Raw genomic sequence first — 49,316 nt, 5'->3', positions numbered from 1 at the left:
CTGGCGGATGCGCTGGAGCGAGCGTTCGACCCGGACGGGCCTTGTCGGCCCCCTCACAAGCAGCACGCATGAGCGGAGCGAACCGGGGGGTGTGGGGGGTCGCCCCCTCACAAGCAGCACGCATGAGCGAAGCGAACCGGGGGGTGTGGGGGGTCGCCCCCTCACAGGCAACACGCATGAGCGAAGCGAACCAGGGGTGTGGGGGCCGCCCCTCACAAGGAACACGCATGATGGAGGAGCGGCCATGGGCCTGCTGAGCGTCCGGGACCTCGCCGTGGAGTTCCGCACCGCGAAGGGGACGATCCGCGCGGTGGACGGGCTGTCGTTCTCCCTGGAGGAGGGCCGCACCCTCGGCATCGTCGGGGAGTCCGGGTCCGGCAAGTCCGTGACCAGCCTGGCGATCATGGGTCTGCTCGACGGCGCCCGGGTGAGCGGGTCGATCGAGTTCGCGGGCACCCAGATCGTCGGGGCGGACCGCGAGCGCGTCCGCGCGCTGCGCGGCCGCAGGGTCGCGATGATCTTCCAGGACCCGCTGTCGTCGCTGCATCCGCACTACCGCGTGGGCGAGCAGATCGCCGAGGCGCGGCGCCTGCACTTCGGCGCGTCCCGCCGCGCGGCGCGCGGGGAGGCCGTCCGGCTGCTCGCCGACGTCGGCATCCCCGATCCCGAGGAGCGGGCGGGCAACCACCCGCACCAGTTCTCCGGCGGGATGCGCCAGCGCGTGATGATCGCCATGGCACTGGCCTGCGAGCCCGACCTGCTGATCGCCGACGAGCCGACCACCGCCCTGGACGTGACCGTCCAGGCGCAGATCCTGGAGCTGATCGCGCGGATCCAGCGCGAGCGCGGGCTGGCGGTCCTGATGATCACGCATGATCTGGGGGTGGTCGCGCGGGTCGCCGACGACGTCCTCGTCATGTACGCGGGACGGGCCGTCGAGCGCGCGTCGGCCGACGCGCTGTTCGCCGTGCCCCTGCATCCCTACACGCGCGGTCTCCTCGGCTCCCTCCCCCGGCTCACCGGCCCGCCCGGCGAGCTGACCCCGATCGCGGGCACCCCGCCGTCTCCGCTGTCTCCGCCGGCGGGGTGCCCGTTCCATCCGCGGTGCGCCGAACGGGTCGAGGTGTGCGAGACCACCCGCCCGGAGCTCCTCGGCGCGTCCCACCCGGCGGCCTGCCACCTGCTCACGACCAAGGAGACCTCGGCATGACGGCGCTGCTCCGCCTGGAGGGGCTGACCAGGACGTTCCAGACGCGGCGCGGCACCGTGCGGGCCGTGAACGGCCTGGACCTGGAGGTGCGGGCCGGGGAGACGCTCGGCCTGGTCGGCGAGTCCGGCTGCGGGAAGTCCACGACGGGGCGGATGCTCGTCCGGCTCCTGGACCCCACGGCCGGGCGGATCACCTTCGACGGCCAGGACATCACCCGGCTGTCCCAGCGCGCGATGCGGCCGCTCCGCCGGGACCTGCAGATCATCTTCCAGGACCCGTTCGCCTCGCTGAACCCGCGCCACACGGTCGGCTCCATCGTGGCCGAGCCGCTGCGGGTGCAGGGCGAGCAGGACCCGCGGCCCCGCGTCCAGGAGATGCTGGAGTACGTCGGGCTCGGCGCCGAGCACCTCGACCGGTACCCGCACGAGTTCTCCGGCGGTCAGGCCCAGCGGATCGGGATCGCCCGTGCCCTGGTCACCGGGCCCCGGCTGGTGATCGCGGACGAGCCGGTCTCGGCGCTGGACGTGTCGATCCAGGCCCAGATCGTCAACCTGCTGGCCGGCCTGCAGCGCCGGCTCGGCCTGGCGTACGTGTTCATCGCCCACGACCTGGCGGTGGTCAGGCACGTGTGCGACCGGATCGCGGTGATGTACCTCGGCCGGATCGTGGAGACGGGGGCCCGGGACGTGGTGTACGGCGCGCCTGCGCACCCCTACACGAGGGCGCTGCTGTCGGCGATCCCGCTGCCCGACCCGGTGGCCGAGCGGGCGCGGGAGCGCATCGTGCTCCGCGGCGACCCGCCGAGCCCGTCGGCGCTGCCGCCGGGCTGCCCCTTCCACCCGCGGTGCTTCAAGGCGCAGGAGCGGTGCCGCGCCGAGCGGCCGTCCCTGAAGATGGCCGCGGGCCGCCAGGTCGCCTGCCACTACCCGGAGACCGGACCGCTCGCCTCGTGACGAAGCCGGGGCCGGACCTCTCGGTCCGGCCCCGGCGGCGTTACGCGTGGTGTCAGATCAGTACTGGGACTTCACCGTCACTCCGCTGAACGCCTGCTTCCCGTAGAGGCTGATGTAGTTGTAGCCCGCGGGCGGGTTGGTGATGGTCAGGGTCTCGTTGTTGCCGGTGTTGACGGACCGCTGGGTGTAGGACGTCGACGTGGCCCAGCTGGTGGAGCTGTAGTAGAGGTCGGCGTCGCCGGTGCCGCCCGACGAGGTGATCTTGATCGACTGCGTGCCGGCCGGCACGTAGAGGTACAGGTAGGCCAGGTTGCCCTGGGTGGCCGTCAGGTTGCTGCGCTGGCAGTTCTGCCCGAGCTGGCGGGTGTCCGTCCCGGTGCACTCGGTCGTTCCGCCGCCGCCTCCGGCCGACACAGCCAGCTGCTTGGTCGCGGTGCCGGTGGCGCCCTTGTCGTCGGTGACGGTGAGGGAGACGGTGTAGGTGCCGTCCGCGCCGTAGGTGTGGGACGGGTTGGCCGACGTCGAGGTGGCGCCGTCGCCGAAGTCCCACCGCCGGGAGGCGATGGTGCCGTCGGAGTCGGCGGACTGGTCCGTGAAGGAGACCGCCAGCCCGTTCGCCGAGGCCGAGAACGCCGCGGTCGGCGACTGGTTGCCGCCTCCGCCGCCGCCCGCGCACGCACCGGACGCGCACGCGGCGAGCCACGTCCGCCAGTCGCTGTCGTAGCGGGTGCCAATCGTGCTCGTCAGGAAGGTCCGGGCGGCGTTCCAGTTGCCGGTCCGGTAGTAGCCGAGAACGGTCGAGACGTCGCTCGGGTGCTTCTCGAACATGTACCGCACCGCCAGGTAGCCCCAGCGGTAGATGCGGGTCGTGTCATGGCTGTAGGTGGTGTTGAAAAGGGTGCTGAGCGCGTAGGTGTTCCGCGCCGCCTCGGTGATCGCCGCGTCGTAGACCTCCTTGCGGTAGGAGTAGGAGACGTACTCGGCGAATCCCTCGATCCACCAGATGGTGGGCGTGGTGACGTTGGAGTTGAAGTCCCCGTACATGTCGAAGCGGCCGTCGAGGTAGTGCGTGTACTCGTGGTTGAGGTTCCAGATCTGGAACGCCGGGCGCACCCATTCGGCCTCGTAGGCGATGAATCGGGGCTGGTTGCCCGCGGCGGCCGGGTCGCCCTCCAGGTACATGCCGCCGTTGTTGGTGTCGATGCCGAACATCGCACCGGCGTAGGTCTGGTAGTCGGTGCTCGAATCGAAGACGCAGACCTCGATCGTCGTGTTGTTGTCGTTCGCGACGGGCCTGTTCCCGTCCTTCACCAGCCCGTGGAAGTAGGCGTCCTGGTTCTGGAGGCTGGCGCAGCTGTCCGACAGCTGGGCGGCCGTCATGTCCTGCGCCCGGATCTTGATGCTCGAACTGCAGGTGTGGTTGATGGTCAGGACGTTCGCGGCGAGCCGCTGCGCCAGGTCGCAGGTGCCGTAGTAGGAGCAGTTGGCCTTGTCGTAGTAGTCGGTCATCTCGGCGACGCCGACCCACAGCGGCGCGGTCTTCCCGGTCATGGCGCTCTGCCCGAGCAGCCCCTTGGCCAGCGGCCGGACCTTGGCCTGCATCGCGGAGTGCTGCACGAAGCGCGTCAGCTCGCGCCCCGCGTTCGAGGTCAGGTAGCTGCGGTCGGTGCCGAGCAGGGAGAGGTGCCCCGCGGCGAAGGAGTTGAGCGTGTCGAGCAGGCTCGGGTCGGACCCGACGGCCGAGACGAACTCCGGGACCTGGTGGCCGCGGAACAGCACCGTGTAGACGTTGTTCACCGCGTTGAGCATCCACCACGACGCGTCGTAGGAGCTGTTGTAGCCGGTCAGCAGCCGCTTGACCACGTAGATGTAGCGGGCGTTCTCCTCCGCGCTGTCGATCAGCGTGACCGCCTCGGCGAGGACCTCGCCGTTGGCGTCGCTGACCGTCGAGGACTTGGAGTTGCCGAAGTAGGCGTCCAGACCCGACTGGATCGCCGTCTTCAGGGTGGGGCCGTAGGTCCCCACGGTCGACGAGTTGTACCAGTGGACGTAGTAGCCGGCGCGCAGGTAGAGGACCAGCTGGGCCGTGCCGGTGCTGTTGTCGCCGGGGTAGTAGACCGCGTTGTCGCGCAGTCCATAGGCGACACTCGCCATCTGCGACTCGCGGAACGCGTAGTACGCGTCGGTGCCGGTGAGGCTGAACAGCGAGTTGACGCAGTCGGTCGTGGACGACTTGATCTGCTGTACGAGAGCACTTCCGGAACGGCTCGTGAAGTCACTCGCACTGCACGCGGCGGCGGCGGCCTTCGCGCTCGTCTTCGGAGCGCCCTTCATGGAAGGACGCTTGTGCTCCGCCGACTTCTTCGGCTGGTCGGGACTGCTCTTCAGCTCGTTCTTGTCCGCGGAGAGCGGCGGCCGGTCCTTGGCGGGGAGCGGGGCCTTCTGGACGTGGGGCGCGTCGCCGCCGTCGGGGCGGATGCTGGCCGGAGGGGGTTTCGGGGCGGCGTTCGCGGGCGCGACCAGGAACGTCGTCCCGAGGGCCACCGCCATTGACGCCAGCAGGCAGCGGGTCGATCTGCGTCTGTTTCTCACGGGGGGTTTTCCTCCATGGGGCGGGCGTCCGGTGGGGGTGCCGGACGGATTCGCAGGACTCCGGGGTCCAAGGCCCGGAGGGTCGGAAAAGCGTGCGCCCGCAGTGTCTGAGGCGGAAACGGCCCGTGGTCATACACCGCCCCATCGATCTGGGTTATGGATCCTCCCGGGCGGGCCTCACCGGCGACATCGGAAAGGAATTCTTCGAGGTGGCGCCCCGTCTTCGGCCGCGAGGCGCGCCGTATGCCGTTTCCGGACAATGACGAGAGAATGGTGAAATTGTACACTGCAATGTCACTCATACTCTGGAGGTGTCTGTGAGACGACCGAGCAGGACACGCGCGGGCGCCGCGCTCGTCATGTGCGGCGGCGTGCTGGCGGCCGCGGCGCTGGCCGGGCCGCCGCCGGCGACCGCGGCGGCCGGGGACCCGCCACGCCTGGACTGGAAGTCCTGCGGCGACGCCGCGACCCCGGCGCTGCAGTGCGCGATGCTGGAGGTGCCGCTCGACCACGACCGGCCGGACGGGCGAACGGTCAAGATCGCGCTGAACCGGCTCCCCGCCACCGCGCCCCCGGGCGAGCGGCAGGGGCCGATGCTGCTCAACCCGGGCGGGCCCGGGATCAGCGGCCTGTGGATGGCGAGCTGGATCCCGTCCCGACTGCCGCCCGACGTCGCCGCCGCCTACGACTGGATCGGCTTCGACCTGCGCGGATCCCAGCACAGCGAGCCGCGCATGTCGTGCGACCCGCACTACTTCGACGGCCCGCGGCCCGACTTCCAGGTCGGCCAGGGCACCACGGGGGCGTGGCTGGAGAAGGCCGCCGGGTACGTCGCCAAGTGCACCGGGAAGCACTCCTGGCTACTGCCGCACCTGTCGACGGTCGACCATGTCGGTGACATGGAGTCGATCCGCCGCGCGCTCGGCGCCGAGAAGATCAACTTCTTCGGGTGGTCGTACGGCACCACGCTCGGCTCGACCTACGCCCAGCTGTACCCGCGGCACGTCCGCCGCTTCGTCCTGGACAGCATCGTCGGGCCGTCCGTCTCCTGGTACGACCACAACGTCCTCCAGGACCTGCAGCACGAGAAGCGGTTCAAGGCGTTCACCGCGTGGGTCGCCAAGGCCGACGGCGTCTACCACCTCGGTACCGACCCCGCCGAGGTCGAGGCCCGGTGGTACGCCATGCGCACCCGGCTGCGCGAGCACCCCGTGGGCCGGATCGGGCCCGACGAGTTCGACGACACGCAGGTCGCGGGCGGCTACGACGTCCTGCGTTGGCCCCGGCTCGCGACGGTCCTGTCCGCCTACACCAACTCGGGCGACAGCGCGCCTCTCGTCACCGCGTACGAACGCTACGCGGCGCCGGACCCGGCGGACGACTCCTTCGACCTCTACAACGCCGTGATGTGCAGCGACAGCAAGTGGCCGCGCGACTTCCGGTACTGGCGGAAGGACCAGGCGAAGGTCAACGAGAAGGCGCCCTTCTACACCTACAACAACATGTGGTTCAACGCGGGCTGCCTGACCTGGCCCGTCAAGGCGGGGAACCGCACCAGGATCACCGGCAGGGGGCTGCCGCCCATGCTGCTGTTCCAGGCGACGGACGACCCGGCGACACCGTACGAGGGCGGCCTCGCCATGGCGCGGGCCCTGCCGAGCGCACGGCTCGTCGTGGAGAGGGGCGGCGGCAGCCACGCCATCACGTTCGCGGGCAACACGTGCCTCGACGACCTCCTGGTCGGCTATCTCCGCGGAGGGAAGGTGCCGTCGGACCGCGGCCTGGTCGACCGCACCTGCGCCAAGAACCCTGACCCGGCACCGGTCTGGGTCACGCCCGCCCCGGCCGCGGCCACGCGCGCGAAGGCGACCGCCCTACCGCGCCAGTTCGTGAGGTGACGTGGGGTACCGGCCGCCGTGCGGCGCTACTGTCCCTATCGGTCAGCGCCCGACGGCGGCCGGTGCCTCCATGAGAAGTCGGACGGGGCCGTAGAGGCCCGAGGCTCGTTGGCCATCGAAGACGAAATGCGTGGGGCTCACCTCGTCGAGGTAGGGCGCGAGGGTTCCGCAGACGAGGATCTCGATCTCGTTGTCACCCTCGCGCAGGGCCGCTCCGACGTCGAAACGGTACGGGGCGCAGATGCGCACCCCGGCGGGGGCACCATTGACGGTGACCTCGGCGGTGCCGCGCACCCGTCCGAGATCGAGCGTCGCGGCGGCCGGGGGCGCTGAGAGGCGGCACGAGCGCCGGTAGCGGACGGCGCCGCTGTAGCCGGCGAGGCCCGCGTCCGCCCAGTCGCCCAGCTCGATCGTCCCGGGCCCCACGGTGAAGCGCACCGGCCCCGCGAGTGCCGCACCCGCCCGGTGACCGGGAAGGGTGCGGATCCGCAGCTCCGCCGTCCGGCCGGGTGAAGACCCCGGGCCCGGCAGCGGCATCTCGGGGGCCGGTTTCAGAGGCTCGCCGTCCAGGGTCGCCTCCAGAAGTTCGCCTCGGACGTCCACGGCCATACCTGTCGCGCCGGGCGGGACGGCGAACCGCAGCCTCTCGACTCGCGGCACCGCGTCCGGCATCGCGAGCGTTGCCGGGAGGACGACGTCGGTGTCCGGGTCGTCCTCAAGCCAGGCAGCGCCGGGCATCGGATGGGGCCGCCGCCGCAGGTGCATCGACGCCGGGTCGCCGTACTGCCCGCGCCGCGCCGCGACGGGCACCGGGTGGCCGTCGCGCGCCGCGGTCCAGCCCGCGCCGGACACGACCGGTCCGTCCACGAGGACCGCGGGAGGCGGGCCGCCCTCGGTGAGGACCAGGGTCAGGCGGCCGCCCGTCACGCGGTAGCGGCCGACGCGCGGGACCTCCTGCTCGGCGTACGGGTCGAACCCTCCCTGGCGGCCGATCTCCTCGCCGTCGACGAGGACGCGGCAGGGCGCGGCCGAGGCCACCTGGAGCGCCGCGCCGGCGGCGGACGCCGGGAGGGGGACGCTGAGCGCGACCTCGGCCCCCGGCCGCGCGGGCCCCGCCGCAGTGATCCACTCCGGCCGCCGGTAGCGCCCGCGGTCGGTGACGACGGCGAGGTGGGCCCGCAGCCGCACGTCCTCGCCCGGGGCGAGCCGGACCTCGACGTCATGGTCACCGGCGGGGACGGGCGTCTCGGCGATCGCCAGGTGGCCTTGGTCGTCCAGGGGGACCGCGACGCCGTCCACATGAAGCGTCTTGGCGGCGGCCGCGCCGACGGCCACGAAACCGCCCTCGCCGGGCACGGTCAGGCGGGTCCGGAGCACGACCGCGTCATCGGACCGGACGTCCCCGAAGTCGAGGAACTCCTCAGGGACGTGTCCTTTCGGCCCGAGGAAGGCGCGGTGCAGGGTGTCCTTGCGGATGCCGCGGGAGTCGGAGTACACGAAGGGCCGCCACGTTCCCTCACTCTCCCTGGACCAGACACCGTGCGGGCCGAACGTCGCGTGCGCCTCGGACCACTCTGACTCCTCTTCCGTCCGGTGACTCATGGTCCAGCGCTCCAGCAGGACGTCGTGACCGGCGGGCCGGGCGAAATCGCCCCAGGCGTTGTCGAGGGTCGGAACCAGGTCCATCGTCCAGGAGGTGCCGAGGTCGAGAACGGTCTCCTGACCCGCCGGGACGGGGCCCGGTACGGCGATGTCCTCGCCGCCGGGAAAGAGGAGCAGCGCAGCGGGCCCGTCGTCGAACGGGACGACGGTCTCGACGGACGTCCCGTCCACCGCGCGCGTCTCCAACCGGCGCGGCGGGCCCCCGAACGGGCTCGCGACGAACGCCGGGCCGCTCACGCCGCGGACGCGCACCCGCATGTCCCTCAGGTACCGATCGGGATCGAAGTCGTAGGTCACGTCGAGCCAGCCGAGGTCGGCCCCGCGCTCGTCGGGCCGTCCCACCGACACGCGGCTGGCCATCGACGGCGCGGCCGTCAGGAACACCAGCGTGGTGCCGTCGACCTCCCGGACGAGTGCGGGCACCGGCGCGTCCACCCGGCGGACGCCGGCGAGGGCGGCACCGAGAGCGCCGGTGTCCGGCACGACCTCCAGCACGGCGCGGAGCCCGGCCACCGCCTCGTCGGCGCCCGGGTCGCCGACCCCGCGGCGGGGCGGCGCGCCGACCGCGACGACACGGCCGCCGTGCTCGGCGAACGCGGTGAGCCTGCGCGCCGTCTCCCCTTCGAGCACCGTGCAGGACGGGAGAAGGACGACCCCGTACGACTCGTCCGCGACGTCCAGCCGTCCCTCGGTGACCGAGGCGCGCTGCACGGAGTCGTCGTCCACCACGTCGGCGTCGATTCCCAGCCGGTCGAGAACGCCGGGCACCATCCGGAACCAGGCCATGTCGCCGACCAGCTCCCGGTAGGTCTCCTGGGCGAGCCCGGCGTCCGGGTCCACGCCGTCGAGCCGCGTCCCGGCCTGCGCGGTCGCCGTCGGGAACAGCACGGCCACCTCGCACACGTGCCGCCCCAGCGACAGGGCGGCGCAGAGCCTGGCGACGGCGTCGGCGAAGACGCGGTGGTGCCGCCAGTAGGGCTGGCGCCAGTCGGTGGACGGCGGCGCCCACTCCCACCAGCCCGCCTTGGTCGTGTAGTAGACGGCGTGCGGGTTGTAGAGGGTGGCCCCGGCACGAAGCCAGGGCAGCAGCCAGTCGAAGGTCTCCTCCAGCGTCCCGCCCCAGCCGCTGGAGTGGAACGCCTCGATCCAGGTCCGGTCCCGGCCGTACAGGTGCGCGAGCGAGGAGTGGACGCGGGCGTCGCCGTGGTGGTCGGACCCGGGGGCCCCGAACCAGCGGTGCGTGCGCGCGTAGTCGGCGTACAGCCGGACCCCGTCCACGGGGAGCCCGGCCCGCGCCGGATCCTGCTGGTCGCAGCCGTGCAGCAGGCCGTACCGCTCGTGCCAGTCGGCCAGCGGCCGGAAGAAGGCCTCCTCGGCCAGTTCGGCGCGGGTGAGGTGGTAGTCGCGGCGAACCCGGAAGGCGTCCCCGCCTCCGCTCCCCCACAGCGTTCCGAGATGCGGCGTCAGGTCGTAGCCGCGGCGCCGCTCGAACTCCCCGGCGAACCCCTCCGACCAGGTCGGCAGCGACGGCAGTTCGTCCTGGAACGACCCGACGATCACCGTGCCGAGCCGGTGCCCCAGCCGCCGCGCGAACTCGCCGTGCACACGGTCCAGGAGCTCCGCGCACGCTTCGGCCGACAGGTAGTCGAAGCCGCGCACGTCCGCCGTCCCGTCCCGCCGCAGCCACCGCCCCGCGTAGTCCGGGACGTCCCGCACCAAGCGGGCCTGCAGGTCGGCGCCGGAGAACCCGAGCTGGTCGTAGAACCAGAGCGACACACCCAGCTCGGCGGCGTCCTCGCAGACGGCGTCCAGCAGGTCCCACCACGCGGTGGAGAAGAATGGCGGATCGTCGGCGTCCGCGCCGAACATCGGGCCGGACGGCGCCAGGTTCAGGACGACCAGGTTGTGGACGCCGCCCTCGGCGAACCGTTCGAGCTGGTCGCGCAGCCGCCGCCGGTCGAGCCGCTCCCCGCTCCACCACCAGATGGGCGCGGGCGAGAACGCCCGCGGCGGCGCGTCCAGCACCTCCCGCAACCGCCCCGAGATCGCGGTCATCCCTGTCTCCGGTGGGGGAATGACCCCCCACGCCCCCCGGTTCGCTTCGCTCATCCCTGCCCCCCGTGGTGGGACGACCCCCCACACCCCCCGGTTCGCTTCGCTCATCCCTTGAGCCCGCTCGCAAACCCCTTGATCACATACCGCTGCAGCACCAGGAAGATCACGATGATCGGGAGGGCGGCGAGGACCAGGCCGGCGAAGACCAGGCCGTAGTCCGAGACGTACTGGCCGACGAAGGCGAAGACCCGCACCGGGACCGTCTCGCGCGCCGACCCGCCCAGGTACAGCAGCGGGGTGAAGAAGTCGTTCCAGATGAACACGGCGTTGAGGATCAGCACCGTGCCGGTGATCGGCCGCAGCAAGGGGAACACGACCCGGGTGAAGGCCTGGAGGTGGCCCGCGCCGTCGATCAGCGCCGCGTTGGCGTAGTCGCCCGGCAGCGCCCGGATGAACCCCGTGTACAAGAAGATCGTGAACGGCAGCTGGATGCCGGTGTAGAAGATGATCATGCCCTGGTAGGTGCCGAGCAGGCCCGCCGCGTCGGCGAGCTTGAACAGCGGGATCATGCCGAGCTGGAACGGCAGCACGATGCCGAGCAGGAACAGCACGTACAGCGTGTAGCCGAGCCGCGAGGCGCAGCGGGCGAGGAAGTAGGCCGCGAACGCCCCGATCGCGATGAGCGCCACCAGGCTCACCACCGTGATCACCGTGCTGTTCAGCAGCGCCGAGCCCAGCGACGCCCGCGACCAGGCGTCGGAGTAGTTGCCGAGCGTCGGCGACGACGGCGGGGACAGCGGCGCCGAGGCGATCTGCTGCTTGTCCTTCAGCGACAGCGTGACGAGCGCGTACACGGGGAAGAGGAACGCCAGGGCGACCGCGATCATCACGACCTCCAGGGCGAACGTGCGCAGTCCGTAGCGCAGGCTCATGCCACCTCCCGACCGCGCAGGTACCGGATCTGGATCAGCGAGACCGCGGCGACGAACAGCGCCAGCACCAGCGCGATCGCCGTGCTGTAGCCGTAGTTGCCGAAGACGAACGCCTGCTTGTACAGGACGGTCGAGAGCGTCTCGCTGGCGTGGCCGGGCCCGCCGCTCGTGGCCGCGTACACCTGGTCGAACAGCTTGAGCCCGCCGATGGTGGACAGCATGACGTTGATCGTGACGGCGGGCGCGAGCAGCGGCCACGTCACGCTGCGGAACCGCTGGAACCGGCCGGCACCGTCGATCATCGCGGCCTCGTGCAGCTCCACGGGCACCCCCTCCAGCCCCGCCAGGAAGATGACCATCGAGTAGCCGGAGAACTGCCAGATCACCATCCCGGCCACCGACCACAGCGCCAGCGAGGGGTCGCCGAGCCAGTCCTGGCGCAGGGAGCCGAGGCCCACCGCGCCGAGGATCCCGTTGAGCCCCGCGTCCGGCGCCGGGTTGTAGACGTACTTCCACAGGAACGCCACCATCACGGGGCTGACGACGGCGGGCGCGAAGAAGACGACCCGCAGCACCGCGCGCGACCTGATGCGCGTGTGCACGCCCAGCGCGAGCAGCAGTCCGATGCCGTTCTGGACGACCACGATCGCGACCGTCAGCAGCAGCGTGTTGACCAGCGACCCCCGTGCGGCGTCGTCCCGCAGCAGGCGGTCGAAGTTGTCGACGCCGACGAACGACCGGTCGCCGATGCCGTTCCAGTCGGTGAAGGCGTAGACGATTCCGCTGGCGCTCGGGTACAGGACGATCAGCGCGTACACCAGGAGGGCGGGCGCCGCGAACCACCACGGCGGGGCCAGGAAGCGGCTCCGGCGGCGGCGGGGCGGCGCCGGGAGGCGCGCCGCCCTCTCGGGGGGTCCCGCGGCACCGGCCGCCGAGGCGGCCGGTGCAGGACGTGCGGTCGGGGACACGGGCTACTTCTTCCGGTAGGTCTCGTCCAGCTTCGCCAGGCCCTCGGCGATGGTGGTCTTGCCCGCGAGCAGCTCCTGCACCATGGCGAAGTGGGCGGGCTGCACCTCGGCGTTCGGCCACGCCTGGTCCATGAACGGGTCGGCCTTGTCGCCGTCCAGGTACGGCAGGAACGGCTCCAGCACCGGGTCGATCTTGGAGGAGGAGTCGCGGACGAGCGGGACGCAGGCGACGGCCTCGGCCCAGCGGTTGATGTTCTGCTGCTCGCCGAGGAACGCGACGAACTTCTCGGCTGCGTCCTTGTTCTTGCTGCGGGCGCTGACGCCGAGCCCGACGACGACCCCGGCGGGGATCCGCAGCTGCGCCGCGTCGTCCGCGCCCGGCACCGGGAACATCGACAGGTCGGCGGCGTTCGCGGCGGCCTTGCGGAAGTCGGGCAGGACGGCCGAGACCTGGATCGCCATGGCGGCCTTGCCGGTGGCGACCATGGACGTCTGCTGCTCGAAGGTCGTGCCGTTGGGGTTGTCGTTGAAGTACCCGCGCTTCTGCAGGTCCAGGTACATCTCGAGGGCCTGCACCCAGCCGGACTGGGCGAAGGACGCCGACCCCGCCTGCATCTGGCTGTCGAACTGCGGGTTCTTGGCGTACACGGTGGACGGCACCAGCGCGTAGGTGATCAGCTGCGTGACCCACGGGGTCTGCGCGCCGAGCGCGATCGGGACCGTGCCCTTCTTCTTGAGCTTCTCGCAGACGTCGAGGAACTCGCTCCAGGTCTTCGGCGGCTCGACCCCGGCCTTCTCGAAGACCTTCGTGTTGTAGATCGCGCCGATGACGCTCGACCCGGCCGAGTAGAGGAAGGTCTTGCCGTCCTTCTGGAACGCCGGCTTCAGGCTCGCCGGGATCTTCTTCGTCCACGCCTGGCCGCTCAGGTCGGCGAGCAGCCCGGCCTGCGCGATCTGCGCCATGCTCATCGCGCTGCCGTTGCCCGGGAAGACCACGTGCAGGTCGGGGGCGTTGCCCGCGCCGAGCTGGGTGCGCACCGACGTCTGCACCTGGTCGGTGGGCGCGAACGAGGTGCTGAACTTCGCCCCGGTGTAGTCCTTGGTGAGTAGGTCGAGCGCCTTCTGCTGGTCGGCGACGCCCACCAGGCGCAGGGTCCCCGAGCCGCCGGACGACCCCCCGCAGGCGGCCAGGCCGGCGGGCAGCGCGGCCGCGGCGGCGACTCCCCCGGACCACCGCAGGAATCCGCGGCGGCTGAGGGCCGCCCTCTGGAACGACGATGTCATCTTTCCTCCTCGCGTTCGCGGCGCGGACCGCCGGGGTGGCGGCGGTCCCGGCCGCGGCCGTCCCGCAGGGGGACGGACGTCATTGAAGGGCCGCCGTGAAGCGGTACTCCCCCGAGCCGGTCCGGCAGCGGAGCTCCCGCCGCGCCGTTCCGGCGATCGAGACCCCGGGGGCGTCCGCCACCGGGATCCCGCTCTCGCGCACCCCGCCCGGGTCGTCGGTGGGGATGTGGACGGTGGCGGTCGCGCCCGGCGGTACCGCCACCCGCAGTTCGAACACGCCGTCGCGGCGGGTCCAGGCGGTGGAGACGAGCCCGCGCACCGACGCGTAGCGGGCGCTCGCAGCGGTGAGCCCGCCGGGACGCGGCCGGACCAGCAGCTCGCGGTAACCGGCCGAGCCGGGCGCCTGGTCGAGGCCGGCGACGCCCCGGTAGAGCCATTCGCCGACCGAGCCGAGCGCGTAGTGGTTGAAGGAGTTCATCGCCGCGGCCTGGAAGCCGCGTTCGGTGGTGTAGCCGTCCCAGCGCTCCCAGACGGTGGTCGCGCCGTGGCGCAGCGGGTACAGCCAGGACGGCGGGTCGGTGCGGCGCAGCAGGGCGTGCGCGAGATCGGCGCGGCCGTGCGCGTCGAGGACGGGCGCGATCAGCCCGACGCCGAGGAACCCCGTGGTGAGGCCCGGACCGGCCTCCTCGACCAGTGCGGCGAGGCGCCGCACGGCGTTCGGGACCAGCTCGTCCGGGAGCAGCTCGAACGCCAGGGCCAGCAGGTAGGCGGTCTGGGTGTCGCCGTGGACCCGCCCGTCCGGCGACACGAAACGCTCGGCGAACGTCGTGCGGACGTCGGCGGCGAGCGCGCCGTACCGGGCCGCGGGCTCGTCCGCGCCGAGGATCTCGGCGGCGCGCGCCGTCAGCGCGGCGCTGCGGGCGAAGTAGGCGGTGGCGAGGACGTCGCGCGGGGTGGGGGCGGGCGCGAGCCAGTCGGCGAAGTGCGGGCCCGTGCGGTGGGTCCACACCAGATCGGGGTTGTTCCGGTGGACGTGGTCGACCCAGGCGCACATGGCGTCGAGGTTGCGCTCCAGGAAGCGCTCGTCCCCGTACACCCGGTAGAGATGCCAGGGAACGAGGACGCCCGCGTCGCCCCAGCCCGGGGCGCCCTCGTCGGCCACTCCCGCGATCTTCGGCGCCACGTTGCCGAACGCTCCGTCCGGCGACTGCGCGCCGCGCACCTCGCGCAGCCAGCCGTCGAAGAACGCGGCGACGTCGGCGTTGAGGCAGGCGGTGGGCAGGAAGACCTGTGCGTCGGCCAGCCAGCCGAGCCGCTCGTCGCGCTGCGGGCAGTCGGTCGGGACGCTGACGAAGTTGGAGCGCTGCCCCCAGGAGATCGCCTGGTGGAGGCGGTCGACCTCCGGGTCGGAGCAGGTGAACTCCCCCGCCCAGGGCGTGTCGCTGTGCAGCACCACGCCGGTGATGTCGGCCGCGGCGAGCGCGCTCAGGCCGGTCACCTCGGCGTACCGGAAGCCGTGGTAGGTGAAGCGCGGCTCGAAGACGGTCTCGGCGTCCTCCCCCGCGATCAGCACGTCCGTCGCGTCGGCGGTGCGCAGGTTGGCGGTGTGGAGCGCGCCCGCCTCGTCCAGGGCCTCGCCGTGCCTGACGACCACCCGGTCGCCGGAGGCCAGCCCGCGCGCGGTGAGCCGGACGCGTCCGGCGAAGTTCTGCCCGAAGTCGACCAGGAACCGGTCCCCGGCGATCCGGGTGACCGACCGCGCCGGCAGCTCCCGGACGGCGCGGACCGGCGGCGCGACCGAGGCCGTGAGCCGGCTGCGGTCGGTGGCGGCGACCCAGGCGGGCCGCCATCCCGCGCCGTCGCGGTCACCGGACGGCAGGTCCCAGCCCGGGGTCTCGCGGCGCAGGTCGTGGCACTCCCCCATCAGCAGGTCGGCGTACCGGACGGGCGACCGCGCGCTCTGCCAGTCGCCGCCGGTCGCGACGACGTCGGTGGAGCCGTCGGCGTGCACGAGGTGCAGCTCGGCCAGCAGTTGCGGGAACGTTCCGTAGTGCGCGCCCGAGCGGCGCTCGTCGAACCCGACGAACCCGCTCCACCAGCCGTCCGCGACCGTGGCGGCCAGCATGTTCGCGCCCGTCCGCAGCATGCCGGTCACGTCGTGGACCTGGTAGTCGACGCGGTCGCGGTAGTCCGTCCAGCCGGGGGCGAGCTCGGCGTCCCCGACCCGCGCGCCGTTGAGGCGCATCTCGTACAGGCCGCGGGCGGTGACGTAGAGGCGCGCGGCGACCGGCGCGGCGGCCGCCTCGAACGCCTTCCGCAGCCGGACGGCCGGCTGGAGGCCGTGGTCGGCGAGGGCGAGCTCGCCTTCCTCGGGCGCGTCCACCACGTCCTGGACGGACGGGTCGTGCGTGATCCAGGCGGCTGACCACGCGGAGGGGCTCAGCATCCCGGTCTCGAACCAGGACTCCTCCCGCGACTGCGCGCCGGACGCGTCGGTGACCTCGACCGTCCAGCGGTACCGGGTGCGGGGCCGCAGCGCGGGCCCGCGGTAGCGGACGGAGACGGCGGACGGGTCGGCCACGGCGCCGGTGTCCCAGAGCTGGGAGCCGTCCTCGGCGCGGACCCGGACCCGGAAACCGGTGGGGGCGTCCCCGCGCAAGCCGGAGGCCAGCCGCCACGACAGCAGCGGCGCCGGCTCGTCGACCCCGAGCGGCTCCACCCGGTGGTCGCAGCGCAGCCCGTACGGCGCGAGCCCTCGGCCCAGGGAACCCGTCACTCACCCGCTCCGATCGCAATCCCAACAAAGTTGGCTGTGAAGTTAACGTGAAAAATGTGAGCTTGAGAGTAGGAGGGCGCTGATCAGGGTGTCAAGGTTCGAGATGCGGTCGCTTTCGGCAGCGCCCGCCGGTGAGGGGACGCCGTCACCGGCGTGATCAGGTGGCGCCTCGCGGGCGCCCGCGACCGGCGGAACCGACCGTCAGGCCGTCGCCAGCTCGTAGGCCACCTTGTGCTCGTCGAGCCCGCGCAGCGCGTCGGCCGCGGCGCCGTCGTCGACGATGACGCGGTCGAACGCCGACAGCGGCGCCACCCGGTGCAGGGCCACCCGGCTGAGCTTGGAATGGTCGATCATCAGCACGCTGCGGGCCGCCGCGCCGAGCATGGCGCGCTTCACCGACACGATGCGCTGCTCCTGGTGGTAGGCGAACCCGCCGGACACCGCGGAGGTCGAGACGAAGCACAGGTCCACGTTGAGCGACTCGATCGCGTCCACGCACGAGACCCCGAGGAACGAGTCGTGCAGCGGGTCGTAGTCGCCGCCGAGCGCCATCAGCCGGATGTCGCGCTCGGCGGACAGCAGGTTGACGGCCTGCAGGAAGTTGGTGACGACCGTCAGCGGGGCGACGCCGGCCAGCCGGCGGGCCAGCGCCAGCGCCGTGGTGGAGTCGTCCAGCATGACCGCCATGCCCGGCTCGACCAGCTCGACGGCCCTGGCGGCGATGGCGTCCTTGGCGGGCCGCATGGACTTCATCCGGTAGGCGACGTTGCTCTCGAACACTCCGGACGGCTGCGCGGTCACCCCGCCGCGGTGCTTGCGGACGACGCCCTGGCGTTCGAGTTCGTCGAGGTCGCGGTGGATCGTCATGAGGCTGACGCCGAACCGCTCGGCGAGCCCGGCGGCCGGGACCGAACCGGCGGACAGGACGATGTCGGCGATGTCCTGCCGGCGTCGCTCCGGTCCGCCCGTGCCCTGCTCGACCATCCCGGAACCTCCCGTGACCGGCGCGCGCGACGGGCTGTCGGCGGAGGCCGGGCGCCACACAAGGTAACACGTTCGGATGGTTTGTTAACACAACGGTCAGCCGGGTTGACGCGGGCCGTCGGATCGCCGCACCGGGCGCGGCTCCCGTGCCCGCCGGCGCAGCGCCGCGGTCGGCGCGGCCGCCGCGCACCCGGGGCCTTCCGGGTCTTTGTTTACTGCAAATACCATACGAAACGACATACGGCCTAATTGGTGAATATCTTGCCGCGAGGTGATCACAGGAGAAAGGATGGACCATCTGTCACTTACCTCATCTCCGAATGGGACAGAATGACGACAAGCCCCCTGCCCCCCTTCCCCGCCGCGAACGAGAACCCGCTCGACACCTGCCGGCGGCTGCGGGAGATCGCCCCCGTGGTCGAGGTGGAGTTCCCCGGCGGCGTCCCCGCCTACCTGGCGCTGACCCACGACGCCGTCCGGGAGATCCTCGCCGGGGACAACCGGACCTTTCTGCGCGACCCGCGGCACTGGCCCGCCCTGCACGACGGGTCGATCCCCGAGGACTGGCCGCTGCGCGCCATCGTCGAGGGGGGTCACCTGTCCACCAAGGACGGGGCGGACCACCGCCGGCTGCGCGGTCTGATCGGCAAGGCGTTCACGCCCTCGCGGGTGCAGGCGCTGGAGCCGCGCGTCCGTCAGATCGTGGAGGGCCTGCTCGACGACGTCGTGTCCGCGGGCGAGGTCGTCGACCTGGTCCCCGCCTTCACCGAGGCGCTGCCGATGTGGGTGATCTGCGAGCTGTTCGGCGTCCCCGCCGAGGACCGCCCCCGGATGCGCGAGTGGACCGCGACGCTGCTCGCGCACACCACCCCGCCCGAGGTGGCGTTCGCGACGCAGAACACGCTCCAGGCCTACCTGCACGAACTGGCGGAGAGCAAGCAGCGGGCACCCGGCGACGACCTCACCTCCGGCCTGGTCCAGGCCCGCGACGAGGGTGACCGGCTCACGACCGACGAACTGGTCGGCGTGCTGTGGCTGATGCTCGTCGCCGGCCACGAGACCACGGTCCACCTGCTCGGGCACGCCGTGGTGGCGCTGTCCCAGAACCCCGACCAGCTCGAACTGGCCAAGGCCGAGGACCGGTGGGCCGACGTGGTCGAGGAGACCCTGCGCTACCGCCACTCGGTGATGATGACGAGCTGGCGCTTCACCGCGGAAGAGGTGACCATCGCCGGGGTGCGCGTCCCCAAGGGACAGGCCGTCGGCGTGGCCTTCCAGGCGAGCGGCCTCGACCCGGCGGAGCACGGCGAGGACGCGGACCGCTTCGACATCACGCGGGAGCGGAACGGGCGCCTCGGCTTCGGCCACGGCCCCCGGTACTGCATCGGCGCCTCGCTGGCCCGCCTGGAGGGCCGGCTGGCTCTCGCCGCGCTGTACCGGCGGCTGCCGGACCTCGCCCTCGCCGCCGACCCGGACGACATCCCCTACTCGCCCTCGTTCTTCACGGTGGGCCCGCTCAGCCTGCCGGTCGCGCTCGGCCCCGTCAGGCCCTGACGCCCCCGGCCCGGTCCGGCGGCCTGGGCCGCCGGACCGGGCCGCTGCGGGCCCGGCCGCGGGAAACCGCGGGCGGCGGGCGCACCCGCCCCGCGACCGGAAAGATCGACCATTTCTTGTGATCACCTGTGCGCCCGCACGTTTTGGTGCATCATTGTCACGCCTTATACCGATATGACCGCCGTGCAACAGGTCGAAAAGTCCTGCGCGCCAGTCACCGACGCTCACAGGGACACGAGGGATGGCAACAGGAGCGGATCGAGCACGCACCGAGCGCGCCGCGCTGGAACGCGCCTTCTGGGTCTGGCTGATCGCGGCGATCGTCACCGGCGGCGCCTGGCTCGGGGCGCTGCTGGCCGTGGACGACGGGTCGCGGGCCGTCGTCGCCCTGGGCGGCGGCGCGGGAGCGCTCCTGGTGAGCCTCGCCGCAGGGGCCGCGGCCTACTACGCCGAGTGCGCGCGGGCCGCCCGCGAGCGGCTGGCCCGGGTCGAGGGCGAGAGCGACCTCCTGGAGCGCAGGCTCCAGGAGCTCGTCGACGGACCGCTCCCGGCACTGATCGAACGGCTGCACGCCGGGGCCGCGCAGGACGAGACCCTGGCCGAGCTGCAGGCCGTCCCGAACCACCTGCTGGGCCGCCTGGTGCGCACGGTGGCGGAGGGCGTCGCCGCGAGCGAGCGGCACGCGTCCCGGGCCGAGACCGAGCTGGCCGCCCTGGAGGAGGAGGTCGACCGGCTGGCCGACTCGACGCTGCCCGCCATGGTCGAGCGGATCCGCGGCGACCGCGCCTCGGCCGCGTCCGTGCTGGCCGAGTTCCCGGCACCCGCGCACGCGGCGCTCGACCGGCTCCTTCGCGCGCTCACCGACGACGTGGCCGCCGGGGAGCGCACCCGGGCGGCCGCCATGGCGGCCTCCGCGGCCGCGGCGGCGCGGATCCAGGCGCAGACGACCCGCATGCTCGCCCAGCTCCGTGAGCTGGAGGACCGCTACAGCGAGGACGAGGTCTTCGGCGACCTGCTCGACCTCGACCACCACGTCTCCCAGATGGGGCGCCTGGCCGACAGCATCGCGCTGCTCAGCGGCGGTCGCTCGGGGCGGCGCTGGACCAGGCCCATCGGGCTGGAGAGCGTCATCCGCGGCGCCATGGGGCGGATCGCGTCCTACCAGCGCGTCCAGTACCACTCCACCAGCACCGCCGCCATCGCCGGGTTCGCCGCCGAGGGCGTCATGCACGCGCTGGCCGAGCTGATGGACAACGCGGCCAACTTCTCCCCGCACGGCTCGGCCGTGCACGTCTACGCCGAGGAGGAGGACGCCGGGATCGTCATCACGGTCGAGGACAGCGGGCTCGGGATGCGCCAGCGCGAGCGGGAGCGCGCCGAGCGGCTGGTCTCCGAGGCCGCCGACCTGACGTCGCTGCCCGGCACCCGGCTGGGCCTGGCGGTGGTCGGGCGGCTGGCGGGCAAGCACGGCCTGCGGGTCAGCTTCCGGCCGTCCTCGCGCGGCGGCGTCGGCGTCGTCGTGCTGATCCCGCGCCAGCTCGTCACCCACTCCTCCGGCGGGGCCGGCACGGGGACCCTGGCGGAGTCCATCCGCAGCGCGCCCAGGAGCACCGGCGCCCACACCCGCGAGCCCGCCCGCGAGCCCGCCCCGGCCATGGCCGCGGCGGCGCCCGGCGCGGACGCCTCCGACCCGGCGGCGTACCTGCCCAAACGCCGCCGCGGCGCCACGCTCACCGAGGAGGTGGAGCCGCAGGCGGCCCCGCCTCCCCTCCCCCGCGACCCGGGGGCGCGGTTCGCCGCGTTCCGCGCGTCCACATCGGGGAGCCACCGAACGACCGGCGGCGCCGAGACCGGCGCCGACCAGGAAGACCCGTCCACCGAAGACCCCGATCAGTAGCGCTCATGGCCCGGCGCCCGTCCTGCGGACGGCCGCCGGCCGACCGGTCCCGGCGGCCTCGTCCGGACCGCAGGATCGACAGATAGGAGGCAGGGGCCCGCGTCTGCGGCGGACGCAGCCCCGTGATCTTGATGAGCACCGATGAGCGTCGACTCGACTGGCTTCTGACGTCCCTCGCGGAACGGGCCCCCGGCGTCCAGCACGTCCTGGTGCTGTCCAGGGACGGTCTGAAGATCTGCCACACCCCCGGCCTGGACGACGACCGGGCCGACCAGCTCGCGGCCATCGCCTCGGGCATCCAGAGCCTGTCCATGACGGCCTCCCACGAGTTCGGCCGGGGCGTCGGCGCCGGCCAGTCGATGGTGGAGTTCCCGGGCGGGCTACTGCTGATCATCCCGGCCGGCGAGGGCGCGCACCTGGCCGTCGTGGCCCGCGATGACGCCGACGTCGGCCTGGTCGGGCACAGCATGAACGAGCTGGTGGAGCAGATCGGCGGCTACCTGACCGCGGCTCCGCGCACGCCCGCGTCGAGATGAACCCCCGCCCCCTCGATCTCGACGGTCCGGACCGGCTCTACACCGTGACCGGTGGCCGCAGCCGGGCCGGCGACACCGACCTCGACCTCGTCACGCTGGTCGTGGCGGAGAACGACCCGGCGCCGGGCATGCAGTCCGAGCACGTCGCGATCCTGCAGTTGTGCCGGAACGAGCCGGTGGCGGTGGTCGAGCTGTCCTCCCATCTGCGGCTGCCGGTGAGCGTGGTGAAGATCCTTCTGCTCGACCTGCGCGACACCGGCCACATCACCGTCCGCCATCCGACGTCGGCCACCGCGACGACCCACCTGGCCGACCTGGACACCCTGAAGGAGGTGCTCGTTGGACTCAAAGCCCTCTGACCGCGCACCGGACCCCGCGACCGCGCCCGCAGGCGGCGTGCCACTGCGCCGCAGCGTCCGGGACGCGCTGAAGATCGTGATCGTGGGCGGGTTCGGCGTCGGGAAGACCACCATGGTCGGCTCGATCTCCGAGATCCGACCGCTGAGCACCGAGGAGATCATGACGAAGGCCGGCGTCGGCATCGACGACCCGAGCCGCGTCGCCGACAAGCGGACCACCACGGTCGCCTTCGACTTCGGCCGGATCTCCCTGGACGCCCACCGCGTGCTCTACCTGTTCGGCGCCCCGGGCCAGCAGCGGTTCTGGTTCATCTGGGACCAGCTGTTCTCCGGCAGCCTGGGCGCGGTGGTGCTGGTGGACACGCGCCGCCTGGAGGAGTCCTTCTACCCGCTCGACCGGCTGGAGCACCACAAGATGCCGTTCGTGGTGGCGGTCAACCGCTTCGAGGGCCCCGAGCCGCGTCCCTCGCTGGAAAGGGTCCGCGACGCGCTGTCCCTTTCCGAGGGCGTCCCCCTGGTCGACTGCGACGCCCGGCAGCGCGACTCCTCCAAGAGCGTGCTGATCACGCTCGTCCGGCACCTCACCACCCTCCACGACCCCGCCGCGCTCCAGGAGGCCGCGCAGTGACCGACGAGAGCGTCCGGCCCCACGCCGACGAGAACGCCGTCCGCCTGTACGGGGAGGACTTCGACCAGCGGCCGAAGGACTTCTTCGAACGGATGCGGCGCGAGCACGGCCCCGTCGTGCCCGTCCTGCTCGAAGGCGACATCCCCGCCTGGTACGTGATCGGGTACCGGGAGGTCAACCACGTCACCGGCAACCCCGCGCTGTTCGCCCGCGACACCCGCCGCTGGAACGCCTGGGACCTGGTCCCCGAGAACTGGTCGCTGCTGCCGTTCGTCGGCTGGAACCCCTCGGTGATGCTCGCCGAGGGCGAGGAGCACCACCGGCGCAGCGCGGCGATCAGCGACGCGCTGGACGCCGTCGACCGCACCGAGCTGGCGGGCATCAGCGAGCGCGTCGCCGACCACCTGATCGACGAGTTCGCCGGGGACGGCGAGGCCGACCTCGGCAGCCGGTTCGCCGACCGGCTCCCGCCGATGGTGATGGTCGGGCTCTTCGGCGTCCCCGACGCCGAGGTCCCGGACATGATCCGCGACATCCAGGACGTGGCGGGCTCCGACGAGAAGGCCGTCGCGGCCTACCAGCGGCTCCAGGGGACCATGCGCCGGCTGGCCGAGACCCGCAGGGCGCACCCCGGCGCGGACGTCACCTCCCGCCTGCTCCAGCACCCCGCCGGCTACACCGTCGACGAGCTGATCAGCGACCTGATCCCCATGCTCAGCGCCGGAACCCTGCCGACCGGCCACTGGATCGGCAACACGCTGCGGCTGATGCTGGTGGACGAGCAGTTCGCCGTGACGCTCCAGGGCGGCCGAGGCAGCGTCTCCCAGGCGCTCAACCAGGTGCTGTGGGAGGACACGCCGTCCCAGAACAACATCGGCCGCTTCGCCGTGCGCTCCTGCGAGCTGGCCGGCCGCAAGATCCGTCCGGGTGACATGCTGATCCTCGGCTGGGCCGCGGCGAACGCCGACCCCCAGGTCCAGCCGCCAGCGCAGGGTGCCGGCGCGGGCAACCGCGCCCACCTGTCGTTCGGCCACGGCGACCACGGCTGCCCCTACCCCGCCCCGGAACTCGCCGAGGTCGTCGCCAGGACCGCGGTCGAGGTCCTGCTCGACCGCCTGCCCGACATCGAGCTCGCCGTGAAACCGGACGAACTCCTCTGGCTCCCGTCGTTCTGGGTCCGCCGCCTGGCCGCCCTGCCCGTCAGATTCACCCCGGCGATGACTCCCCACTGACGAGGGCTCGTCCCGGGACCATACCTATGAGTATGGTTCCGTACCATGGAGTATGGAGACGAGATCGTCCGCCGTGTGCGGGACCTCGCGCCGGTGTTCGCCGAACGCGCGCGGGGCGCCGAGGAGGCGCGGCGGCTGCCCGACGAGACCATCGCCGACCTGGCCGCGGCCGGGCTCTTCGAGATGCTGGTGCCGAAGCGCTTCGGCGGTGCCGAGCGCGGGTTCGAGGAGATGGCGGCGGCGTGCCGGGAGGCGGGCGCCGGGTGCGCCTCGACGGGGTGGCTGTCGGTCATCTACACGCTGCACAACTGGATGGTCGGGCTCTTCCCCGAGCGGGCGCAGGCCGAGGTCTGGGCGGACCGGCCGTACGCGCTGATCCCGTGCGTCCTCGCGCCGACCGGGACGGCGGCTCCCGCGGACGGCGGGCACCGGGTCACGGGGCGCTGGTCGTGGGGCAGCGGGGTGATGCACGCGGGGCACGTCATGGTCATGGCGCTGGTCACCGCGGGTGAGGCGATCGAGCCGAGGCTGTTCCTGCTGCCCCGCGCGGACGTGACGGTCCACGACGTCTGGCGCACCAGCGGCATGCGGGGCACCGGCAGCAACGACATCGAGGTGGCGGACGTCTTCGTCCCGGCGCACCGGTCGGTGCCGCTCCTCGACCTGGCCGAGGGGCGCTCGCCCGGTTCCTTCGTCCACTCGGGGGCGCTCTACCGGACGCCGCTCGTGCCCGTGTTCGCGCTGACCGGCGCCGCGCCCGTGCTCGGCGTGGCCGAAGGCGTGCTGGCACGGTTCGCCGAGCGGACGCGCGGCCGGGTGATGGCCTACTCCGGCGAGCGGCAGCGCGAGACGACCGGCGCGCAGATCCGGCTCGCGTCGGCGACCGCGGACCTGGCCGCCGCCCGGCTGCTGCTGGAGGACGCCCTGCGCGGCGTCGTCCGCGCCGTGGCGGAGGGGAGTTGCGACCTGCGGCGGCGTGCCGGGGCCCGGCTCGTGGCGGCGCACGTCGCCGGGACCGCGCGGCGGGTCGTCAACGATCTGTGCTCGGCGGCCGGGGCAAGCGCGCAGTTCACCGACTCCCCCTTCCAGCGGGCGCAGCGGGACGTGAATACGATCTCCGGGCACGTGGTGTTCGAACCGGACGCGGCGTACGCCCTCTACGGCAGGATCGAGCTGGGTCTGGACCCCGGCCCGGTGACCCTGGTGTGACGGCGTCCGCCGGGCGGAGAAGGGGGTGGAATGACGGCCCGCACGAAGACGGCCCGCGCGAAGACGGCGCGGCCCAGGGTGGCGCGGCGCGACTGGATCGAGGCCGCCTACGGGGAGCTGGCCCGCGCCGGCGAGCGCGGCGTGGCGATCACCGCGCTGGCGGCCCGGCTCGGCGTCACCAAGGGCAGCTTCTACTGGCACTTCCAGGACCGCCCGGAGCTGATGCGTGCGCTGCTGGACCGGTGGGCGCACGAGCGGACCGACGAGATGCTGGGGCTCGCGCTCGGCAGCACCACCGACCCGCGCGAGCGGCTGCGCCGGATCCAGGCGCTCGGCCGCGAGGTCGCGCCGATCGACCGGGCGATGCGGCTGTGGGCCCAGCACGAGCCCGCGGCGGAGGAGGCGGTGCGGCACGCCGACCGGGCGCTGCTCGGGCACATCGCCGCGTGCCTGGAGGACCTGGGGTTCGACGAGGAGGAGGCGCACCTGCGGGCGCAGCTGATGCTGCGGGTGTGGGCCGGCGGCTACCTCGTCCCCGGGACCGGGCCCGACCCGCGGGAACGCATGCTGGAGATCCTTCTCGCTCCCTGACCGGCTCGCTCCCTGGCCGGGCCTCACCCCCGGCGGACGAAGCCGTGCCGCGCGAGCACCTCGGCGAACTGCCGCCCGGCCGGGGTGAGCTCCTTGCCGAGGCCGCGGCAGGCGGCGCAGCGTTCTTCCTCCGGCTCGTCCGGGCGGGCCTTCATGTGATCGTCGATGGCGCGTTCCACGGCGGTCACGATGGTGGGCTCGGCGTCCGCGGCGCGCTCGGGCGCGGCGACGGGCGGGGCGCCCGGGGCGGGACGCAGCACGTGGGCGCGGCGGGCGGCCTGGGCGACCGCGATCAGCTCGCCGGCCCGCCGGTGCCAGGCGAGCCACTGCTCGTTCGGGGTACTGCCCGTCCCCCCGCACACCGCGCAGTCGTCCTCCAGCGCCTCCAGCAACCGCGACAGGAACCCGGCGCTCGCCGCCCGGTCACCCACTCCGGTCACCCCGTGCAGGCTTCACGAATCCCTGTCCATTCACCGTCGCGTGGTCGGGCCCCGCGGGGGCCCACTCCCTCGTACGCGCGCCCGGGCCGCCGGGTTCGGATCCGCACCGGTCATCGCGTCGCTTTGATCAACTCGACGCGGATGCGGACCAGCAGGCTCACCAGGGCGAGCGCCGGCCCGCACAGGACGACACCCCGGAGCCGGACGCCGTCGTGCAGCGCGCCCGCCAGGACGAGGGAGACGTCTGCCGGCGGAGGTAGTCGACCACCACGAGACCGCCCACGCTGTGCGCGACGAGGATGACCCCTGCGGTGGCGAACCGCTCCCGCAGGCGAGGCGCGGCGCCACCGCGCCCGCGAGCCGGGCGGAGTAGACCGCTACCGGACGCCGCCGGTCGTAGGCGAATTCGAGATAGTTGGCGTCGTCCAACTCGAAGTGCCGGCGAAGGCCGGACCGAAGCTTCTGACAAGGCCCGAATATCCCGGAAACCCGGGTACCAAAATGGCCATCGGATCGTACGTCTCGACGCCGTCGCCGTATTCCGGATCGTCCAGCCGCGCTTTGGGCGAGGCCAGGCGGCCGGGGTTGCCGATGGCCTGCGCCAGGCGGCGGCCGTCCCCCAGACCTGTCCGTCTTCCCTGCGCAGGGCGCTCCCACCGAGGCCGGGCAGAAGGACCGGAAGGTGCGGGACAGCCCGCCTCACCGGTCGTCCGCGCCGGCCCGGGACGCCCCCGTATCCGCTCACCACGAATGCCCGTCCCCGTGGATCGGCAACGTCTGGGCGCAAATGCTATACCGCACATATCCACCAAGGACATGCTTTGGCAGCAATGGTTCACTCGCACGGAACGGGATTTATCGACCATGAGATCGAGAATGCTGGCGGATGCCCTGAATGTGCCTTATGGCACGCCTGGCTCCGGGCGCGGGCGGGGCCTGCGGGACGGGCACCGCCGTACGCCGGCCCGGACGCGGTCGTGCGTCGTGACGGCGGGAACCCCTATCGTGGTACTGCCCGCGCCCGTACCGTCCGGCCTGACCGGGGGCGGCGCGGCGGGGCCACCGGGGGCCGAGGTGAGGTGCCGCCGGCGGGGACTCCGTGCGAAAGGCTGGAGTGTGAGTCAGCGACGACCGCGGCCGTCAGGCGAAGAGCAGGCGGGTGAAGCGCCCGGCGCCGTCCCGGACGACGTCGCGGTCGCCGTGGAACGCGTGCTGAGCGCGACGGCGCTGCTCTGGAACCGCGCCGACCAGGGCCTCGAACCCGCCATCTCGCCGATCCAGCTGCGCGCCGTCGAGGTGATCGCGCGGTTCGGCCGGCTGAACCTCGGCGGGCTGGCCGAGGAGCTCGGCGCGATCCCCTCGTCCACGAGCCGGCTGTGCGACCGGCTGGAGGCGGCCGGGCTGATCGTGCGGGAGACCGCCCGCGTCGACCGGCGCGAGATCGTGCTGCGGCTGACCGACCAGGGCGAGCGCCTGCACGCCGAGCTGGTCCGGCGCCGGCGCGCGGCGGTGCGGGACGTGCTGGCGCAGATGTCCCCGGCCTCCCGGGGCCGGCTGCTCGACGCGCTCACCGAGTTCGGCCAGGCCGGCGAACGGCGCGAGAACGGTGGGAGGGGGATGCTCGGGTCCCGGACGGCTTGACCGGCACCCGCGCGCCCCGGCACCGAACCCCTTCCTCCGCACCTCGATATCAAGTATTTGCCATATGGCAATCTCTTTGGCAGTCTTCCCCTGCGGTCCTGCGTCCGAGACGGGGCGGACCCGATGACAGAGCCGCATTCCCGCGGTTGGACGGCCGGTCGAGGGGGGCACGGCCGTTCCCGCGGCCCGGTGCACCAGGACCGGGCCGCAGCGGGGATGCGGCCGCGTCCGGCGCGTCGGCAGGCAGTGATGAGATGGGGTCGCGATGAGCACGCACGGCCGCCCGGCCAGGGACGAACACGGGGGCCCGGCCAGAGGTGGACAGGGGCGCACGGCCAGGGTCGAGCGGGCGCTGCGCGCCGCCCCGGCGTACGCGCTGCCCGAGGTGCTGGCCGCGACGCTGTCGCGTGAGTACCCCGTGGTCTCCGCCGCCCGGCTGCTGGTCTGCGACTACCACTCGCGCGCCCTGATGCCGGTCGCGCCGCTCCTGGCCACGCCCCACCCGGACAGCCTTGCCCTGGCCGTACCGGACGGCGATGTGCCGATCGCCGAGGAGGACGCCGAAGCGCTCGGGATCCGGCAGACCCCGGCCGGGCGGGCGTTCGTCACCGGCCGTGTCCTCGCCTCCCCCGAGGGGGACGGCGACGGGTCCGGGGAGACCGGCACCTATATACCGGTGCGTGCGCGGGGCGAGCGGATCGGCGTCCTGGAGATCAGTGCGTCCGGTCCCTGGAGTGCGGACGAGGTGGGCGAGCTGGCCGAGATCGGCGAGCTTCTCGGCAGCGCCCTGAAGGTCGCGTGGAACCGGACCGACCGGTACGAGCGGGCCAGGCGGCGGCACCGCCTCACCCTCGCCGCGGAACTGCAGTGGCAGCTCCTGCCCGGCCACGCGCACGCGGACGACTCGTTCAGCCTCGCGGGGCATCTGGAGCCGGCCTACTCGATCGGCGGCGACAACTTCGACTGGTCCGTCGAGCACGACCATCTGGCGCTGACCGTGACCAACGGCTCGGGCACCGGCATCAACGCGGCGCTGCTGACGTCCCTGACCGTCGGCGCGCTGCGCAACGCCCGCCGGTCGGGGGCCGACCTCGGCGAGCAGGCGAGCCTGGCGAACGACATGGTGCACGTGCGCCACGGCGGCCGGGAGTTCACCGAGACCCTCGTCATGCGGATCGACCTCGCCGACGGGACCGTGCACGTCATCGACGCGGGATCCCCGCGCATCCTCCTGCTGCGCGGCGCCGAGGTGACGCCGGTGCCGCTGGAGCAGCAGATGCCGCTCGGCATGTTCCCCGACACCGCGTACCGACCCCAGCGGTTCGACCTCGAACCGGGTGACCGGCTGGTCATCGTCAGCGACGGGGTCTTCGCGGCCAAGGCCACGGCCGGCGAGTACGGGACGCTCCTGCTGGAGCAGGCCACCCGGCGCAGCCGGCTGCAGCCCGCGGCCGAGGTCCCGCTGAGCGTGATCGACGAGCTCATCGAGTTCCACGAGGGGACCGACCTCGCCGACGACGCCGTCGTGGTGTGCTTCGACTGGCACCACCCGCCCGGCGGCCCCTCGCCGGACCCCGGCAGGGCCGTGCAGGGCGAGTCCGCGATCTAGCCGGGAGCCGCCCGCGGGGCCGGCCCGCCCGGGCAGTAACCTTCCGGTTACTTGGCTGGCGAGGAAGCGGGAGTGCGTCGATGGGCGAGCTGAGCGCCGCGGAGACCGTCCGCGCCGCCGACAGGATCATCCACGGTGTCGGGTCGCGGTGGATGCTGTCGCGCAGGACGGCGGAGCACGGTAAGCAGCAGGGATACGGCAATCCGTTCGCGTACTACTTCGCCGGGCGCGGCGGGGTGCTCGGGGACGCGGACGCCGACGTCGTCTCGGCGGCGCTCGGCTGGTTCGAGCCGGGGTTCGTCCGCGCCCAGTGGGACGAGGGCGTCGCGGTCGCCGGGGCGCGCGAGGCGACGCGGCGGTACACCCTCGGATGCGCGGCCTGGGGCGAGTCCCACCTGCCGGACGACCCGCGCCTGTGCGAGCTGGCCGAGCGCGTCGCGCGCGCCGCCGGAGGGTCGGGGCTGCCGCTGTTCTGCGGCTGGCGCGCCGAACCGCTGCCGGACGGCGCCCGGGCCCGGCTCATGCAGCTGGTGCAGGTGCTGCGGGAACTGCGCGGCGGGCTGCATCTCGTCGCGACGACGTCCGTCGGGCTCTCCCCGCTGGAGGCGATCCTGACGCAGGACGGGCCGGACACCGCGCGCTTCTTCGGATGGCAGGGCGACCTCCCCGACTGCGCGGCGCTCCGGCCGCGCCGCGCGGAGGCGGAGGAGATCACCGACCGGCTCTCCGCCGCCGTCTACGAGCGGGCGCTGTCCCCGTCCGAGCGCGCCGAGTTCGCGGAGCGGATCGGCGCGCTCGGCGAGGCCGTCCTCCGCTGACCGGTTCCGCGCGGGGCCGGGGCCGGACTTGTCGCCGGCGCACAAGAGCCGGGCGGAGATTGCGCGCACGGGGACTGTCGCGCGGGGAGCGGCAGGTCCATTGTCGGACCGTGAACCGATCACGCCCGGAAGGAGCACGTGATGGGACGGTCTCCCCACCCCCTCGGCGCGTTCGCGGTCCTGGCCGCCTCGGCCGCGTCCCTGCTGGCGGTCACCGCGACGGCCGGGCCGGTGAGCGCGCGCGAGACCGGCCGGTCCGAGACGCCGGTCGCCTCCGGCTCGCCCGTCACCGACGTCACCGAGTCGGCGGTGCGGGTCAGGGTGCCGCTGCCGGCGTCGGCCGGCCCGCATCCGGCGGCCTGCGACTGGCTGTCCTACCTGCGGTTCCGGCACAAGGACGGACCCGCCTCGTCGGCCGCCGCCGACCGGATCCTGGTCGCGCAGCCCGGCATCCTGGAGGGCGCGGGCGCGTTCGACAGCGTCGCCCGCAACACGGTCTCGGCCGCGGGCAGGAGTGGGAAGCACATCGAGTTCTGGGCGCTCGACCGGCGTTCCAACTGCCTGGAGGACGGCACCGGGATCCAGGCGGGGCTGAGGGCGAAGGACGCCCATCTCGCCGTCGACTACTACTACCGGCAGAAAGAGGTGGACGGCCGGAAGTTCGCCGGATACCAGACCAACGACCAGGTGACGTGGCTCCAGAACGTCGGGCTTGAGCAGACCGTCCGCGACCAGTACGACCTGATGGTCAGGGAGCTTCCCGACCAGGCCGCGCGCAAGCGGAAGATGATGTGCGGGGGACATTCGCTCGGCGGCGTCCTGACGGCGTTCTTCGCCGAATGGGACTTCGACGGCGACCACTCCACCACGGACGACGCCGGGTACGAGCAGTGCTCGGGCTACTTCGCCCTCGACACCCGGATCTCGACGCGACTGCCCGGGTTCGGCGGCGCCTTCCCCGAGGACTGGGTCCCGCTCCTGCGGTTCGGCGCGGGCGCGGTCCAGGCCGGGCTGGAGACGGGCGTCGTCCCGCGCGCCCTGTCCGCCCCCGCCGTGATCAACACCGAGACGATGAACCTGCTCGCCATCGCGGGCCTGGCCGCGCGCCTCGACCCGGGCGGCGTCTCGGACCTCGCGACCTACGTCCCGCCGTCGTTCAACACCGACACCACCTACCGGATCCTGTTCTCCAAGGACTACCCGACGTTCCTCAAGGGCTCCCCGGCGGTGAAGGACTTCCGGATCACCAACGCCGCCGCGCTCGGCGGGCTGCTGGACGACAACTCCCAGCCGCTCGCCTTCATGCAGGCCAGCCTCGGCTTCTGGGACGGCGGGAAGATCGTCGACAAGGAGTTCCCCGCGCCGAACGACCTGGAGGGGATCGGGCTCGGCGGCCTGTCCCGGCTGCTCGGGACGGAGAAGAAGGCGATCCCGGACGAGCCGGACGGCCCGCTGTACACCTGGCGCGACTTCGACCGCGTCGGCGCCCCGGACGACCCGGTGCACAAGGCCGAGGACGGCACCCCGTTCACGTCCGCGGGCGAGGAGGTCACCGACATCGCCGAGCTGGCCCGCAGCCTGGCGGAGCACCCGCTCGACTTCACCGAGCACTACTTCCCGACGAAGATGGTCACCGACATCGCGCTGGCCGCCGCCCCCGGGATCGCCGACGACGCCGTCCACGAGAACGGCGTCACCGCGAACCCGACGCTCGACCTGGAGGCGGAGGGCGGTCTCGGCGGCGACCCGCAGCCCGGCGACGTCGTCGCGCCCGGCTACCAGCACATCGACGTCCTGACGGCGTCCGCCGTCCAGAACGGCGGACGGCCGGAGCCGGTCTCGGTGAACCTCGCCGCGTTCGCCGCCGGGTGACGCTCCCCCTGACCCGCCGCCCGCCCCTCGGCACCCGGTGTTTCGCGGTGCGGGCGGCGGGTAGGTGGGCGGCGGGCCGAGCCGGAAAGGGCGGTGTGACGTGGGCGTTCGAACATGGATCGAGTCGTGGCCCGTCTACCGCCAGTTCAGCGGAGACGACCCCCTCGGGCGGGGCGCGGCGGCCAGGAGCGCCGGCACCGAGCGGATCAGGCCGCGGGTGAGCACCGCCGACAAGGTCGTGAAGTCCGTCTGCCCCTACTGCGCGGTCGGCTGCGGGCAGGACGTGTACGTCGAGGACGGCAAGGTCACCCAGATCGAGGGCGACCCCGACTCGCCGGTCAGCCGGGGGCGGCTGTGCCCGAAGGGCTCGGCGTCCCTCCAGCTGACGACCGGGGCGGCCCGCGAGCACCAGGTGCTGTACCGGCGCCCGCACGGCACCGGGTGGGAGGCGCTCGACCTCGACACGGCGATGGACATGATCGCCGACCGGGTGATCGAGGCGCGCCGGCACGGCTGGCAGTGGGAGCAGGACGACCTGCGGGTGCGGCGGACGCTGGGCTTCGCGAGCCTCGGCGGCGCCACGCTCGACAACGAGGAGAACTACCTGATCAAGAAGCTGTTCACCGCGCTCGGGGCGGTGCAGATCGAGAATCAGGCCCGCGTTTGACACTCCTCCACCGTTCCCGGTCTGGGAACCTCGTTCGGACGCGGCGGCGCGACCACCTTCCAGCAGGACCTGCAGCACGCGGACTGCATCGTCGTGCAGGGCTCGAACATGGCCGAGTGCCATCCGGTCGGGTTCCAGTGGGTGATGGAGGCGAAGGCGCGCGGGGCGAAGCTGATCCACGTGGACCCGCGGTTCACCCGGACGAGCGCGCTCGCCGACGCGCACGTCCCGCTGCGCGCGGGGAGTGACATCGCGTTCCTCGGCGGGATCATCAACTACGTCCTGCGGAACGAGAAGTACTTCCGCGACTACGTCGTGGCCTACACCAACGCGTCGGTGATCCTCACCGACGAGTTCCGCGACACCGAGGACCTGGACGGCGTGTTCTCCGGCCTGGACAGGGACAAGCGCAGCTACGACCACCGAAGCTGGCGGTACGAGGGCATGGAGGTCCAGGCGGCCTCCGGCCAGCGCGACATGGAGTACGAGGACCGCGTCGGGCCGGTCGAGGAGGCGGCGCGCGGCGAGGCGCACGGCTCGGGCGGCCCGGCGATCGGCGTGGGCGCCCCGGAGCGGGACCCGACGCTGAACCACCCGCGGTGCGTGTTCCAGGTCCTCAAGCGGCACTACGCGCGGTACACGCCGGAGATGGTCGAGCGGATCTGCGGCGTCCCCCGGGAGCAGTTCCTCGAGGTCTGCGAGATGGTCACGGAGAACTCCGGCCGCGACCGGACGACCGCGTTCGCCTACGCGGTGGGCTGGACGCAGCACACGGTCGGCGTCCAGTACATCCGCGCCGCGTCGGTGCTGCAGGGGCTGCTGGGCAACATCGGACGTCCCGGCGGCGGCATCCTGGCGCTGCGCGGCCATGCGTCCATCCAGGGCTCGACGGACATCCCGACCCTGTTCAACCTGCTCCCCGGCTACATCCCGATGCCGCACGCCCACAGCAATGAGGACCTGGACGCGTTCGTCCAGGCGGAGGCGGCGAGCAAGGGCTTCTGGGGCAACATGCGCTCCTACATGGTCAGCCTGCTGAAGGCGTACTGGGGCGACGCGGCGACGGCCGACAACGACTACCGCTTCGACTACCTGCCGCGGCTGACCGGATCGCACAGCACCTACGAGACCTGCATGGCGCAGATCGACGGGGTGTGCAAGGGCTACCTCCTGATGGGCGAGAACCCGGCCGTCGGGTCGGCCAACGCCAAGATCCAGCGGCTCGGGATGGCCAACCTCGACTGGCTCGTCGTCCGCGACTTCTCGCTGATCGAGTCGGCGACGTGGTGGAAGGACGGCCCGGAGATCGAGACGGGCGAGATGCGCACCGAGGACATCGGCACCGAGGTGTTCTTCCTGCCCGCCGCCGCGCACACCGAGAAGGACGGCAGCTTCACCAACACGCAGCGCATGCTCCAGTGGCACCACAAGGCCGTTGAGCCCACAGGGGACACGCGCAGCGACCTGTGGTTCATGTATCACCTCGGCCGCATCGTCCGGGAGAAGCTCGCCGGGTCCACCGACGAGATGGACCGGCCCGTCCTGGACCTGACGTGGGACTACCCGACGCGGGGCGACCTCGCCGAGCCGGACGCCGAGGCCGTGCTCGCCGAGATCAACGGCCGGGACGCCGACGGGAACCCGCTGTCGTCCTACACGCAGCTGAAGGACGACGGGTCCACCTCGTGCGGGTGCTGGATCTACTGCGGCTGCTACGCCGACGGTGTCAACCAGACCGCGCGCCGCAAGCCCGGCAAGGACCAGAACTGGGTGGCGCCCGAGTGGGGCTGGGCGTGGCCGATGAACCGCCGCATCCTCTACAACCGGGCGTCCGCCGATCCGGACGGCAACCCGTGGAGCGACCGCAAGGCGCTGGTCTGGTGGGACGCCGAGGAAGGCACATGGACGGGCCACGACGTGCCCGACTTCATCGCCGACCGTCCGCCGGACTACAGGCCGCCGAGCGACGCGACCGGGCCGGACGCGCTCGCCGGCACCGACCCGTTCATCATGCAGGCGGACGGCAAGGCATGGCTGTACGTGCCGGCCGGCCTGACGGACGGGCCGCTGCCGACGCACTACGAGCCGCAGGACTCGCCGTTCCGGAACCCGCTCTACGAGCAGCAGCGCAACCCCGTCCGGCACCTGCCGCCGCCGCATCCCGACAACCGGTACGCGCCGAGCGGCGCGGACCCGGGGGCCGAGGTCTACCCGTACGTGGCGACGACGTACCGGCTCACCGAGCACCACACGGCGGGCGGCATGTCGCGCTGGCAGCCGTACCTGGCGGAGCTGCAACCGGAGTTCTTCTGCGAGGTCTCGCCGGAGCTGGCGGCCGAGCGGCGCCTGGAGCACCGCGGCTGGGCGACGATCGTCAGCCCGCGCGGCGTCGTGGAGGCGCGGGTCCTGGTGACCGAGCGGATGTCGCCGCTGACCGTGGACGGCCGCACGCTGCACCAGGTCGGGCTGCCCTACCACTGGGGCCCGAACGGCTACAGCCGCGGCGACGCGGCGAACGAGCTGCTGCACCTGTCCCTGGACCCGAACACGCACATCCAGGAGGCGAAGGCCCTGTCGGTCGACATCCGCCCAGGCCGGCGCCCGCGCGGCCCGGCCGCCGCGGCGATGGTCCGCGAGTACCGGCAGCGCGCCGGGGTGACCGACCGGACCGGCACCGAGATCTAGCGGACGACGATCGGGTGCACGCCCGCGGGGATCAGTTCGCCGATGACGGGGGCGCCGGGGATCTCGCCTGCGAGCAGGAGGCCGCCGGAGGTCTGGGCGTCGGCGAGCAGCAGCCGCTCGTCCTCGCCGGCGGCGCCGAAGTCGGTGTGCGGGGCCACCCAGTCGAGGTTGCGGCGGGTGCCGCCGCTGACGTACCCGTCCCGCAGGGACGCGCGGGCGCCGTCGAGGTAGGGGACGGCGGCGGCGTCGACCACGGCGGTCACCCCGGACGCGCGGGCCATCTTGTAGAGGTGGCCGAGCAGCCCGAAGCCGGTCACGTCGGTGGCGCAGGCGATCCCGGCGTCCAGGGCGGCGGCGGACGCGTCGCGGTTCAGCGCGGCCATGGTCGCGACGGCGTGCGCGAAGACCTCGCCCGTCGCCTTGTGCCGGTTGTTCAGGACGCCGAGGCCGAGAGGCTTGGTGAGGCTGAGCGGCGTGCCCGGCTTGCCGGCGTCGTTGCGCAGGAGGCGGGCGGGGTCGGCGACCCCGGTGACGGCCATGCCGTACTTGGGCTCGGGGTCGTCGACGCTGTGGCCGCCGCCGACGTGGCAGCCCGCCTCGGCGGCGACGTCGAGGCCGCCGCGCAGGACCTCCCGCGCCAGGTCGAACGGCAGGACGTCGCGGGGCCAGGCGAGCAGGTTCACCGCCACGAGGGGGCGTCCGCCGATCGCGTAGACGTCGGACAGTGCGTTGGCGGCGGCGATGCGTCCCCAGTCGTAGGGGTCGTCGACGACGGGTGTGAAGAAGTCGGCGGTGGCGACGGCGGCGAGGCCGTCCTGGAGCCTGACCACGGCCGCGTCGTCGCCGGTGTCCAGGCCGACGATCAGGTCGGCGTTGGGCGAGGCGGGCGCGGCGCCGAGGCCGGCGACGACCTCTTCGAGCTCGCCGGGCGGGATCTTGCAGGCGCAGCCGCCGCCGTGCGCGTACTGGGTCAGCCGTTTCGTGAGCGGTCCGGTCATGCCTGCCTTCCGGTGCAGCGGCGGCGGAGGTCGTCGACCCGGACCGTGTAACCCCGGTCGTCCAGGTACTCCAGGAGCGGGACGGCGACGCGGCGGGAGGTGCCGAGCGCGCGGCGCGCCTCGCTCAGCGTGAAGGGGCCGCCGAGCCGGGCGAGCAGCTCGGCGGCGCGGGCGTCGTCGCCGGGCAGCAGGACGACGCCGTCGGCCACCCTGAGGAGCGCGCCGGTCGCGGCGGCGACCGCGAGCATCTTCGGCGTGAGGCCGAGTTCGGTGAGCCGGTTCGCGTCCGGCGCCTGGAACGGGGCCGCGGCCAGGTCGCGGCGGACGGCCTCGACGGCCTCGCGCACGGGCGGCGGCAGCTCGGGGGAGGTCGTCCGGCCGTAGATCCTGCCCTCGCGCCGCCGGAGGCCCCCGGCGAGGGCGTCGACGAGGACGCGGTCGGGGAGGCCGAGGGCGCGGCGCGCGGCGTCGGCCGGGAGCCCGGGGTCGGCGGGGTTCGCCGCGGCGTGCTCCTCGACGGCCGCCGCCAGGCGCTCGCGCAGGTCCTTCCAGTGGGCGGGGTCGGCGAGCCACTCCCCCGCCACCGGCTCGAAGGGGACGGGGACCCCCATCGCCACCAGGTCCGACCGGCTGATCAGGCCCCGGCGGCGGACCTCCTCGGCGCCGTCCGGGCGCCCGCTCATGGCGGCGAGCACACGGGCCCGCGCCGCCGCCGCGCCGCGCCGCGCGAACGGCTCGGGACGGACGTCCAGGGCGGTCGCCCCCGCCGGGACGCGATGCCGTCCGGGGTCGCGCAGCAGCGCGACGTCCCCGACGCGCAGCGGCAGCGGGCGGCGCAGCGACAGCCGCGCCGTGTCGTCCCCCAGCGGGCGGACGTGGACCGGCACGGCCGCCGACCCCGCGTGCAGCGTCAGCTCGCGCGGCAGGTCGGGCGCGGCGTCGCCGCGCAGCCGGACGTCGACGACGTCGGCGGTGAGCCAGCGCCCGGGGGCGAGCAGGGCGTCGCCCCGGCCGATCTCCCCCACGTCCCCGTGCAGGTTGACGGCGACGCGCGCGACGGCGCCGACCTCCCGGTGGTCCTCCTTGAGGCTCTGCAGCCCCCGCACGCGCAGGAGGGCGTCGCCGGCGGCGAGGCGGTCGCCGACGCTGATCGTCCCCGCGCCGAGCGTGCCGGTCACGACCGTGCCCCTGCCACGGACGGTGAAGACCCGGTCGATCCAGAGGCGGACGTCGGCGTCCCGGTCGGGTTCCGGGAGGGAGCCGGTGAGCCGTTCCAGTGCCGCGCGAAGCCCGTCGAGGCCTTCGCCCGTGGCGCCGCTGACCACGACCGATTCGACGCGGCCGAGCGAGGTGGCCGCGAGGCGGGCGAGCGCATCCTCGCGGACCCGGTCCGCCCCCGCCGCGTCGGCGAGGTCGCACCGCGTCACGACGAGGAGGCCGTGCCGGACGCCCAGCGCGTCCAGGACCGCCAGGTGCTCCGCGGACTGGCGCTGCCAGCCCTGGTCGGCGGCCACCACGAACATGACGGCCGGGACGGGCCCGACCCCGGCGAGCATCGTGGTGACGAGCCGCTCGTGACCGGGGACGTCCACGAACGCGATCCGTTCGCCGTCCGGCAGGGTCGTCCAGGCGAAGCCCAGCTCGATGGTGAGGCCGCGCCGGCGCTCCTCCTCCAGCCGGTCGGGCTCCATCCCGGTGAGGGCGCGGACGAGCGTGGACTTGCCGTGGTCGACGTGGCCGGCGGTCGCGACGACGTGCGTCATCGCGCCTCCGCCCGGATGGTCTGCGCGCGGACCGCCTCGGCGAGGACGCCGTCCTGGTCCGGTGGCACGGACCGCAGGTCGAGCAGGCACCGGCCGTCCTCGACCCGCCCCATCACGGCGGGCGTCCCCCGCCGCAGGCGCGCCGCGTACCGCTCGGGCACCGAGACCGCCGCGCTCGGCAGGACGACGCCCGGCGCCCCGCCGCCGCCGACCGCCGCCTCGCTCCCGACGGCCACCGCGTCCACTCCCGCGTCCCGCAGCAGGGCGGCCAGACGCTCGGCCCGTTCCCGCACGGCCGCCGCGTCGGCGCGCAGCCCCTCGCCGGTCGGGGTGAGCGGCCCGCGGAGGGTGGCCTCCAGGGCGGCGAGCGTCAGCTTGTCGACCCGCAGGGCCCGCGCGAGCGGATGGCGGGCGAGGCGCCGCACCAGCTCGTCCTTCCCGAGCAGGAGCCCGCACTGCGGCCCGCCGAGCAGCTTGTCGCCGCTGGCGGTGACCAGGTCCGCGCCCGCCTTGAGCATGGACGCGGCGTCGGGCTCGTCGGGCAGGAGCGGCTCGGGGGCGAGCAGGCCGGAGCCGATGTCGGCCACGACCGGCACTCCGAGCCCGGTCAGCTCCGCGACGCCGGCGCCCCGCGTGAAGCCCGTCATGCGGAAGTTGGAGGGGTGCACCTTGAGGATGAACCCGGTCGCCTCGCCGACGGCCGCCGCGTAGTCGTCCGGCGCGGTCCGGTTCGTCGTGCCCACCTCGCGCAGCCGGGCGCCGGTGGCGGCGAGCAGTTCGGGGATCCGGAAACCGTCACCGATCTCCACCATCTCGCCGCGGCTGATGACGATCTCCCGGCCGGGCGCGAGCACGGCGGCGGCCAGCACCAGCGCCGCCGCACCGTTGTTGACCAGGTGCGCGGCCTCCGCCTGGGGCACCCGCTCCCGCAGCGCCGCGAGGGCCGACCGCCCGCGCTCGGCGCGCCGGCCGGTCTCCAGGTCGAGTTCGACGTCGGTGGCGCCGGAGGCCACGGCCACGGCCTCGCGGGCCGCCGCCGACAGCGGCGCGCGCCCGAGGTTGGTGTGCAGCAGGACGCCGGTCGCGTTGATCACCGGGTGGAGCCCGGAGGCGCTCGGCGGCAGCGATGCGACGGCGGCGTCGGCCACCGCCTCCGGTGCGATCTCCCCGGCGCGGGCCCGGCGCTGGGCCGCGGCGATCGCCGCCTTCACGACGCCGCGCCCGAGCCGTCCCGCCGCACCCGCGAGGCGGGGTTCGGCGAGCAGCACGTCCGTGCGGGTGATCCGCCGCCGCTCGTCCTCCCCCGCGGCGGGCCCGGCTCCGCGATCCATCAGGCGACCTCCGACATGCAGCGCTACCCCGCCAGCATGGCACGCAAACAGCGCCGCCCCCGGACAGGGGCGTGACCGTCCCTGCTAACATGCATGACTCATGCATGACAGAGTGGCGAACCTGCTGGGCGCCGCCTCGCTGGCGGTGACCGACCTCGTGCTGGCCCGGGCCACGGACGCGGGACGGGTGGGCGCGAGCGGCGCGGCGGCGCTGGTCGTCCTGTCCCACGCGCCCGGCCTCGGCGTCACCGAACTCGGACGCCGCGTCGGGCTGACCCAGTCCGCCGCCGCGCGCATGGTGGACGGGCTCCAGGCCGCCGGCCTGGTCCGGCGCCGCCCCGGCGGAGGGCGCGCCGTCCAGGTCCTGCTGACGCCGGAAGGCGAGGAGTCGGTGCGCGCGATGCTGGCCGCGCGGGACGCACCGCTGGCCGCTGTGCTGGCCGTCCTGGACGACGCCGAGCGCGAGGCGCTCACCGGGCTGCTGGCCAAGCTCCTGGCCCGCCTCTACGAGGAGATCGGCGACTCCGAGGTCATCTGCCGCCTCTGCGACCGGGGGTGCTGCACGAGCGGTGGCGTCTGCCCGGTCGGCCAGGCCGAACGCGACGCGGGACGCGCATGACGGGCGTTCTCCTGGCCCTCGCCTCGGCCCTTCTCTACGGCGTCGCCGACGTCTGGGGCGGGCTGCTGTCGCGGCGCGCCGACTTCGCCGCCGTCGCGCTGCTCGGCCAGATCGGCGGGCTCGCGTGCGCGGTCGCGGCCGCGCTCGCCGTGCCCGCCCCCGCCGTGTCCGCGGGGGACCTGGCGTGGGGCGCGCTCTCGGGCGCCGGGACGGGCCTCGCGATGGTCTTCCTGTACCGGGGGATCAGCAAGGGGAGCCTGAGCATCGTCGTCCCGGTGAGCGCGGTCGGCGGGGTGGCCCTGCCGGTGGCCGTCGGCGTCGCGTTCCTCGGCGACCGCCCCACGGCGGCGGCCTGGCTCGGGATCGCCATCGTGGTGCCCGCGCTGTGGCTGGTGTCCCGGTCCCGGTCGGACGAGGGGGGCCGGGTCCGCGCGGCCCTCGCGAACGGGCTCGCCGCGGGGGCCGGGATCGGCGTCCAGTACCTGGCCCTCGCCCAGGCGGGAGACGACTCCGGGATCTGGCCCGTCGCGGCGGGACGGGTCGCGGCCGTCCTCGCGATCGCGCCGATGATGTGCTCGGGCGGGCGGCGCCTCCCGGGCGGGACGGTGTGGCTCTGGTCGGCGGTGAACGGCGGCCTCGCGGCGGCGGCGCTCGTCTGCTACCTCCTCGCGACCCGGCAGCAGCTCGTCGTCATCGCGGTCGTGCTGTCCTCGCTGTATCCGGTGGTCCCGGTGCTGCTCGGCGTCACGGCGCTGCGCGAGCGCCTGTCGCGGACGCAGGCCGCGGGCCTGGCCGGCGCCGCCGCGGCCGTCGTCCTGCTGACCCTCGCGGCGGGGTGAGGACCACTCCTTGTCGGGTGCGACCAGGCGCGTCCGCCGAGTGTGACAAGGAACCGGGCGGCGTTGTCACCGATGTGAGTGTCTTGTGTGACGCACGCCACCTAGCCTGGCGGGCCGAGTGTCCGCTGACGGAGGTGACACTTTGACGGAGCTGTACGAGAGGTCCGCCCAGGCCGACGATCTGTCGGGGGAACCCTGGCGCGACGTACCGCGAGAAGAGGCGCAGTGGATGCGCCCGCACCTTCCCGCCCTGGTCGACTCCATGGTGGAGGGCGTGCTGCGGCACGTCCCCGAGTACGCGCGCCCCGACGACCCCGTCTACATCGAGGTGATGCGGCTCGCGACGGCGCAGGGCATGGGGCACTTCGTGCAGATGATCGCCGACCCCGACACCTCCTGGCAGGAGGTGCACCAGGTCTACTTCGACATCGGGTACGGGGAGGCGGTCGAGGGTCGCGGGCTGGAGCACCTGCAGAACGCGATGCGGGTCGCCTCCAGGACCGCGTGGCGGTACCTGTCGCGGGAGGCCGACCGGCTGAAGAAGCCCCGCGACCTGGCGATCGCGCTCACCGAGGCGAACTTCGCGTACCTGGACCTGCTGGCGTCCGCCGCCGCGCAGGGCTACGCCCGGGCGCGGGAGAAGACCGCGGGCGAGCGGGAGCAGCGCCGCGGCCGGCTGCTGAGCCTGCTGCTGTCCGACCCGGCGGCGCCGCGGGAGGTCGTCGCCGAGCAGGCCAACCTCGCCGGCTGGCCGCTGCCCGAGCGGCTGGCGGTGATCGTGCTGGAGCCGCGGCCAGGCAGCGGCGGGGAGGGGCCCGCCGGGCTGCCGCCGTCCCTGCTGAGCGGCATCGACCGCGGGCGGCCGTGCCTGGTGATGCCCGACCCGGACCGCCCCGGCGGCCCCGCCCGGCTGACCGCCACCCTCGGCGGCTGGGCGGGCGCGGTCGGGCCCTCCGTACCGCTCGACCGGGCCGGGATCTCGCTGCACTGGGCGCACCGGACGCTCGACTCGATGGCGGCAGGACGGCTCGGCCGGCAGGGCCCCGGCGCGCTCGTCCACGCCGACCGGTACGTGCCCGACCTGCTGCTGGAGGAAGGCTGGACGCTCGCCGAGGCGGCGGCGCGGCGGCGGCTGGCCCCGCTCACCGCGCTCGGCCCGCACCGCGGCGGCCGGCTGGCGGTGACGCTGCTGGAGTGCCTCAAGCACGGCTTCAACGCGACGGACGCGGCGGAGGCGCTGTGCGTGCACCCGCAGACCGTCCGGTACCGGCTGGCGCAGCTGCACGAGATCTTCGACTACGACATCGAGGACCCGGCGATCCGGCTGGAGCTGATGCTGCTGCTCCCCGTCTGGCTGCGCGACGGCGCCGACGGGGAGCACGCGTGAGGAGCCCGGTCCCGGCTCACGCGGACCGGGACGCCGCCTCCGCGACCGGCAGCCTCCCGTCGAGGTAGTCCTGCCGGCACGCCGACCGGGCGATCTTCCCGCTGCTGGTGCGCGGCAGTCCGCCCGGCTCGATCAGCACGAAGTCGTGCACGCGCAGGTCATGCTGCTGCTTCACGGCCGTCCGCACCGCTTGCGCCACCTCGTCCTGGTCGAGCAGCGCGATCGGCACCCGGCGGTTCCGCTCGGCCACCACGACCAGGCCCTCGGTGTCGCCGGTGTCGACCGCCACCGCGCAGGCGTACTCGCGGCGGACCGCCTTGTGCGCGCCGGAGACGGTGAACTCGATGTCCTGCGGGTAGTGGTTGCGCCCGTCCACGATGACCAGGTCCTTGATCCGGCCGGTGACGAACAGCTCCCCGCCGTGCAGGACGCCGAGGTCCCCGGTGCGCAGCCACGGGGAGCGCGGCAGGTCGCCGTGGCCCGCGAGCTTCGCCTCGAACGTCTCCCTGGTGGCCTCGGGACGTCCCCAGTAGCCGGCCGCGACGTTCGGGCCGTGCACCCAGATCTCGCCGACGGCGCCGTCCGCGAGCCGCACGCCGGTCTCGGGGTCGGCGATGGCGACGTGCTGGCCGTAGGACGTCCCGCAGGCGATCAGCTGGATCGCGCCGGGCGCGCCCGCGTCGCACGGTTCGGCGGTGCCCCGGCGCAGCCCCTCGTGGTCGAAGGCGACGCGGGTCGGCTCCCGGAAGCGGGACGACGCCGACACGTACACGGTCGCCTCGGCCAGCCCGTACGCGCACACCTGCGCCTCGGGCCGCAGCCCGCAGTCCTTGAACGCCTCGTAGAAGCCGGTGAGCGTGCTCTCCCGGATCGGCTCCGCGCCGTTCATGAAGACCTGCACGCCGCTCAGGTCGAGCTTCGCCTTCTCCTCCTCGGTGACCTGCGCGGTGAGGTACTCGTAGGCGAAGTTGGGGCCGCCGGTGAACGCGTGGCTCTGCGCGCTGAGCAGCTCCAGCCAGCGGACGGGGCGCATGACGAACGCCACCGGATCCATGATCACGCCCGGGTTGCCGTACACCAGCGGCAGCGCGACGGTGGTGACCAGGCCCATGTCGTGGAAGACGGGCAGCCAGTTCACGCCGGACGACACGCGCGGGATGCCCTCGAACGTCCGCCACAGCTGCTCGGCGTTCGTCGCGAAGTTCCCGTGCGTGATGATGACGCCCGCGGGGGTGCGGGTGGAGCCGGAGGTGTACTGGAGGTAGGCGACGTCGCCCGGGTCGATGGGCTCGGGCGTCCAGTCGAGCGCCGCGTCCACCTCGTCCGCGACGATGATCTCGGCGGGCTCCCGGACGGAGCCGCCCGCGAGGAACGAGCGGACGTGCGGCAGCGAGGCGCTCGTGGTGATCACGACGTCGGGTTCGGCGTCCTGGTAGACGGCGAGGAGCCGGTCGCCGTGGCCCGGCAGGTCCGGGGAGAACAGCGGGACGCCGATGACGCGGGCGTACATGGCGCCGAGGAACGCGGTGACGTAGTGCAGGTCCTGCGGGGCGAGCAGCGCGACGCGGCGTCCGGGCTCGGTGGCCCGGCGGATGGCGGCGGCGATGCTGCGGGCGCGCCGGTCCAGCTCTCCCCAGGTGACGTCGGTGGCGACGCCGTCCGGGTCCGTCACGTAGTCCATGAAGGTGTAGGCGCGGTCGCCGGGGAAGTCCTTGGCGAACCGGGCGAGCCGCTCGATCAGCGGCGTGCGGTCGAGCGGGGGAAGGTCGGTCATGCTCGCTCTCCGGTGCTGGGGGCGGTCACGCGGCGGGCGGCGAGGCGCTCGTGGTCGGGCCAGCGGACGTCCCAGACCCAGCCGAGCCTCTCGAAGACCCAGATGACGCGGGCGCTGATGTCGATCTGCCCCTTGAGGACGCCGTGCCGCGCGCAGGTCGGGTCGGCGTGGTGCAGGTTGTGCCAGGACTCGCCGAACGACGGGATCGCCAGCCACCACACGTTGCGGGCCCGGTCGCGCGTCTTGAAGTCCTCCTTGCCGAACACGTGGCAGATCGAGTTGATCGAGAACGTGATGTGGTCGCCGACGAAGACGCGCATCACCCCGCCCCAGAACAGCGCGGTGACGGCGCCGTGCCACGACCAGGTGAGCAGCGCGCCCAGCCCCATCGGGACGAGGAACGTCGACAGCACGATCACGGCGTAGACGGGGTCGAGGGACAGGAACCGGATGTCCCTGTCCTTCAGCAGGTCGGGCGCGTACTTGCTGCGGGACGTGCGCTCCTTGCTGAAGAGCCAGCCCATGTGCGCGTGGTAGAGCCCCTTGGTGAGCCCCCACACGCCGGGCCCGTACGCCCAGGGCGAGTGGGGGTCGCCCTCCTGGTCGGCGTACTTGTGGTGGCGGCGGTGGTCGGCGACCCAGCGGACCACCGAGCCGTGCATGGCCTGCCCGCCGAGGATCGCGAGGGCGATCCGCAGCCACCGCTTGGCCTTGAATCCGCCGTGGGTGAAGTGCCGGTGGTAGCCGACCGTGATCCCGATCGCGTTCAGCGGATACAGGAACGCGAAGATGGCCACGTCGGTCCAGCCGATCCCCCAGCCCCACAGGAAGGGGACGGCGCCCAGCAGCCCGATGACGGGCCCCACCACGAACACCACGACCGCGACGCGCTCGGGGAACGGGACGGTGCCGGACAGGTCCGGCTGCGGGGTGCGGCTGCCGACGTCGGCGACGCCCGCTGTCATGTTCACGACTCCCTTGGTCTCGTGTAGCTGCGTTTGGTGTGCGTCTCGGCTTCGCGGTCAGCAGTTGCCCTGGGCGGGCTTGCCCTCGAAGCGGTCACCGAGGAAGTTCGTCACGTCCCCGGCGGCTCCCCAGTCGGTGGACAGGTGCTCGGCCGGGTAGGTGTTCTTCCACGTCGTGGTGATGCCGGCCTTGCAGTAGGCCTGGCGGGTGGCGTCCTCGGTCTCGTGCGGGATGATCTCCTCCAGCCAGCCGCGGTACTGGAACACCGGGAAGCCGATCCTGTACGTGGCGCCGGAGGACGGGGTGCCGATGCCGACTCCGAGCTTCTGCCGGTCGACGATGTCGCCCCAGGTGACGCCGCCGGGGCCCCTCAGCGCGTAGATCTGCTCCAGCGACAGGCCGTCCGTGGAGAAGCTCTCGGCCCGCGCGCCGAGGAAGACCGCGAGCGTCCCGTACAGGCAGTTGGACCTGACGTCCTTGATCGCCTGCACGCCCCGGTCGTTCATCAGCTCGTCGAAGGGCATCTCCGGGTGGGCGGCGTGCAGGCCGACGAGCGCGTCGGCGAGGAAGCCCGCGAACAGGCTGCCGTTGAGCTGCTCGGCCGTCAGCTTCAGGTCGCCGGGCACGCCGCCCGCCGCCGCGCCGACGACCTTCAGCTCCGGCGCGTAGGACGAGGCGAGCTGCGCGCCCCACAGCGCGGCCGCACCGCCCTCGGAGTAGCCGGAGATGCCGACCGCGCCGTCCGCCGTGAGGGGTCCGCCGGGGATGCGGCGCGACGTCCGGACGGCGTCGAGCAGCGCATGCCCGGCGTTAGCGCCGACCATGTAGGTGTGGACCTGCCCGGCGAGGTACCCGGCGCCGTCGGTGGCGGCGACCGCGAAGCCCGCCTTGAGGAACAGCGTCAGGTTCGCGCCCTCGTACATGTCGACGTACTCGCCGGCGAGCTGCTTGGAGAAGGCGCACTGCGGGCCGGAGCCGAGCGTGCCGGGGTTGAACGCGACGGTCGGGCGGGACCCGCCCTTCGTCCAGGCCGCGTCGGGGACGGCGACCGTCCCGGTCACCACGTTCCCGGCGCCCTTGGCGTCGGTCGAGACATACCGGACCTTCCACGCCTTCATCGGGACGTCGCCGGGGATGTTCGTCAGCTTCGCCGGGCGGCAGGCGAGCAGATCCCCCGGGCTCCCCGTGACCGTCGCGGGCGGCGCCGCGTAGATCTCCGCGTCGGTCGCGTCGCAGCCGGAGGGCACGGCGGCGGCCGGGGGCGCGGCGACGGGCACGGCGAGGGCCGCGCCGAGCGCCGCGGTGGTGAGCAGGCTGCGGAAGCGCATTCTCGCTCCAGGAGTGGACTGGAAACCGAATGCTGACGACTGTCTCCCACCCGGCGCGACGCGCGGAATGAAGTCCTGTCACATGCCGGGGCGCCGTTATTAGCACTCAACTCAAGATCTGAGGAGGTCGGCCACCTTCCCGATCCCGTCCCGGATCGCGGTCTCGGTGAGGTCGCCGAAGCCGAGGACGAGACGCGGTGGCTCGGCCGCGCCGGACGCCCGGTAGGTGCTCATCCCGTACAGGCCGACCGACCGCCTGCGCGCCTCGGCGACGACGCGCCGCTCGTCCGTCCCGCCGGGGAGGTGCGCGACGGCGTGGAAACCCGCGGCCAGCCCGGTCAGCCGGACGGCGGGCGCGTGCTCGGCGAGGGCCGCGACGAGCGCCGCGCGGCGCTCGGCGTAGAGGGGGCGCATCCGGCGCAGGTGCCGCCCGTAGCGGCCGGACTCGATGAGCGCGGCGAGCGCGAGCTGGTCGAGCACGGGCGAGCCGCGGTCGGCGAGCCGCTTCTCCTCCGCCACCGCCCGGGTCAGCGCGGGCGGGCACAGGATCCAGCCCAGCCGGACGCCCGGGGCCAGCGACTTGCTGACCGTCCCGAGGCCGAGGACGCGGCCGGGCACGAGCCCCTGCACCGACCCCACGGGCTCCCGGTCGTAGCGGAACTCGGCGTCGTAGTCGTCCTCGACGACGACCCCGTTCCGCTCGCACGCCCAGTCGGCGAGGGCGCGGCGCCGCTCGGGGGCCAGCACGACGCCGGTCGGCCACTGGTGCGCCGGGGTGACGACGACCGCGCGGGCGCCGCTCGCGTCGAGCGCGTCCACGTCCAGCCCGAGGTCGTCCACCGGGACGGGCACCGCCTCGATCCCGGCGCGCTCCGCGGCGGCCATGGTCGCGCCGTCACCGTAGCCGGGGTCCTCGAACGCCACGCGGCGGACGCCCCGGCGGGCCAGGACGTGCAGGACGATGCCGAGCCCCTGGGCGAAGCCGCCGCAGACGACGATGTCGTCGGCCTCGGCGACCGCCGCTCGCACCCGCCGCAGATGACCGGCGAGGACGCCCCGCAGGACCTCGCTGCCGCGCGGGTCGCCGTAGCCGAGCGCCTCGTTCCGCACCGTCCGGGCGACCTCCCGCTGCGCCCACGACCAGTCGCCGCGCGGGAAGGACGCCAGGTCGGGCACGCCCGCGGCGAAGTCGACGCGGAGCCGGGACGTGTCCGGCGGCGCGGCGGGCGCCGGTTCGTCGTCGACCGCGCGGACGGATGCCACGCGGGTGGCCGACCCCGTCCGCGCGCACAGGTATCCCTCGGCGTTGAGCTGGCCGTAGCACTCCTGGACGAGGCCGCGGGAGACGCCGAGCTGGCGGGCCAGCTCGCGGGACGAGGGCAGCCGCTCCCCCGCCTTCAGCCGTCCGGTGCAGATCGCGTCGCGCAGCGCGGTCTCCAGCTGGGAGCGCAGCGTCCCGGTCGCGTCCCGGTCCAGGGCCAGCAGCAGCTCCGGTGTCGAACCGGCCCACTCGATTGCCATGAGATTGGACCATATAGCAGGCCGGATGCTCGCTTACGGTCATGCCCATGAGCGAGACACAGGGGACGCTGCCGCGTCCGAGCACCGCCCGGGCCGTGCGGCCGCCGCTGGTCGGGCGGCATCTGGCGCTGGTGTTCGCGGCCGCCTTCGCCACGCTGACGGGGTTCTTCCTGCTGTTCTCGGTCGTGCCGATGTACGCGGTGGACGGCGGCGCGGGCGGGGTCGGCGCCGGCCTCACCACGGGAGCGCTGATGCTGACGACGGTGCTCGCCGAACTCTCGCTGCCCCGGCTGCTCGACCGGTTCGGGCACCGGCGGGTGCTCGCGGCGGGGATCCTGCTGCTCGGGGCGCCCTCGCTGGCGCTGCCGTTCTCCTCGGCCATGGCGACGATCACCGTGGTGAGCCTGGTGCGCGGCCTCGGCTTCGCGGTGGCCGTGGTGGTGACGGGCGCGCTGGTCGCGGCGCTCGTCCCGGCGGAGCGGCGCGGCGAGGGGATCGGGGTGTTCGGGATCGTGGCCGGGGTGCCGTCGCTGCTCGCGCTGCCGCTCGGGGTGTGGCTGGCAGGCGAGGTCGGCTACACGCCGGTGTTCGTCGCGGGGGCGGTGGCCTCGCTCGCCGCGCTGGCGGTGCTGCCCGGCCTGCCGCGCAGGATCTCCGGCCCGGCCTCGTCGTCGCCGGCCCCTGAGCGGCCCTTCGGCATCGCCGCGGGCCTGCGGTCGGCGGCGCTGCTGCGCCCGGCCGTCGCGTTCGCCTCCACCGCAATGGCGGCGGGCATCCTGATCACGTTCCTGCCCGACGCCGTTCCCGCCGGGGTCGCGGCGGCGGCGCTGTTCGTCCAGCCGGCGGCCGCCACGCTCTCGCGCTGGTGGGCGGGACGGATCGGGGACCGGCACGGCGCCGCGCGGCTCCTCCTGCCCGCCGTGGCCGTCTCCGCGTCCGGCATCGCGCTGCTGTCCCTCGCGCCGAACACGGTCGCCGTCCTCGCCGCCATGGTGGTGTTCGGCGCGGGCTTCGGCGTCACGCAGAACGCGAGCATGACCGTGATGTTCGAGCGGGCGCCCGCGTCCGGCTACGGCACGGTCAGCGCGCTGTGGAACATCGGCTACGACGGCGGCATGGGCGTCGGCGGCGCCGCGTTCGGCCTCGCCGCCGCCGCGACCGGCTACCCGATCGCCTTCGCGCTCACCTCCGCCGTGATGCTCCTGGCCCTCCCCCTGGCGTTCTCCCGCCGTTCCGATTCCCGCCGTTCCGATTCCCGCCGCTCCTAGCCGAGGCGCGCGGCGATCCGGTCGACGTCGCCGCGCTCCGCCTCGGGCAGCGGCGCACCGGCGGCCGCCCGGGCCCGCGACGCGGCGGCCAGCGCCCGCGCGGCCTCCGCGCGGCGGCCGGCGAGGGAGAGCGCACCGGCCAGGCCCTCCTGCGCGAGCGCGACCGCGCGCGGGTGGCCGGTGGCGCGGGCCGCCGCCAGGCCCTCGGTGTGCAGGTCGAGCGCCCGGTCGGCGTCGCCCCGCAGTTCGGCGATGAACCCCAGCTCGGCCAGGAGGAACGCGAGGCCCGGGGCGCCGTCGATGTCGCGGCACCAGCCGAGCCAGCGGCGCAGGATCGCCTCGGCCTCGGCCAGGCGCCCGCGCCTGCGCGCCGCGAGGGCGAGGCCGATCTCGGCGAAGTGCTCCATCCGGCGGTGCGACTGGCGGACGGCCAGCCGCCTGCCGCGCTCGTGCAGGTCGTCGGCGCCGTC

The 49,316-nt window shown here is 73.6% G+C and carries 36 protein-coding genes (1 of these 36 running past the window's edge); 20 read left to right on the top strand and 16 right to left on the bottom strand.

Translation table 11 applies throughout. The features are described 5' to 3' along the window. Nucleotides 1–244: 244 nt before the first annotated feature. Nucleotides 245–1,210 carry an ABC transporter ATP-binding protein gene (locus tag AB0H37_RS23000; RefSeq protein ID WP_360614996.1) on the top strand — a complete coding sequence of 322 codons (966 nt, stop codon included), beginning with the start codon at nt 245–247 and terminating at the stop codon, nt 1,208–1,210. Continuing rightward, entirely contained in the window at nt 1,207–2,163 is a 957-nt protein-coding gene (locus tag AB0H37_RS22995; RefSeq protein ID WP_360614994.1) for an oligopeptide/dipeptide ABC transporter ATP-binding protein, read from the top strand. The genes AB0H37_RS23000 and AB0H37_RS22995 overlap by 4 nt, the downstream gene beginning before the upstream one ends. Before the next feature lie 57 nt (nt 2,164–2,220). Here the strand turns inward: AB0H37_RS22995 and AB0H37_RS22990 are convergent, their stop codons facing one another. Next, a complete protein-coding gene (locus AB0H37_RS22990; protein WP_360614992.1) occupies nt 2,221–4,755 on the bottom strand; it encodes a collagenase in 2,535 nt (844 codons plus the stop codon). Between the two features lie 311 nt (nt 4,756–5,066). Between AB0H37_RS22990 and AB0H37_RS22985 the strand changes: the two genes are divergently transcribed. Beyond that, nucleotides 5,067–6,653 carry an alpha/beta hydrolase gene (locus AB0H37_RS22985; protein WP_360614990.1) on the top strand — a complete coding sequence of 529 codons (1,587 nt, stop codon included), beginning with the start codon at nt 5,067–5,069 and terminating at the stop codon, nt 6,651–6,653. A 42-nt stretch (nt 6,654–6,695) separates the two neighbouring features. On the opposite strand, the gene AB0H37_RS22980 is transcribed toward AB0H37_RS22985, so the two are convergent. The 6 genes from AB0H37_RS22980 to AB0H37_RS22955 all read right to left on the bottom strand — a co-directional run bounded on the left by AB0H37_RS22980 (nt 6,696) and on the right by AB0H37_RS22955 (nt 17,314). Further along, nucleotides 6,696–10,370 carry a glycosyl hydrolase gene (locus tag AB0H37_RS22980; protein WP_360614988.1) on the bottom strand — a complete coding sequence of 1,225 codons (3,675 nt, stop codon included), beginning with the start codon at nt 10,368–10,370 and terminating at the stop codon, nt 6,696–6,698. A gap of 104 nt (nt 10,371–10,474) precedes the next feature. Next, a complete protein-coding gene (locus AB0H37_RS22975; RefSeq protein WP_179836722.1) occupies nt 10,475–11,302 on the bottom strand; it encodes a carbohydrate ABC transporter permease in 828 nt (275 codons plus the stop codon). Continuing rightward, entirely contained in the window at nt 11,299–12,270 is a 972-nt protein-coding gene (locus AB0H37_RS22970; RefSeq protein WP_179836723.1) for a sugar ABC transporter permease, read from the bottom strand. The genes AB0H37_RS22975 and AB0H37_RS22970 overlap by 4 nt, the downstream gene beginning before the upstream one ends. A gap of 3 nt (nt 12,271–12,273) precedes the next feature. Further along, the gene (locus tag AB0H37_RS22965) at nt 12,274–13,554 is read right to left on the bottom strand and encodes an extracellular solute-binding protein (protein WP_329087245.1); all 1,281 of its coding nucleotides are present in this window, start codon (nt 13,552–13,554) and stop codon (nt 12,274–12,276) included. Nucleotides 13,555–13,633: 79 nt separating this feature from the next. Next, nucleotides 13,634–16,330 (bottom strand): family 78 glycoside hydrolase catalytic domain, encoded by a 2,697-nt coding sequence (locus AB0H37_RS22960; protein ID WP_360614985.1) that lies wholly within the window; start codon nt 16,328–16,330, stop codon nt 13,634–13,636. A 201-nt stretch (nt 16,331–16,531) separates the two neighbouring features. Beyond that, nucleotides 16,532–17,314, bottom strand: a complete 783-nt coding sequence (locus AB0H37_RS22955; RefSeq protein ID WP_329087241.1) for a DeoR/GlpR family DNA-binding transcription regulator — start codon at nt 17,312–17,314, stop codon at nt 16,532–16,534. Between the two features lie 330 nt (nt 17,315–17,644). On the opposite strand from AB0H37_RS22955, the gene AB0H37_RS22950 reads away from it, so the two are divergent. From AB0H37_RS22950 to AB0H37_RS22915, 8 genes are all read left to right on the top strand, one after another. Further along, a complete protein-coding gene (locus AB0H37_RS22950; RefSeq protein ID WP_329087239.1) occupies nt 17,645–18,868 on the top strand; it encodes a cytochrome P450 in 1,224 nt (407 codons plus the stop codon). 241 nt (nt 18,869–19,109) lie between these two features. Then, nucleotides 19,110–20,765 (top strand): ATP-binding protein, encoded by a 1,656-nt coding sequence (locus AB0H37_RS22945; protein ID WP_360614982.1) that lies wholly within the window; start codon nt 19,110–19,112, stop codon nt 20,763–20,765. A 131-nt stretch (nt 20,766–20,896) separates the two neighbouring features. Next, nucleotides 20,897–21,301 carry a roadblock/LC7 domain-containing protein gene (locus AB0H37_RS22940; RefSeq protein ID WP_179836727.1) on the top strand — a complete coding sequence of 135 codons (405 nt, stop codon included), beginning with the start codon at nt 20,897–20,899 and terminating at the stop codon, nt 21,299–21,301. Then, on the top strand, nt 21,298–21,660 hold the full coding sequence (locus AB0H37_RS22935; protein WP_179836728.1) for a DUF742 domain-containing protein: 363 nt from the start codon (nt 21,298–21,300) through the stop codon (nt 21,658–21,660). The genes AB0H37_RS22940 and AB0H37_RS22935 overlap by 4 nt, the downstream gene beginning before the upstream one ends. 37 nt (nt 21,661–21,697) lie before the next feature. After that, nucleotides 21,698–22,288: an ATP/GTP-binding protein gene (locus AB0H37_RS22930; RefSeq protein WP_179838957.1), complete on the top strand. Its 591-nt coding sequence runs from the start codon at nt 21,698–21,700 to the stop codon at nt 22,286–22,288. After that, complete coding sequence (locus AB0H37_RS22925; protein WP_360614979.1) at nt 22,285–23,520, top strand: cytochrome P450; 1,236 nt, start codon at nt 22,285–22,287, stop codon at nt 23,518–23,520. The genes AB0H37_RS22930 and AB0H37_RS22925 overlap by 4 nt, the downstream gene beginning before the upstream one ends. Before the next feature lie 45 nt (nt 23,521–23,565). Beyond that, a complete protein-coding gene (locus AB0H37_RS22920; protein ID WP_179836730.1) occupies nt 23,566–24,729 on the top strand; it encodes an acyl-CoA dehydrogenase family protein in 1,164 nt (387 codons plus the stop codon). 30 nt (nt 24,730–24,759) lie between these two features. After that, the gene (locus AB0H37_RS22915) at nt 24,760–25,320 is read left to right on the top strand and encodes a TetR/AcrR family transcriptional regulator (RefSeq protein ID WP_329087231.1); all 561 of its coding nucleotides are present in this window, start codon (nt 24,760–24,762) and stop codon (nt 25,318–25,320) included. Nucleotides 25,321–25,343: 23 nt separating this feature from the next. On the opposite strand, the gene AB0H37_RS22910 is transcribed toward AB0H37_RS22915, so the two are convergent. Then, nucleotides 25,344–25,760: a hypothetical protein gene (locus AB0H37_RS22910; RefSeq protein WP_329087229.1), complete on the bottom strand. Its 417-nt coding sequence runs from the start codon at nt 25,758–25,760 to the stop codon at nt 25,344–25,346. Nucleotides 25,761–26,876: 1,116 nt separating this feature from the next. Here AB0H37_RS22910 and AB0H37_RS22905 point away from each other — a divergent pair. The 5 genes from AB0H37_RS22905 to fdh all read left to right on the top strand — a co-directional run bounded on the left by AB0H37_RS22905 (nt 26,877) and on the right by fdh (nt 35,052). Then, entirely contained in the window at nt 26,877–27,401 is a 525-nt protein-coding gene (locus AB0H37_RS22905; protein WP_179836733.1) for a MarR family transcriptional regulator, read from the top strand. Between the two features lie 265 nt (nt 27,402–27,666). Continuing rightward, nucleotides 27,667–29,010, top strand: a complete 1,344-nt coding sequence (locus AB0H37_RS22900) for a PP2C family protein-serine/threonine phosphatase (protein ID WP_360614976.1) — start codon at nt 27,667–27,669, stop codon at nt 29,008–29,010. A gap of 80 nt (nt 29,011–29,090) precedes the next feature. Further along, nucleotides 29,091–29,828, top strand: a complete 738-nt coding sequence (locus AB0H37_RS22895) for an evbL (RefSeq protein WP_179836735.1) — start codon at nt 29,091–29,093, stop codon at nt 29,826–29,828. 141 nt (nt 29,829–29,969) lie between these two features. Beyond that, nucleotides 29,970–31,700: a hypothetical protein gene (locus AB0H37_RS22890; RefSeq protein WP_360614974.1), complete on the top strand. Its 1,731-nt coding sequence runs from the start codon at nt 29,970–29,972 to the stop codon at nt 31,698–31,700. Nucleotides 31,701–31,800: 100 nt separating this feature from the next. Continuing rightward, nucleotides 31,801–35,052: a formate dehydrogenase gene (fdh, locus tag AB0H37_RS22885; RefSeq protein WP_360614972.1), complete on the top strand. Its 3,252-nt coding sequence runs from the start codon at nt 31,801–31,803 to the stop codon at nt 35,050–35,052. Here the strand turns inward: fdh and selD are convergent. The 3 genes from selD to selA are packed head-to-tail and all read right to left on the bottom strand — an operon-like array spanning nt 35,049 to nt 39,144. Then, on the bottom strand, nt 35,049–36,050 hold the full coding sequence (gene selD / locus AB0H37_RS22880) for a selenide, water dikinase SelD (RefSeq protein WP_329087219.1): 1,002 nt from the start codon (nt 36,048–36,050) through the stop codon (nt 35,049–35,051). The genes fdh and selD overlap by 4 nt on opposite strands. Then, nucleotides 36,047–37,813, bottom strand: coding sequence for a selenocysteine-specific translation elongation factor (gene selB, locus AB0H37_RS22875; RefSeq protein WP_360614970.1), 1,767 nt, complete (start codon nt 37,811–37,813; stop codon nt 36,047–36,049). The genes selD and selB overlap by 4 nt, the downstream gene beginning before the upstream one ends. After that, nucleotides 37,810–39,144 (bottom strand): L-seryl-tRNA(Sec) selenium transferase, encoded by a 1,335-nt coding sequence (selA, locus tag AB0H37_RS22870; RefSeq protein WP_329087215.1) that lies wholly within the window; start codon nt 39,142–39,144, stop codon nt 37,810–37,812. The genes selB and selA overlap by 4 nt, the downstream gene beginning before the upstream one ends. Before the next feature lie 100 nt (nt 39,145–39,244). Between selA and AB0H37_RS22865 the strand changes: the two genes are divergently transcribed. The 3 genes from AB0H37_RS22865 (at nt 39,245) to AB0H37_RS22855 (ending at nt 41,989) form a co-directional block, all read left to right on the top strand. Next, the gene (locus tag AB0H37_RS22865; RefSeq protein ID WP_360614968.1) at nt 39,245–39,763 is read left to right on the top strand and encodes a MarR family transcriptional regulator; all 519 of its coding nucleotides are present in this window, start codon (nt 39,245–39,247) and stop codon (nt 39,761–39,763) included. Then, complete coding sequence (locus tag AB0H37_RS22860; protein ID WP_360614966.1) at nt 39,760–40,602, top strand: EamA family transporter; 843 nt, start codon at nt 39,760–39,762, stop codon at nt 40,600–40,602. The genes AB0H37_RS22865 and AB0H37_RS22860 overlap by 4 nt, the downstream gene beginning before the upstream one ends. A 142-nt stretch (nt 40,603–40,744) precedes the next feature. Further along, on the top strand, nt 40,745–41,989 hold the full coding sequence (locus AB0H37_RS22855; RefSeq protein ID WP_329087210.1) for a helix-turn-helix domain-containing protein: 1,245 nt from the start codon (nt 40,745–40,747) through the stop codon (nt 41,987–41,989). 16 nt (nt 41,990–42,005) lie between these two features. Here AB0H37_RS22855 and AB0H37_RS22850 read toward each other — a convergent pair whose 3' ends face one another. The 4 genes from AB0H37_RS22850 to AB0H37_RS22835 all read right to left on the bottom strand — a co-directional run bounded on the left by AB0H37_RS22850 (nt 42,006) and on the right by AB0H37_RS22835 (nt 47,578). Further along, a complete protein-coding gene (locus AB0H37_RS22850; protein ID WP_329087208.1) occupies nt 42,006–43,763 on the bottom strand; it encodes a fatty acyl-AMP ligase in 1,758 nt (585 codons plus the stop codon). Next, nucleotides 43,760–44,728 (bottom strand): acyl-CoA desaturase, encoded by a 969-nt coding sequence (locus AB0H37_RS22845; RefSeq protein WP_179838961.1) that lies wholly within the window; start codon nt 44,726–44,728, stop codon nt 43,760–43,762. The genes AB0H37_RS22850 and AB0H37_RS22845 overlap by 4 nt, the downstream gene beginning before the upstream one ends. A 57-nt stretch (nt 44,729–44,785) precedes the next feature. Then, on the bottom strand, nt 44,786–46,057 hold the full coding sequence (locus AB0H37_RS22840; RefSeq protein WP_329087206.1) for a lipase family protein: 1,272 nt from the start codon (nt 46,055–46,057) through the stop codon (nt 44,786–44,788). A gap of 111 nt (nt 46,058–46,168) precedes the next feature. After that, nucleotides 46,169–47,578, bottom strand: coding sequence for a PLP-dependent aminotransferase family protein (locus tag AB0H37_RS22835; RefSeq protein WP_360614963.1), 1,410 nt, complete (start codon nt 47,576–47,578; stop codon nt 46,169–46,171). A gap of 47 nt (nt 47,579–47,625) precedes the next feature. Between AB0H37_RS22835 and AB0H37_RS22830 the strand changes: the two genes are divergently transcribed. After that, nucleotides 47,626–48,846 (top strand): MFS transporter, encoded by a 1,221-nt coding sequence (locus AB0H37_RS22830; protein WP_360614961.1) that lies wholly within the window; start codon nt 47,626–47,628, stop codon nt 48,844–48,846. Here AB0H37_RS22830 and AB0H37_RS22825 read toward each other — a convergent pair. Further along, nucleotides 48,843–49,316, bottom strand: partial view of a BTAD domain-containing putative transcriptional regulator gene (locus tag AB0H37_RS22825; protein ID WP_360614959.1) — the end only. The gene runs 2,502 nt beyond the window's last position; only the last 474 of its 2,976 coding nucleotides appear in the window; its start codon lies off the right edge, out of view — the gene reads right to left on this strand; the stop codon is at nt 48,843–48,845. The genes AB0H37_RS22830 and AB0H37_RS22825 overlap by 4 nt on opposite strands.

This window comes from Actinomadura sp. NPDC023710, from assembly GCF_040639875.1.
Classification (GTDB): domain Bacteria; phylum Actinomycetota; class Actinomycetes; order Streptosporangiales; family Streptosporangiaceae; genus Spirillospora; species Spirillospora citrea.
The sequence above is the reverse complement of the archived record's forward strand: the minus strand, read 5'-3'. Positions and strand labels throughout refer to the sequence as shown.

What these genes read in the sequence shown, in the direction of transcription:
- AB0H37_RS22955 (WP_329087241.1), bottom strand. Translation starts at nt 17,314, where the DNA reads ATGGTCGAGCAGGGCACGGGCGGACCGGAGCGACGCCGGCAGGACATC.
- AB0H37_RS22945 (WP_360614982.1), top strand. Translation starts at nt 19,110, where the DNA reads ATGGCAACAGGAGCGGATCGAGCACGCACCGAGCGCGCCGCGCTGGAA.
- AB0H37_RS22920 (WP_179836730.1), top strand. Translation starts at nt 23,566, where the DNA reads ATGGAGTATGGAGACGAGATCGTCCGCCGTGTGCGGGACCTCGCGCCG.
- AB0H37_RS22835 (WP_360614963.1), bottom strand. Translation starts at nt 47,578, where the DNA reads ATGGCAATCGAGTGGGCCGGTTCGACACCGGAGCTGCTGCTGGCCCTG.
- AB0H37_RS22895 (WP_179836735.1), top strand. Translation starts at nt 29,091, where the DNA reads ATGGGCGAGCTGAGCGCCGCGGAGACCGTCCGCGCCGCCGACAGGATC.
- AB0H37_RS23000 (WP_360614996.1), top strand. Translation starts at nt 245, where the DNA reads ATGGGCCTGCTGAGCGTCCGGGACCTCGCCGTGGAGTTCCGCACCGCG.
- selB (WP_360614970.1), bottom strand. Translation starts at nt 37,813, where the DNA reads ATGACGCACGTCGTCGCGACCGCCGGCCACGTCGACCACGGCAAGTCC.
- AB0H37_RS22995 (WP_360614994.1), top strand. Translation starts at nt 1,207, where the DNA reads ATGACGGCGCTGCTCCGCCTGGAGGGGCTGACCAGGACGTTCCAGACG.
- AB0H37_RS22950 (WP_329087239.1), top strand. Translation starts at nt 17,645, where the DNA reads ATGACGACAAGCCCCCTGCCCCCCTTCCCCGCCGCGAACGAGAACCCG.
- AB0H37_RS22940 (WP_179836727.1), top strand. Translation starts at nt 20,897, where the DNA reads ATGAGCACCGATGAGCGTCGACTCGACTGGCTTCTGACGTCCCTCGCG.
- AB0H37_RS22975 (WP_179836722.1), bottom strand. Translation starts at nt 11,302, where the DNA reads ATGAGCCTGCGCTACGGACTGCGCACGTTCGCCCTGGAGGTCGTGATG.
- AB0H37_RS22890 (WP_360614974.1), top strand. Translation starts at nt 29,970, where the DNA reads ATGGGACGGTCTCCCCACCCCCTCGGCGCGTTCGCGGTCCTGGCCGCC.
- AB0H37_RS22830 (WP_360614961.1), top strand. Translation starts at nt 47,626, where the DNA reads ATGAGCGAGACACAGGGGACGCTGCCGCGTCCGAGCACCGCCCGGGCC.
- AB0H37_RS22980 (WP_360614988.1), bottom strand. Translation starts at nt 10,370, where the DNA reads ATGACCGCGATCTCGGGGCGGTTGCGGGAGGTGCTGGACGCGCCGCCG.
- selD (WP_329087219.1), bottom strand. Translation starts at nt 36,050, where the DNA reads ATGACCGGACCGCTCACGAAACGGCTGACCCAGTACGCGCACGGCGGC.
- AB0H37_RS22965 (WP_329087245.1), bottom strand. Translation starts at nt 13,554, where the DNA reads ATGACATCGTCGTTCCAGAGGGCGGCCCTCAGCCGCCGCGGATTCCTG.
- AB0H37_RS22865 (WP_360614968.1), top strand. Translation starts at nt 39,245, where the DNA reads ATGCATGACAGAGTGGCGAACCTGCTGGGCGCCGCCTCGCTGGCGGTG.
- AB0H37_RS22850 (WP_329087208.1), bottom strand. Translation starts at nt 43,763, where the DNA reads ATGACCGACCTTCCCCCGCTCGACCGCACGCCGCTGATCGAGCGGCTC.
- AB0H37_RS22935 (WP_179836728.1), top strand. Translation starts at nt 21,298, where the DNA reads ATGAACCCCCGCCCCCTCGATCTCGACGGTCCGGACCGGCTCTACACC.
- selA (WP_329087215.1), bottom strand. Translation starts at nt 39,144, where the DNA reads ATGGATCGCGGAGCCGGGCCCGCCGCGGGGGAGGACGAGCGGCGGCGG.
- AB0H37_RS22900 (WP_360614976.1), top strand. Translation starts at nt 27,667, where the DNA reads ATGAGCACGCACGGCCGCCCGGCCAGGGACGAACACGGGGGCCCGGCC.
- AB0H37_RS22845 (WP_179838961.1), bottom strand. Translation starts at nt 44,728, where the DNA reads ATGACAGCGGGCGTCGCCGACGTCGGCAGCCGCACCCCGCAGCCGGAC.
- AB0H37_RS22840 (WP_329087206.1), bottom strand. Translation starts at nt 46,057, where the DNA reads ATGCGCTTCCGCAGCCTGCTCACCACCGCGGCGCTCGGCGCGGCCCTC.
- AB0H37_RS22915 (WP_329087231.1), top strand. Translation starts at nt 24,760, where the DNA reads ATGACGGCCCGCACGAAGACGGCCCGCGCGAAGACGGCGCGGCCCAGG.
- AB0H37_RS22860 (WP_360614966.1), top strand. Translation starts at nt 39,760, where the DNA reads ATGACGGGCGTTCTCCTGGCCCTCGCCTCGGCCCTTCTCTACGGCGTC.